46 protein-coding genes (2 of these 46 cut by a window edge) are annotated in these 57,671 nt (G+C 69.9%); 15 read left to right on the top strand and 31 right to left on the bottom strand.

Annotated features, from left to right (window positions below; translation table 11 throughout):
* The 4 genes from rpoC to ITJ43_RS04430 all read right to left on the bottom strand — a co-directional run.
* Positions 1-3,816, bottom strand: partial view of a DNA-directed RNA polymerase subunit beta' gene (gene rpoC, locus ITJ43_RS04445; RefSeq protein WP_194582636.1) — the 5' portion only. Its footprint begins 60 nt before the window's first position; 3,816 of the gene's 3,876 nt are visible here — the first part of the coding sequence; it begins with the start codon at positions 3,814-3,816; the stop codon falls past the left edge of the window.
* Between the two features lie 102 nt (positions 3,817-3,918).
* Complete coding sequence (gene rpoB / locus ITJ43_RS04440) at positions 3,919-7,419, bottom strand: DNA-directed RNA polymerase subunit beta (protein ID WP_194582635.1); 3,501 nt, start codon at positions 7,417-7,419, stop codon at positions 3,919-3,921.
* A gap of 273 nt (positions 7,420-7,692) precedes the next feature.
* Complete coding sequence (locus ITJ43_RS04435) at positions 7,693-9,291, bottom strand: 5-oxoprolinase/urea amidolyase family protein (protein ID WP_194582634.1); 1,599 nt, start codon at positions 9,289-9,291, stop codon at positions 7,693-7,695.
* Between the two features lie 13 nt (positions 9,292-9,304).
* Positions 9,305-10,060 (bottom strand): LamB/YcsF family protein, encoded by a 756-nt coding sequence (locus ITJ43_RS04430; RefSeq protein ID WP_194582633.1) that lies wholly within the window; start codon positions 10,058-10,060, stop codon positions 9,305-9,307.
* Positions 10,061-10,304: 244 nt separating this feature from the next.
* Between ITJ43_RS04430 and ITJ43_RS04425 the strand changes: the two genes are divergently transcribed.
* The 3 genes from ITJ43_RS04425 to ITJ43_RS04415 all read left to right on the top strand — a co-directional run bounded on the left by ITJ43_RS04425 (position 10,305) and on the right by ITJ43_RS04415 (position 12,335).
* On the top strand, positions 10,305-11,168 hold the full coding sequence (locus ITJ43_RS04425) for a spermidine synthase (RefSeq protein WP_194582632.1): 864 nt from the start codon (positions 10,305-10,307) through the stop codon (positions 11,166-11,168).
* Between the two features lie 106 nt (positions 11,169-11,274).
* Positions 11,275-11,796 carry a hypothetical protein gene (locus ITJ43_RS04420; RefSeq protein ID WP_194582631.1) on the top strand — a complete coding sequence of 174 codons (522 nt, stop codon included), beginning with the start codon at positions 11,275-11,277 and terminating at the stop codon, positions 11,794-11,796.
* Between the two features lie 29 nt (positions 11,797-11,825).
* The gene (locus tag ITJ43_RS04415; protein ID WP_194582630.1) at positions 11,826-12,335 is read left to right on the top strand and encodes a SprT-like domain-containing protein; all 510 of its coding nucleotides are present in this window, start codon (positions 11,826-11,828) and stop codon (positions 12,333-12,335) included.
* A 96-nt stretch (positions 12,336-12,431) separates the two neighbouring features.
* Here ITJ43_RS04415 and ITJ43_RS04410 read toward each other — a convergent pair whose 3' ends face one another.
* Positions 12,432-13,073 carry a 2-phosphosulfolactate phosphatase gene (locus ITJ43_RS04410; protein ID WP_194582629.1) on the bottom strand — a complete coding sequence of 214 codons (642 nt, stop codon included), beginning with the start codon at positions 13,071-13,073 and terminating at the stop codon, positions 12,432-12,434.
* 37 nt (positions 13,074-13,110) lie between these two features.
* Here ITJ43_RS04410 and ITJ43_RS04405 point away from each other — a divergent pair, with 37 nt between their 5' ends.
* Positions 13,111-13,623, top strand: coding sequence for a hypothetical protein (locus ITJ43_RS04405; protein WP_194582628.1), 513 nt, complete (start codon positions 13,111-13,113; stop codon positions 13,621-13,623).
* A 60-nt stretch (positions 13,624-13,683) separates the two neighbouring features.
* On the opposite strand, the gene ITJ43_RS04400 is transcribed toward ITJ43_RS04405, so the two are convergent.
* The 9 genes from ITJ43_RS04400 to ITJ43_RS04360 form a co-directional block, all read right to left on the bottom strand.
* Positions 13,684-15,162: an ABC transporter permease gene (locus ITJ43_RS04400; RefSeq protein WP_194582627.1), complete on the bottom strand. Its 1,479-nt coding sequence runs from the start codon at positions 15,160-15,162 to the stop codon at positions 13,684-13,686.
* Complete coding sequence (locus ITJ43_RS04395) at positions 15,159-15,920, bottom strand: ABC transporter ATP-binding protein (protein ID WP_194582626.1); 762 nt, start codon at positions 15,918-15,920, stop codon at positions 15,159-15,161. The genes ITJ43_RS04400 and ITJ43_RS04395 overlap by 4 nt, the downstream gene beginning before the upstream one ends.
* 98 nt (positions 15,921-16,018) lie before the next feature.
* Complete coding sequence (locus tag ITJ43_RS04390) at positions 16,019-16,675, bottom strand: response regulator (RefSeq protein WP_194582625.1); 657 nt, start codon at positions 16,673-16,675, stop codon at positions 16,019-16,021.
* Positions 16,672-17,916 (bottom strand): sensor histidine kinase, encoded by a 1,245-nt coding sequence (locus ITJ43_RS04385; RefSeq protein ID WP_194582624.1) that lies wholly within the window; start codon positions 17,914-17,916, stop codon positions 16,672-16,674. Before ITJ43_RS04385 ends, ITJ43_RS04390 begins: the two co-directional genes overlap by 4 nt.
* A 68-nt stretch (positions 17,917-17,984) precedes the next feature.
* Positions 17,985-19,175, bottom strand: coding sequence for an ROK family transcriptional regulator (locus ITJ43_RS04380; RefSeq protein WP_194582623.1), 1,191 nt, complete (start codon positions 19,173-19,175; stop codon positions 17,985-17,987).
* 85 nt (positions 19,176-19,260) lie between these two features.
* Positions 19,261-20,490, bottom strand: a complete 1,230-nt coding sequence (gene mmsB / locus ITJ43_RS04375; RefSeq protein WP_194582622.1) for a multiple monosaccharide ABC transporter permease — start codon at positions 20,488-20,490, stop codon at positions 19,261-19,263.
* On the bottom strand, positions 20,487-22,106 hold the full coding sequence (mmsA, locus tag ITJ43_RS04370) for a multiple monosaccharide ABC transporter ATP-binding protein (protein ID WP_416361060.1): 1,620 nt from the start codon (positions 22,104-22,106) through the stop codon (positions 20,487-20,489). The genes mmsB and mmsA overlap by 4 nt, the downstream gene beginning before the upstream one ends.
* A 15-nt stretch (positions 22,107-22,121) precedes the next feature.
* On the bottom strand, positions 22,122-23,243 hold the full coding sequence (gene chvE, locus ITJ43_RS04365) for a multiple monosaccharide ABC transporter substrate-binding protein (protein ID WP_194582620.1): 1,122 nt from the start codon (positions 23,241-23,243) through the stop codon (positions 22,122-22,124).
* A gap of 226 nt (positions 23,244-23,469) precedes the next feature.
* Complete coding sequence (locus ITJ43_RS04360; protein ID WP_194582619.1) at positions 23,470-23,925, bottom strand: Lrp/AsnC family transcriptional regulator; 456 nt, start codon at positions 23,923-23,925, stop codon at positions 23,470-23,472.
* A gap of 71 nt (positions 23,926-23,996) precedes the next feature.
* On the opposite strand from ITJ43_RS04360, the gene ITJ43_RS04355 reads away from it, so the two are divergent.
* From ITJ43_RS04355 to ITJ43_RS04345, 3 genes are read left to right on the top strand one after another with little or no spacing between them, the layout of a single operon-like run.
* On the top strand, positions 23,997-25,463 hold the full coding sequence (locus tag ITJ43_RS04355) for a DUF6421 family protein (RefSeq protein ID WP_194582618.1): 1,467 nt from the start codon (positions 23,997-23,999) through the stop codon (positions 25,461-25,463).
* Positions 25,456-26,130: an SDR family oxidoreductase gene (locus ITJ43_RS04350; RefSeq protein WP_194582617.1), complete on the top strand. Its 675-nt coding sequence runs from the start codon at positions 25,456-25,458 to the stop codon at positions 26,128-26,130. Before ITJ43_RS04355 ends, ITJ43_RS04350 begins: the two co-directional genes overlap by 8 nt.
* A gap of 11 nt (positions 26,131-26,141) precedes the next feature.
* On the top strand, positions 26,142-27,203 hold the full coding sequence (locus ITJ43_RS04345) for a threonine aldolase family protein (RefSeq protein ID WP_194582616.1): 1,062 nt from the start codon (positions 26,142-26,144) through the stop codon (positions 27,201-27,203).
* A 27-nt stretch (positions 27,204-27,230) separates the two neighbouring features.
* On the opposite strand, the gene ITJ43_RS04340 is transcribed toward ITJ43_RS04345, so the two are convergent.
* The 4 genes from ITJ43_RS04340 to ITJ43_RS04325 all read right to left on the bottom strand — a co-directional run bounded on the left by ITJ43_RS04340 (position 27,231) and on the right by ITJ43_RS04325 (position 32,127).
* Positions 27,231-29,168 carry a M3 family metallopeptidase gene (locus tag ITJ43_RS04340; RefSeq protein ID WP_194582615.1) on the bottom strand — a complete coding sequence of 646 codons (1,938 nt, stop codon included), beginning with the start codon at positions 29,166-29,168 and terminating at the stop codon, positions 27,231-27,233.
* A gap of 43 nt (positions 29,169-29,211) precedes the next feature.
* On the bottom strand, positions 29,212-30,492 hold the full coding sequence (locus ITJ43_RS04335; protein WP_194582614.1) for a cell division initiation protein: 1,281 nt from the start codon (positions 30,490-30,492) through the stop codon (positions 29,212-29,214).
* Positions 30,493-30,606: 114 nt separating this feature from the next.
* A complete protein-coding gene (locus tag ITJ43_RS04330) occupies positions 30,607-31,419 on the bottom strand; it encodes an ATP-binding protein (RefSeq protein ID WP_323741122.1) in 813 nt (270 codons plus the stop codon).
* 39 nt (positions 31,420-31,458) lie between these two features.
* Positions 31,459-32,127 (bottom strand): NUDIX hydrolase family protein, encoded by a 669-nt coding sequence (locus tag ITJ43_RS04325; protein ID WP_194582613.1) that lies wholly within the window; start codon positions 32,125-32,127, stop codon positions 31,459-31,461.
* A 92-nt stretch (positions 32,128-32,219) separates the two neighbouring features.
* On the opposite strand from ITJ43_RS04325, the gene ITJ43_RS04320 reads away from it, so the two are divergent.
* The 4 genes from ITJ43_RS04320 (at position 32,220) to ITJ43_RS04305 (ending at position 40,564) form a co-directional block, all read left to right on the top strand.
* Complete coding sequence (locus ITJ43_RS04320) at positions 32,220-32,873, top strand: alpha/beta hydrolase (protein WP_194582612.1); 654 nt, start codon at positions 32,220-32,222, stop codon at positions 32,871-32,873.
* A gap of 248 nt (positions 32,874-33,121) precedes the next feature.
* Positions 33,122-34,762: an ABC-F family ATP-binding cassette domain-containing protein gene (locus ITJ43_RS04315; RefSeq protein WP_194582611.1), complete on the top strand. Its 1,641-nt coding sequence runs from the start codon at positions 33,122-33,124 to the stop codon at positions 34,760-34,762.
* Between the two features lie 219 nt (positions 34,763-34,981).
* A complete protein-coding gene (locus ITJ43_RS04310) occupies positions 34,982-39,751 on the top strand; it encodes an ATP-dependent helicase (RefSeq protein WP_194582610.1) in 4,770 nt (1,589 codons plus the stop codon).
* Between the two features lie 39 nt (positions 39,752-39,790).
* Positions 39,791-40,564 carry an Fpg/Nei family DNA glycosylase gene (locus ITJ43_RS04305; RefSeq protein ID WP_194582609.1) on the top strand — a complete coding sequence of 258 codons (774 nt, stop codon included), beginning with the start codon at positions 39,791-39,793 and terminating at the stop codon, positions 40,562-40,564.
* Positions 40,565-40,720: 156 nt separating this feature from the next.
* On the opposite strand, the gene ITJ43_RS04300 is transcribed toward ITJ43_RS04305, so the two are convergent.
* Positions 40,721-41,383, bottom strand: a complete 663-nt coding sequence (locus tag ITJ43_RS04300; RefSeq protein ID WP_194583165.1) for a YitT family protein — start codon at positions 41,381-41,383, stop codon at positions 40,721-40,723.
* An 89-nt stretch (positions 41,384-41,472) separates the two neighbouring features.
* On the opposite strand from ITJ43_RS04300, the gene ITJ43_RS04295 reads away from it, so the two are divergent.
* From ITJ43_RS04295 to ITJ43_RS04280, 4 genes are all read left to right on the top strand, one after another.
* Positions 41,473-41,880, top strand: coding sequence for a transferase (locus tag ITJ43_RS04295; protein ID WP_194582608.1), 408 nt, complete (start codon positions 41,473-41,475; stop codon positions 41,878-41,880).
* A gap of 57 nt (positions 41,881-41,937) precedes the next feature.
* Positions 41,938-42,687, top strand: a complete 750-nt coding sequence (locus tag ITJ43_RS04290) for a LysR family substrate-binding domain-containing protein (RefSeq protein WP_194582607.1) — start codon at positions 41,938-41,940, stop codon at positions 42,685-42,687.
* A gap of 80 nt (positions 42,688-42,767) precedes the next feature.
* Positions 42,768-43,493: a glutamine amidotransferase-related protein gene (locus tag ITJ43_RS04285; protein WP_194582606.1), complete on the top strand. Its 726-nt coding sequence runs from the start codon at positions 42,768-42,770 to the stop codon at positions 43,491-43,493.
* A 58-nt stretch (positions 43,494-43,551) separates the two neighbouring features.
* Entirely contained in the window at positions 43,552-44,067 is a 516-nt protein-coding gene (locus tag ITJ43_RS04280) for a tetratricopeptide repeat protein (protein WP_194582605.1), read from the top strand.
* Positions 44,068-44,103: 36 nt separating this feature from the next.
* Here ITJ43_RS04280 and ITJ43_RS04275 read toward each other — a convergent pair whose 3' ends face one another.
* The 12 genes from ITJ43_RS04275 to treY form a co-directional block, all read right to left on the bottom strand.
* The gene (locus tag ITJ43_RS04275) at positions 44,104-44,919 is read right to left on the bottom strand and encodes a tryptophan-rich sensory protein (protein WP_194582604.1); all 816 of its coding nucleotides are present in this window, start codon (positions 44,917-44,919) and stop codon (positions 44,104-44,106) included.
* An 81-nt stretch (positions 44,920-45,000) separates the two neighbouring features.
* Positions 45,001-46,782: a malto-oligosyltrehalose trehalohydrolase gene (treZ, locus tag ITJ43_RS04270; RefSeq protein ID WP_194582603.1), complete on the bottom strand. Its 1,782-nt coding sequence runs from the start codon at positions 46,780-46,782 to the stop codon at positions 45,001-45,003.
* A 174-nt stretch (positions 46,783-46,956) separates the two neighbouring features.
* Positions 46,957-48,189 (bottom strand): amidohydrolase, encoded by a 1,233-nt coding sequence (locus tag ITJ43_RS04265; protein WP_194582602.1) that lies wholly within the window; start codon positions 48,187-48,189, stop codon positions 46,957-46,959.
* Entirely contained in the window at positions 48,186-48,833 is a 648-nt protein-coding gene (locus ITJ43_RS04260; RefSeq protein WP_194582601.1) for a VOC family protein, read from the bottom strand. The genes ITJ43_RS04265 and ITJ43_RS04260 overlap by 4 nt, the downstream gene beginning before the upstream one ends.
* A 19-nt stretch (positions 48,834-48,852) precedes the next feature.
* Positions 48,853-49,476, bottom strand: a complete 624-nt coding sequence (locus ITJ43_RS04255) for an alkylhydroperoxidase domain protein (RefSeq protein WP_194582600.1) — start codon at positions 49,474-49,476, stop codon at positions 48,853-48,855.
* 1 nt (position 49,477) lies between these two features.
* Positions 49,478-50,110, bottom strand: coding sequence for a CMD domain protein (locus ITJ43_RS04250; protein ID WP_194582599.1), 633 nt, complete (start codon positions 50,108-50,110; stop codon positions 49,478-49,480).
* A complete protein-coding gene (locus ITJ43_RS04245) occupies positions 50,107-51,183 on the bottom strand; it encodes a putative FMN-dependent luciferase-like monooxygenase (RefSeq protein ID WP_194582598.1) in 1,077 nt (358 codons plus the stop codon). The genes ITJ43_RS04250 and ITJ43_RS04245 overlap by 4 nt, the downstream gene beginning before the upstream one ends.
* Entirely contained in the window at positions 51,180-52,877 is a 1,698-nt protein-coding gene (locus ITJ43_RS04240; RefSeq protein ID WP_194582597.1) for a dipeptide ABC transporter ATP-binding protein, read from the bottom strand. The genes ITJ43_RS04245 and ITJ43_RS04240 overlap by 4 nt, the downstream gene beginning before the upstream one ends.
* Positions 52,874-53,764: an ABC transporter permease gene (locus ITJ43_RS04235; RefSeq protein ID WP_194582596.1), complete on the bottom strand. Its 891-nt coding sequence runs from the start codon at positions 53,762-53,764 to the stop codon at positions 52,874-52,876. Before ITJ43_RS04235 ends, ITJ43_RS04240 begins: the two co-directional genes overlap by 4 nt.
* On the bottom strand, positions 53,761-54,813 hold the full coding sequence (locus tag ITJ43_RS04230) for an ABC transporter permease (protein WP_194582594.1): 1,053 nt from the start codon (positions 54,811-54,813) through the stop codon (positions 53,761-53,763). The genes ITJ43_RS04235 and ITJ43_RS04230 overlap by 4 nt, the downstream gene beginning before the upstream one ends.
* Before the next feature lie 22 nt (positions 54,814-54,835).
* Positions 54,836-56,488 (bottom strand): TIGR04028 family ABC transporter substrate-binding protein, encoded by a 1,653-nt coding sequence (locus ITJ43_RS04225; protein WP_194583164.1) that lies wholly within the window; start codon positions 56,486-56,488, stop codon positions 54,836-54,838.
* Between the two features lie 164 nt (positions 56,489-56,652).
* Positions 56,653-57,671: the final stretch of a malto-oligosyltrehalose synthase gene (gene treY, locus ITJ43_RS04220; RefSeq protein ID WP_194582592.1), read on the bottom strand. Its footprint extends 1,381 nt past the window's final position; the window shows 1,019 of its 2,400 coding nt (coding positions 1,382-2,400); its start codon lies beyond the right edge, outside the window; it ends in the stop codon at positions 56,653-56,655.

The raw sequence follows: 57,671 nt of genomic DNA, 5'->3' as shown, positions 1-57,671 counted from the left end.
CAGGTCGGCGTCGCTGTACGCGCCGTCCGAGGCGAAGATGCGGTTGGGGTACCGCTCGCTCTTGGCCTCCTCCGTCGCCTCGACCACGACATTGCGGTACTTCGCAAGGCCGGTGCCGGCGGGGATGAGCTTTCCGATGATGACGTTCTCCTTGAGGCCGACGAGCGGGTCGCTCTTGCCCTCCATGGCCGCCTGCGTCAGAACGCGGGTGGTCTCCTGGAACGATGCCGCCGACAGCCACGACTCCGTCGCGAGCGACGCCTTCGTGATACCCATCAGCTCCGGACGACCCGACGCGGGGCGCTTGCCCTCCGCCACGGCCTCGCGGTTGATCTGCTGGTAGCGCTTGAAGTCGACCAGCTCACCCGGAAGCAGCGTCGTGTCGGCGTGGTCGACCACGGTGACCTTCCGCAGCATCTGGCGAACGATGACCTCGATGTGCTTGTCGTGGATCGGCACACCCTGCGAGCGGTAGACGCCCTGGACGCCGTTGACGAGGTACTTCTGCACCTCGCGGGCACCCATGACACGCATGACCTCCTTGGGGTCGAGCGTGCCCACCAGGATCGGCTGGCCGACCGTGACGCGCTGTCCGTCCTCGACCAGCAGCGTCGCGCGCTTCAGGACGGGGTAGACGTGCGGCTCGTCGCCGTTGTCGGGCGTCAGGATGACCTTCTTGGCCTTGTCGGTCTCATCGATCTTGATGACACCCTCGGCCTCGGCGATCGGGGAGGCACCCTTGGGGGTACGCGCCTCGAACAGCTCCTGCACGCGGGGCAGACCCTGTGTGATGTCGTCGGCCGACGCGGAACCACCGGTGTGGAAGGTACGCATCGTCAGCTGCGTGCCGGGCTCACCGATCGACTGGGCCGCGATGATGCCGACAGCCTCTCCGATGTCGACGAGCTTGCCGGTCGCGAGCGAACGGCCGTAGCAGCTCGCGCAGACACCGACGGCCGACTCACAGGTGAGCACCGAGCGCACCTTGATCGTCTCGACACCGGCGGCCACGAGCTTGTCGATGAGCACGTCGCCCACGTCGTCTCCGGCCTCGGCGACGATCTCGCCGGACGGCGCGACCACCTCGGCGGCGAGCGTACGGGCGAACACCGAGTTCTCGACGTTCGCGTCGCGCACCAGGGTGCCGTCGGCACCCGCAGCGGCGATCGTGAACTCGAGGCCCTTGGAGGTGCCGCAGTCGTCCTCACGGATGATGACGTCCTGCGAGACATCCACGAGGCGTCGCGTCAGGTAACCCGAGTCGGCGGTACGGAGGGCCGTGTCGGCCAGACCCTTACGGGCACCGTGCGTCGCGGTGAAGTACTCCGCGACCGACAGCCCCTCGCGGTACGAGGAGATGATCGGGCGGGGCATGATCTCACCCTTGGTGTTGTTGACCAGGCCTCGGATACCGGCGATGTTACGGATCTGCAGCCAGTTACCACGGGCGCCCGAGCTCACCATGCGGTTGATGGTGTTGTCGGCCGGGAAGTTGGCCTTCATCGCCGCCTGCACCTCGTCGGTCGCCTCGGTCCAGATCTTGATCTGCTCCTGACGACGCTCGGCGTCGGTGACGAGACCCTTCTCGAACTGGCCCTGGACCTTCTGCGCCTGCTTCTCGTACTTGGCGATGATCTCGCCCTTGTTCGGCGGGGTCAGGATGTCGCTGAGCGCGACCGTGACACCCGAACGCGTGGCCCAGTAGAAACCGGCATCCTTGATGCGGTCCAGCGATGCCGCGACCTCGACCTTGGGGTATTCCTCGGCCAGCTTGTTGACGATCTGCGACAGCTTGCCCTTGTCGGCCTGCTCGCGAACGAACGGGTAGCCCTTGGGCAGCGTGTCGTTGAAGATCGCCTGACCGAGCGAGGCGTCCACGAGGCCGTGGCGCTCGTAGCCCTCGGGGGCTTCGCCCTCGAGGAAGCTCAGACCGCGGATGCGGATGCGCACCTTGGCCTGCAGGTCGAGGGTTCCTTCGTCCTTGGCCAAGATCGCCTCGCCGACCGAACCGAACACGCGGCCCTCGCCCTTCGCACCCTCGATGACCGTGGTCAGGTGGTGCAGGCCGATGATCATGTCCTGCGAAGGCAGGGTGACCGGGCGGCCGTCGGAGGGCTTGAGGATGTTGTTCGACGCGAGCATCAGCACGCGGGCCTCGGCCTGAGCCTCGACCGACAGCGGCAGGTGCACAGCCATCTGGTCACCGTCGAAGTCCGCGTTGAACGCGGCACACACGAGCGGGTGCAGCTGGATGGCCTTGCCCTCCACGAGCTGAGGCTCGAAGGCCTGGATGCCGAGGCGGTGCAGCGTGGGCGCACGGTTGAGCAGCACGGGACGCTCGCGGATGATCTCCTCGAGCACGTCCCAGACCTCGGGACGCGTGCGCTCGACGGCGCGCTTGGCGGCCTTGATGTTCTGCGAGTGACCGAGGTCGATCAGGCGCTTGATCACGAACGGCTTGAACAGCTCGAGGGCCATCTGCTTGGGCAGACCACACTGGTGCAGCTTGAGCTGCGGGCCGACGATGATGACCGAACGACCCGAGTAGTCCACGCGCTTGCCGAGCAGGTTCTGACGGAAGCGACCCTGCTTGCCCTTGAGCATGTCGGACAGCGACTTCAGGGCACGGTTGCCGGTACCGGTGACGGGGCGACCACGGCGGCCGTTGTCGAACAGTGCGTCGACGGCCTCCTGCAGCATCCGCTTCTCGTTGTTGACGATGATCTCGGGGGCACCGAGGTCGATCAGACGACGAAGACGGTTGTTGCGGTTGATCACACGGCGGTACAGGTCGTTCAGGTCGCTGGTGGCGAAGCGGCCACCGTCGAGCTGGACCATCGGGCGCAGCTCCGGCGGGATCACCGGGACGACGTCCAGAACCATGGATGCCGGGCTCATGCCCGTCTGCAGGAACGAGTTGACGACCTTGAGGCGCTTGATCGCACGGATCTTGCGCTGGCCCTTGCCCTCGGAGATCTGAAGGTGCAGCGACTCGGACTCGGCGGCCAGGTCGAACGCCTGGAGGCGACGCTGGATCGACTCCGCACCCATGTAGGCCTCGAAATACTGACCGAAGCGGTCCTGCAGCTCGTGGAAGACGTCGTCCTCCTGCTTGAGCTGACCCACGGCGAGGCCGCGGAACTCGTCCCACATGCGCTCGAGCTTGGCGACCTGGTCGTCCGCATTCTTGCGGATCGACGCCATCTCCTTCTCGGCGGCGTCCTTGACCTTCTTCTTCTGGTCGGCCTTGGCCCCCTCGGCCTCGAGAGCAGCAAGCTCCTCTTCGAGGGTCGACAGACGCGCGGCGACGCGGGCGTCGCGACGGTCGGCGAGGTTCTTGATCTCGAGGCGCAGGTTGGCCTCGTGGGTCGGCATGTCGCGGTGGCGAGCATCTTCGTCGACCGAGATCACCATGTAGGCGGCGAAGTAGATGACCTTCTCGAGGTCCTTCGGCGCCATGTCGAGCAGGTAGCCCAGGCGCGAGGGCACGCCCTTGAAGTACCAGATGTGCGTGACGGGGGCGGCGAGTTCGATGTGGCCCATGCGCTCACGGCGCACCGAGCTCTTGGTGACCTCGACGCCGCAACGCTCGCAGACGATGCCCTTGAAGCGGACACGCTTGTACTTGCCGCACGCGCACTCCCAGTCGCGCGAGGGTCCGAAGATCTGCTCGCCGAACAGACCGTCCTTCTCGGGCTTGAGGGTGCGGTAGTTGATGGTCTCGGGCTTCTTTACCTCGCCGAACGACCAACGACGGATGTCGTCAGCGGTGGCAAGGCCGATGCGAAGCTGATCGAAAGTGGTGGACTCGAGCACTGGTTCTCCTGTGTCTCAGAAAGCTCTGTAAATCGGTGGTGCTTCGACGGGCTCAGCGGCCGGAGGCCGGAGGCTCAGCGGGTGCTGAGCCCGTCGAAGGAGTCAGATCTCGTCGATGGACGAGGACTCGAAACGGCTGGAGATGTTGATGCCGAGCTCTTCCGCAGCGCGGAACGCCTCATCGTCGGTGTCACGGAGGTTGACAGGCGTGCCGTCGGCCGAGAGGACCTCGACGTTCAGGCAGAGCGACTGCATTTCCTTCATGAGCACCTTGAACGATTCGGGGATGCCGGGCTCCTGGATGTTCTCGCCCTTGACGATGGCCTCGTAGACCTTCACGCGGCCGACGATGTCGTCGGACTTGATCGTCAGGAGCTCCTGGAGCGCGTACGCGGCACCGTAGGCCTCGAGGGCCCACACCTCCATCTCACCGAAGCGCTGGCCACCGAACTGCGCCTTACCACCGAGCGGCTGCTGGGTGATCATCGAGTACGGGCCCGTCGAACGCGCGTGGATCTTGTCGTCCACCAGGTGGTGCAGCTTCAGGATGTACATGTAGCCGACCGAGACGGGCGCCGGGAACGGCTCGCCGGAGCGGCCGTCGAACAGCGTCGTCTTGCCCGAGCTGCCGATGAGGCGCTCGCCATCGCGGTTGGGGAGCGTCGAGTCGAGCAGACCCGCGATCTCCGCCTCGTGCGCACCGTCGAACACCGGGGTCGCCACCTTGGTACCGGGGGCGGCCTCGCGAGCCTCCACAGGCAGGTGCGCAGCCCACTCGGGGGTGCCTTCGACCTTCCAGCCCTGCTTGACGATCCACCCGAGGTGGGTCTCGAGCACCTGGCCGAAGTTCATGCGACCGGGGATGCCGAGCGGGTTGAGCACCACGTCGACGGGCGTGCCGTCGGCGAGGAACGGCATGTCCTCGACGGGCAGGATCTTCGCGATGACGCCCTTGTTGCCGTGACGGCCGGCGAGCTTGTCACCCTCGGTGATCTTGCGCTTCTGGGCGATGTAGACCACGACGCGGCGGTTGACGCCCGAGCCGAGCTCGTCGTCGCCGTCCTCGGCGTTGAACTCCTTCACCGCGATGATCGTGCCCTGCTCACCGTGGGGAACCTTCAGCGAGGTGTCACGGACTTCGCGGCTCTTCTCGTTGAAGATCGCGCGGAGCAGGCGCTCCTCGGCGGACAGCTCGGTCTCACCCTTGGGCGTGACCTTGCCGACGAGGATGTCACCGGGGCGAACCTCGGCGCCGATGCGGACGATGCCGCGCTCATCGAGGTCCTTCAGCAGGTCAGGGCTGACGTTGGGGAGGTCACGGGTGATCTCCTCCTTGCCGAGCTTCGTGTCGCGAGCATCCACCTCGTACTCCTCGATGTGGATCGAGGAGAGGGTGTCGTTCTTGACGAGGTCCTGGCTGAGGATGATGGCGTCCTCGAAGTTGTGACCCTCCCACGTCATGAACGCGACGAGCAGGTTCTTTCCGATGGCCAGCTCGCCGTTCTCGGTGGCGGGGCCGTCGGCGATGACTTCGCCGACCTCGACCCGGTCGCCCGCCGAAACGATGACGCGCTGGTTGTAGGAGTTGCCCTGGTTGGAGCGGTCGAACTTGCGGAGGAAGTAGTCCTTCGTGCCGCCCTCGTCGAGCTGCACGGTGACGACGTCGGCGGAGACCTCCATGACGACACCGGCCTTGTCGGCGGTGATGACGTCACCGGCGTCGATCGCGGCGTAGCCCTCCATACCGGTTCCGACGAACGGCGAGTCGCTGCGCAGCAGCGGCACGGCCTGACGCTGCATGTTCGCACCCATGAGGGCACGGTTCGCGTCGTCGTGCTCGAGGAACGGGATGAGGGAGGTACCGACCGACACCATCTGGCGCGGCGAGACGTCCATGTAGCCGATCTCGTCGGCGTGGAACAGGTCGACCTCGCCACCCTTACCGCGGCGGGCGAGCACGCGGTCGGTCGCGAACTTGTTCTCGGCGGTCAACTCGACACCGGCCTGAGCGACGATGTAGTCGTTCTCCTCGGATGCCGTGAGGTAGTCGATCTGGTCGGTGACCTTGCCGTCGACCACGCGACGGTACGGCGTCTCGATGAAGCCGAACGCATTGATACGGGCGAACGACGCGAGCGAGCCGATGAGGCCGATGTTCGGGCCTTCCGGGGTCTCGATCGGGCACATGCGGCCATAGTGCGAGGGGTGCACGTCGCGGACCTCGACGCCCGCGCGCTCACGCGACAGACCACCGGGGCCCAGCGCCGACAGGCGCCGCTTGTGGGTCAGACCCGCGAGCGGGTTGTTCTGGTCCATGAACTGCGACAGCTGCGACGTTCCGAAGAACTCCTTGATCGCGGCGACGACGGGGCGCACGTTGATCAGGGTCTGCGGCGTGATCGCTTCGATGTCCTGCGTGGTCATGCGCTCGCGGACGACGCGCTCCATGCGGGACAGACCGGTGCGGACCTGGTTCTGGATGAGCTCGCCGACGGCGCGGATGCGACGGTTGCCGAAGTTGTCGATGTCATCGATGTCCAGGCGGATCTCGGCGGGCTGGCCGTTGCGGACGCCCGGAAGCGTCGCGTCGCCGTTGTGCAGGGCGACGAGGTACTTGATCGTCGCGACGATGTCGTCGACGGTGAGCACCGAGTCGCTCAGCGGCTTGTCGAGGCCGAGCTTCTGGTTGATCTTGTAGCGACCCACCTTGGCCAGGTCGTAGCGCTTCGGGTTGAAGTAGAAGTTGTCCAGCAGGGCGCGCGCGGCCTCGGCGGCCACCTGCTCGCCCGGACGGAGCTTGCGGTAGATGTCGCGAAGGGCGTCTTCCTTGGTGAGGATCGTGTCCTTGCTCAGCGTGTCGGCGATCGACTCGTAGCCGGCGAACTGCTCGAGGATGTCTTCGCTGGACAGGCCGAGGGCCTTGAGGAAGACGGTGACCGACTGCTTGCGCTTACGGTCGATGCGCACGCCCACCTGGTCGCGCTTGTCGATCTCGAACTCGAGCCAGGCGCCACGGCTGGGGATGACGCGGGCCGAGACGATGTCCTTGTCACTGGTCTTGTCGGGGGTCTTGTCGAAGTAGACACCCGGGCTGCGGACCAGCTGCGAGACGACGACACGCTCGGTGCCGTTGATGATGAAGGTTCCCTTGCCGGTCTGCAGCGGGAAGTCGCCCATGAAGACCGTCTGGGTCTTGATCTCACCGGTGAGGTGGTTCATGAACTCGGCCTCGACGTACAGCGGGGCGGCGTAGGTCTTGCCGCGCTCCTTGCACTCTTCGATCGAGTACTTCTCGGGTTCGAGGTAGGGGTTCGTGAAGCTCAGCTGCATCGTTTCGCCGAGGTCCTCGATGGGCGAGATCTCCTCGAAGATCTCCTCGAGGCCACTGGTCTCGGGCACGTCGGTGCGGCCGGCTTCCTTCGCCTCTGCCACACGGGCCTTCCAGGCGTCGTTACCGACGAGCCAGTCGAAGGATTCCGTCTGCAGCGCGAGAAGGTCGGGGACCGTCAGCGTGTCGGAGATCTTGGCGAACGACAGACGCGAAGCGCCGCGGCCGTTCTTGGGGGTGGTGGTGGAATTGGTTGCGTTGCGCGCAGCAGCCAAGGGGATTACCTCCATGAGCCCGGGCGGGGGCTGGTTTCCTTGTCGTCAGGTGGAGTGCTCCGTTCCTCTCCTGCGCAACACGCCCCGACGAGACGGGGGCACGTTCATTCAACGCAGGCACAAGCCGACCACCATATGAGGGCATGGGGGAAGGGAGCGCAACTACCTACTATAGCCCGCGCGACGCGCCATGTCCAGTCGATTCTTGACGAGCCTCGGATGCTGCGGTATAAACGCGCGGACGTGTCCTTCAGAGGCCCCTCGGCGACGGGTTCAGAGGATGCCGCGGGTGTGCCGGAAGCGGATGCGGGTGCCCGGCCGCGCCTGCCCGAGCGCATCGCGATCGGCATCCGTCACCACCGCGACGACGGGATAGCCGCCCGTGACGGGACCGTCCGGACCGAGGATCACGGGGCGACCGTCGGGCGGTACCTGGATCGCGCCGGGCAGCATCCCTTCGCTCGGCAGTTCCTCCGTCCCGTCCGGGCGCTCGGCACGGACGAGCGGCGGACCGTCGAGACGGATGCCGACACGATCGGCCTGCGCCGACACCGTCCACACCTGGCGGAACAGCGGATCGAGACTGACGAATCGATCGGCGCGCGGTCCGGGAGCGAGCGTGATCTCAAGCTCCGCCGCCGGCGGGCCCCAGGGCCGAAGGTCGGCGGCGGGCACGGGTCCGAAGACGTCGTGGCCGACCTCGAGCACGTCCCCCGCACGGAGAGGGGGCGGGCCGAGACCCGCGAGGGTGTCGCTCGCCCGCGATCCGAACAGCGACCGGGCGACGACGCCGCCGCGCACGGCGAGGTAGGCGCGGGCGCCGTGGTCGAACCAGTCGATCGCCAGCTCCGCCCCCGCCGGCCAGCGGTGCGCCGCGTAGGGGTCGAGCGCACGCCCGTCGAGGCAGATCGCGCCCCAGGCCCCCGCGATCGCGAACCACAGGTCGTCGGCGGATGCCGCGGCATCCCGCACCGCACGGAACCCGCCCATCGTCACCTCGATGCCCGCCGCGTGCTCCGCGGTGCCGACGAGACGATTGGCGGCGCGCAGCGCGGCACGGTCGGCGGCGCCGGAGACCGCGACTCCCGCCGCGAGGGCGCCGGTTCGCCCCTGATCCTGGACGGTGGCCAGAAGTCCGGGGACGAGCACGCGGATCCCGCCGTCTCGCGCGCGGGACGGCGGCGGCGCGGAAGGGGCGATGCGGGCCGGCGTCGGCGACGTCGACGCGGCTCCCGGGACGAAGCGGACCGCGTCGCCGGGCCGCAGCAGGGCGGGGGCCGCGGCATCCGGGTCGAACAGCACCGCCGACGTCGTGCCGATGAGCTGCCACCCTCCGGGCGTCGCCCGCGGGTACGCACCCGAGAAGCGTCCGGCGAGCGCGACGGAGCCGGCCGGCACCCGCGACCGCGGGCGCGAGCGCCTCGGCACGTCGTAGGGCCATTCCTCGCTCACGAGATAGCCGAACCCGGGTGCGAAACCGGTGAAGGCGACCGTCCACCGGGCCGCCACGTGCTCCGCGATCAGGCGCGCTGCGCTGATCCCGAGCTCGGCGGCAAGGACCTCGAGGTCATCGCCGTCGTAGACGACCGGCACCTCGACGGTGCGCGGCGGCGCCGCCGGGTGCTGAGCCGCGCTGTCCGCCGCCGCCGCCGCGACCCACGCTCGCGCCGTCGCGAGCGGCAGCGTCGCGGGGTCGACGACGACCAGCACTGTCGCCGCCGCGGGCACGAGATCGACGACACCCGGCATCAGCGTCGCCGTGAGCCGCGCGTGCAGGGCGAGAACCGCGGCCAGGTCGTCCACTTCGCCGAGGACCGCCCGCTCGCCGAAGCTCCGGAGGCGGATGCCCTCGCTCATCACCGTGTCGCTCATCGGGCCGCCACCCCTACCAGGGCGGGGCGATCTCGACGCCCGCGGCATCCAGAGCGACGCGCACCGCCCGGGCCATCTCCACCGCGCCCGGCGAGTCGCCGTGCAGGCACAGCGAAACCGCGCCCGTCACGACGAGACGGCCGTCGACCGCCTCCACCACGCCGTCGCGGGCCAGGCCCACGGCGCGCGCCGCAACCTGTTGCACATCGCGCAGGAGCGCGCCGGCCTCGCCGCGCGGCACCAGCGTGCCGTCGGAGCGGTAGCCGCGATCGAGGAACGCCTCCGGCAGGAAGGGCAGGCCCGCACGGGCCGCTTCGGCGGCGATGACACCGTCCAATCCTAGGATCGGCAACGCGCGGCCGAGTGCGACGGACAGTTCGGCAACGGCGTCCACGACGGCGCGCGCGTGCGCCGCCTCGCCCCGGACCGCGTGGTAGAGCGCGCCGTGCGGCTTCACGTAGCGGATGTCGGCGCCCGCGGCGGCGAGCGCCCGGAGCTGGTCAGCGAGGCTCGCCCGAAGATGGGCCTCCGCCATCGCGAGGCGCGTACGCCCGAACCCGGCGCGGTCGGGGTACGACGGGTGCGCCCCGATCGCGACACCCGTGCGCGTCGCGCGCTCGACGGCGGCCCGCATGGCCTCGACGTCGCCAGCATGGCCTCCGCACGCGATCGACGCGCTCGAGATGAGCGCGAACATCGCGTCGTCGTCGGCCGTGGGCACCCCATCGACCGTTTCGCCGAGATCGGCGTTGAGATCGATGGCCGCCACGATCCGAGCGTACCGGCGTTCGCGCGGGCCGTGCCGGCGCTCTCGCGCAGGGCTCACCCCCGCCGATCTGCGTTCCGTATTCAGTCTCCGCGCGCGCCGTCCGCTCCCCGACCCGCGGAAACACGCACCGCGGGCGCACCGCGGTCACGAGACCGCACCGCAGGGACTGAATACGGAACGCGAACGCGGCGGCTCGCGCCGCGGCCCGGCTCGCGGCGCGCCGACCCGCGACTAGCGTGGACACATGGCCCGTGCGCACGTGGAGGATGGCGGCCCGCAGGTGCGCCTGTCGGACGGAACGATCGCGCGGGTCGTGCCCAGCCGGTACGCCGGCGGCCATGAGCTCGACGTCGACGGCACCCCGCAGTCCCACGTGGACCTCGACGACCCGAGCCACCTGCACTTCGAGTACATCGCTCGCATGGGCGCGGTGATCGACCGGCTCCGGATGCCGGGACAGCCCCTCACCGCGATCCACCTCGGCGCGGGCGCCCTCACTCTTCCCCGCTACGTCGAGCACACCCGGCCGGGCTCGCGTCAACAGGTGATCGAGCTGGAGCAGCCGCTCATCGATCTCGTGCGCGCCGAACTGCCGCTGCCTCGCGGCGCGCAGGTGCGGGTGCGCATCGGCGACGCGCGCGACGTCGCGAGCAGGCTGCCGGCCGGCCTGCAGGGCGCGGCCGACCTCGTCGTGTCGGACGTGTTCGCCGGCGCCCAGACGCCCGCGCACCTCACGACCGTCGAGTACTTCCGCATCCTTGCCGGTCTGCTCGCGCCCGACGGTGTGCTCCTGGTGAACGTGGCCGACGGGGCGGGGCTGGCCTTCGCCCGCCGCGAGGTGGCCACCGTCCGCGCCGTGCTGCCCGAAGTGATCGTGCTCGCCGAGGTGCAGACACTCAAGGGGCGCCGCTTCGGCAATCTCGTCATCGCGGCCTCGCCGAGCCCACTGCCGGTGGAGTGGCTGCCCCGCCTGATGGCCGCCGGCCCGCACCCGGCGAAGGTCGCTCAGGGGGCCGAGTTGGACGAGTTCGTGCGCGGGGCACGCGTGGCGACGGATGCCGACGCCACCGCATCACCGAAGCCCGCCGCCTCGGTTTTCGAGCGCTGAGAATGCGCACGAGCGGCGTGTGCAGACGCTCTCGTCGGCGCGACCGGGTGACACTGGATGAGCGCGCCGCACGACCGCGCGACCAGCACGACGAAGGGGGCTGCCGATGAGCTACATCAAGGGATACGACCCGCAGACCCTGCGCGAGATCGTCGAGCCCCACCGCTGTCAGGAACGTCTCGACGAGCTGGGAGACCAGCGGAGCCTCGCCGCCCTGCTGGAGCGCGTGTGGCTGCTGAAGGTGCTCGGCCGCCTCGAGGAGTCGCTCGTCGTGTCCGAGCAGTCGGTTCGGGTCGCACGGATGGGCGGCACCCGCAAAGACCTCCTGCGCGCCCGCATCCTGCACGCCACCGTGCTGCAGATGCGCGGCGCCTACGCGGCGGCGCACCAGGAACTGACGACGTGCGCCGAAGAGGCCGAGGGGCAGGGCTGGGCGGCCCTCGCCGCCTTCGCCTTCCAGCACCGCGGCAAGGTCAGTTACGACGCAGAGGACTTCGCAGAGGCGCGTGCCGATTTCAAGCGGGCCCTCTTCCTGCGTCAGCAGGCAGGCGCCCCGGAGGAGCAGCTGGAATCGACGCTGCTCGCCATCGAGGCCGCCGACCGTCGCCGCACGGCCGTCGCCAGCTGAGTGTCGCCGCTCTGAACTAACGTGTGCGCATGACCGATCTGGACGTCGTCCGGCGCGAGGCCGAGACGCTCATCCACGCGCATCTCGACGCGTCGTGGACGTTCGCGTTCGACAACGCCAAGCGGCGTGCGGGCGCCTGCGACTACACCCGGCAGCGCATCACCGTCTCGCGATATCTCGCGGCTCGGTACGACGATGAGACAAATCGGCAGACACTGCTGCACGAGATCGCGCATGCGCTCGCCGGACCCCGCGCCGGTCACGGATCCTCATGGAAACGCGTCGCCCGGACCTTGGGCTACACGGGGGGCACGACGCATCACGGCGAGACGGCGACCGAGCTCGCCCCCTGGGTGGGCATGTGCCCGGCCGGTCACGTCGCCTACCGCCACCGACGCGCCACGCGGCCGACATCGTGCGCGCGGTGCTCGCCCTCGTTCGATGACCGGTTCTTGTTCGCGTGGACGCGCCGCGAGATCTCGACAGCGACCCGACGGGCCGCGATGACCCCACGCGAAACGGTCGGCGCGGAGCGCTGACGTCTGCAGCGTGTTGCCTCCGGTCGCCTCGCGAGCGGCGCAGCCGCGAGTCGAACCGCCACTCGCGGGCCGCCACTCGCAGGCCGACCGCCGGCCTCAGACGTACGGCGAAAAGACGCCGTCTCGCAGCACCGGCGCGGATGCCGCGGCATCCACCGTCGCCGCGGCGAGCACCTCCTCGCGCACGCCGCGCTCGATCAGCTCCTGCCCCGATCCACTCGCGGTGAGCAGATGCCGCACGGCCGGGCGCAGCCCGCGGAACGCTTCGCAGGCGGCGGCCGCCTCGGGCGAGGTGTGGTCGATGCCGAGCGCACCGAGCGCATCGACCACGGCTCCCGCCCCCAACAGGTCCTCCACCGCGAAGCGCAACGCGGCATCCGCCTCCCGCGAGGCGAGTTCGCCGGCGGCCAGCACGAGGATGCTCGTCCGCGCCGCGCGGCGCTGCTGCTCCGCGAGCACCGCCCGCGCGACCGCGCTCGCACTCGCGAGAGCTCCCAGCAGCACGACCGCCCCGGTCTCGGCGGCACGCGCCGCCAGCGCGGCACCGTTCAGCGACACGGCGTGCGCGTCGGCATCCAGCGGCACCGTCTCACCGGCGTCGAGGCGGCGGGCCACCGTGCTCGAAAACCGCAGCACGTCGACGACGATCACGACATCCGACGGCGCGACGCGGACGAGGCCCTCGAGGCCCCAGTCCATACGCACCTGATATCGACCCTGATCGAAGAAAGAAGGCATTCCTCCAGGCTACGGGCGCGGATGCGAGACTGACGGCATGCGGATCATGCTGAAACTGGTGCTGGACTGCGATGCGGATGCCGCGTGGCGCGCGCTGCATTCTCCGCGCGCGGTCGCCGACCTCTACGGACCGTTCGTCGAACTCGTACCCATGGCGGCCGAAGGGATGCCGAACCGGCTCGAGCCGGGAGCCGACGTACCGGTGGAGATGACCCTCGGTGGCGCACTTGCGCTCGGTCAGCAGCTGATCCATGTGAGCGAACGGTTCACGAGCGACGCGAACGGGCGCGTGCGTGTCTTCCGTGACAGCGGTATTCCGCTGACGGGGCCCCTCGCGGCCCTCGACGTCTGGGACCACCAGATGGCCGTCGCGCCGGCGCCGGGCGATCCGACGAAGACGCTGTGGCGCGATCGCCTCGTGATCGGCGGGGCGGCGGCCGCTGCCCTGTGGCCTGTGCTGTGGGCGACCTGGCAATGGCGTGGCGCGCGGCTGCGCGCGCTCGCGCCGACGTGGGCGTACGACCCCGAGACGGCGGACGTCGACGACTGACGCGATCGCGCAGACGACCCGGGCGCCGCGGTCGAAGCCATGACCGCGGCGCCCGGCGTCTCACTCGGCGAGCGCTTCCACGGCTGTCACTCGCGTCGCCAGCCGAGTGGGCACCACCGTGGCGATGGCGGTGAGGACAGCGGTCGCGGCGACCACGATCAGCACCGGCACCACGGGGACGGCGGGCGCGACGAACGTGGGCGCCGAGAACGCCGGCGGCAACGACACCGCACCCAGCAGTGACTGCGCCGCCACCCACCCGTAGGCGATGCCGAGCACCAGCCCGAAGGCGAGCGCGGTGATGGTCACGTGCACGGCTTCGAGCAGCACGACGCGGCGGATCTGCCCCGACGTGAGCCCCAGCGCACGCAGCAGCCCGAGCTCGCGGCGTCGCTGCACCACGCCGATCGTGAGCAGGTTGACCAGTCCCACGGCCGCGATCACCGCCGACACGGCGACCAGGCCCATCATGATCGCCGCGAACGTGTCGAGCACGCGGTTCATCTCCGCCGGCGCCGTTCCGCCCGCCGCCGCCGTCATCACGGCTTTGACCGAGTCGCTGGCCACAGCGAACATCACGACGAGCGTCACGCCCATCACGACGCCGATGGCCATGCGGCTCGCACGCTCGGGGTAGCGAAGTGCGTTCTCGGCGGCCAGCCGTGCGGTCGTCGAGCGTCCGAAAAGGCGCCCGGTCGCACGCAGCAGCGGCGGCATGACCAGCACGGCGCCGAGCGCCAGGCCGGTGAAGGAGAGGATGCCGCCGAAGAAGGCGACGACGACCCCGAGCGGGGAGACGAACCCCACGAGCACGCCGGCGGCCAGCAGCGCCGCACCGACGACGAACAGCACGATGGCGGCGGCGTTGCGCCCGCGGGATTGGGACTGCTCGTGGGTACGCGGCGCCGAGCCGGCGAGCGCCTGCAGGGGCGTCACCGTCAGCACGCGGCGAGATCCGCTCCACGCCCCGGCCCACGTCGTGAGCGCCACCACCGCGGCCGGAACCAGCATCACCGGCTGCAGCACGCTGTATCCCGGAGAGATGCCGAGGGCCATGTCGGCGACGCGCAGCAGCACCGCAGCCGCGGCGATGCCGACCATGAGCCCGATGCTCGCGCCGATCGCGCCCACGATCAGCCCCTGACGGCCGACCTCCCGGCGCTGCGTGCGCGCAGAGGCTCCGATCAGGCGCATCATGGCGATCTGGCGGGTGCGGCCCGCGATGATCGTCGCGAAGGTGTTGGCGGTCACGATCGCGGCGACGTAGACCGCGACGCCGACCAGCAGAACACTGAGGATGCCGAGCACGGCGGCGACGGTGGCACTGTCGCCGAGGTAGGGATCGCTCCGCGCCCACGCGGCGATGTAGCCGGTCGCCGTCAGCAGCAGCACGCCGAACGCCGCGGAGATGGCCGCAACGAGGATCGTCGCCCCCATCCCCCGCTCGCGCAGCCAGGCGAACGATCCGCGGGCGGATCGCAGTTCGGCATCCGCTCCACCGCCGGGCCGTGCGCCGATGTCGGCGACCACGGCACTCATGCCGCCACCTCCGCGGCGAGCATGAACGCCGACACCTGCTCGGCGGTCTGCTTCGGCTTGTCGGCGACGACGCGGCCGTCGCCGAGGAACAGCACCCGGTCGGCGTGGGCCGCCGCAACCGGATCGTGGGTCACCATGGCGATGGACTGCCCGTGCTGCCGACTCGCGGCGGCGAGCAGCGCGAGCACTTCGCGGCTCGAACGCGAATCCAGGTTGCCGGTGGGCTCGTCGGCGAAGACCAGGTCGGGCGCCGTCGCGAGCGCACGGGCGATGGCGACGCGTTGCTGCTGACCGCCGGAGAGCTCGTGCGGGCGGTGAGTGAGCCGCTGCCGCAGGCCCAGGGTATCGATGAGGTTGTCGATCCGTGCTCGCTCGAGCGCGGTGGGCCGACGCCCGTCGAGGTCGAACGGCAGCAGGATGTTGGCGAGCGCGTCCAGCGTCGGCACCAGGTTGAAGGCCTGGAAGACGAAGCCGATGCGGCGGCGGCGCAGAATGGTCAGCTCGAGGTCGGACAGTGCGGTGATCTCGGTGTCGCCGATCCAGGCACGGCCGCTGGTCGCGGCATCCAGCCCGGCCATGATGTGCATGAGCGTCGACTTACCCGAGCCCGAGGGGCCCATGATGGCGGTGAACTCTCCGCGGCGGATGCCGACGGTGACACCGTCGAGCGCACGGACCCCGGTCTCACCGGTTCCGTAGGTCTTCGTGAGGCTGTGGACGCGGGCAGCGAGCCCGAGGTCGGTGGTCGTGATCTCCATGCCTTCGACGCTACGGACGCGCCTCTGCCGCCGCGTCGGCCCGGGGTCGCGCACGTGTACATCGCGAGGATGACCGGCGGTCCGCCGCCCGGGCGGGGTCAGGCGAGGCCGTGCTCGAACGCGAACACGACGAGCTGCACGCGGTCGCGCAGCGTCAGCTTGCTGAGGATGCGGCTGATGTGTGTCTTCACGGTCGCTTCCGACAGGAACTCGCGTTGGGCGATCTCGGCGTTGGACAGGCCGCGGGCGGCGAGGGCGAAGATCTCCCGTTCGCGCTCGGTCAGCGCGGCGAAAGCCGGCGGCACCGTGCGGGCGGGCTCGGAGAACTGCGCGAACAGCTCGCGCGTGGCAGCGGCGGCGATGACGGCCGAGCCGGACTGCACCGTGCGAATCGCCGCGAGCAGGAACTCGGGGTCGGCATCCTTCAGCAGGAAGCCGCTCGCTCCCTGGCGGATGGCGCGCGCGGCCGCCTCGTCGAGGTCGAACGTCGTCAGCATGACGATGCGCGGAGGGTCCGCGCCCAGCGTCGGATCGGCCAGCAGCTCGGCCGTCGCGGCGAGGCCGTCCATTACCGGCATGCGGATGTCCATGAGTACGACATCGGGCCGCGTGGCGCGGACCACGCGCACGCCCTCGGCGCCGTCACCCGCCTCGCCGACGACCGTCAGGTCGGCCTGCGAGTCGATCACCATGCGGATGCCGGCGCGGAACAGGGCCTGGTCATCGACGAGGACGACACGGATCGGAGCGCTCATGCGCGTCCACCCGCGGCGATCGGCAGGCTGGCGCGCACCACGAACTGCGTTCCCTGGCGAGCGGCGTCGAAGGTACCACCGGCCAACTGGGCACGCTCGCGCATGCCGATGAGGCCGTGCCCGCGGGACTCGCCCGCCGTCCGCTCACTGGGCAGACCCGGCAATCCGGGCAGAGCGGGGCTGACCGGCTCGACCGGAGCCACGGGGTTGCTGACGCTCACCTGCACCCTCTCAGGGTGCCACGCGAGGTCGACGCTGACCTGGGCATCCACGCCGTGGCGGAGCGCATTGGTGAGCGCTTCCTGCAAGATCCGGTACACCGCCAGCTGGACAGCGGCCGGGATCTCGCTCGCCGGGGCCGGGTCGACATCGACGCGCAGCACGACCCCCGCGGCGCGCACCTGAGCGTAGAGCTGTTCGAGGTCGGCGAGCGTCGGCTGCGGGCCCTCCGCCTGGGTGTGGCGCAGCTGGGTCAGCAGCATCCGCACGTCGGACAGCGCAGCGCGAGCGGTCGTCGAGATGGTGCCGAGGGTCACCGCGGCCACCTCGGGATCGGATGCCGCGGCGTAGCGGGCACCGTCCGCCTGCGCGATGACGACGGCGAGCGAATGAGCGACGACGTCGTGCATGTCGCGGGCGATGCGCGTGCGCTCCGCCTCGGCGGCGGCGGCGCTCTCGGCACGTTCCTGGGCGCGACGGTTCTCTCGCGCGCGAACACTCGTGCGCACCAGTGCGCCGGTCGTCCACGACAGCAGCAGCGCGAAGGCCGCAGACACGAAGGCCGCGGCGGTGGCGAAGACGTAGGTGCCGATGCCGTTCGAGGCCGATTGCCCGAGGACGAGCGGTATGACGACGAGGTACGTGGCGATCGCCACGGCACCGATCAACGATGAGGCGAGCCCGAACCAGAAGGTGCGACGGGCGCCGTAGGCCGCCGTCGTGTACAGCACGCCGAAGATGACGACGTTGCCGGGCAGCGGCGGAAGCCCCATCGCCATCTGCAAGAGCGCCGCCGTCCAGCAGACGACGAGAGCGAGCTCGGGTGAGAGCCGGCGAATGGCGCCGGCGGCCGCATAGCCCAGCGTGAGCAGCAGCGCCACGATCAGCGCGAGACGCGGCGGGAGCATCGCCGATCGGATCGAGTCCCACGGCGCGAGGGTCGCCACCACCGCGAACATCGCGAACACGCCGGCCGCGACGATGTCGACGGTCAGCTGCGTACGGGTCAGCGCGCGGAACACGTTTCGACGCTACGCGACGGCGGTGTGTCGCGGCATCCATCGCGGGATGTATTGCCGTCGGCGCCGCCTCAGCGGATCGCTCCCCCCGCGGCGGGGTCGGCCAGTGCCCTGTCGAAGAGCGGTTCGGTGGCTCCCACCAGCTCGAGGCGCGAGCGCAGGGCGGCGCGTTCGATGCGCACGCTCCGCCGGAACTCGCTGAGCGTTCGTGACGACACCTCCACCGAGAGGCGCTCGCGGCCGACCGACAGCAGCGACCCGAGGAACCCGCCCAGAACGACCATCCTCGGGTTGAACAGGTGAATGAAGGTCGACAACCCCTCGGCGAGCAGCGAGGTCTGCCTCGTGACCTCGGCGAGCAGTCGCGGATCGCGGGAGGTGCCGAGCTCGATGTCGAGCTCGTCCTGGTCGATCGTGGAACGGCCGAGGATCTCGAGCAGGCCGTCCAGACTCACTTCGGCTTCGAGACAGCCGCGACGCCCGCACCGGCAGTGTGCGCCGCCGGTGCGCACGAGGGTGTGGCCGAGTTCTGCCGCGTAGCCGGAGGCGCCCTGCAACGGCACCCCGCCGACGATGACCCCACCGCCGATTCCGCTGGCGTGACCGGCGACGTAGACGACGTCGTCGATTCCCCGCGCCACTCCGAACCGCGCCTCGGCGATGCCCTCCAGGGAGCAGTCGTTGCCCACGAGCACGGGGATGCCGAGCGCGCGCTCCAACTGCGTGCCGATCGCCACGCCCGACCACCCCAGTCGCGGAGTCCATCGCACATCTCCCGACTCGGCATCCACGAGTCCAGGAACGGCGACTCCGATGCCGATGATGCTCCGTTCCGCGCGCTCCAGGCGAAAACCATCGACGACGGAGCCGACGGTGCGCACGGCTTCGGCAGGGGTCGGCGGGGTGCGGACGTCGACGCGGATGCGGCGCAGCAGCTCCCCGCCGAGACCGACCAGACCCACCGTGATCGCGTCGGCGTCGATGTGCACACCGACGGCGGCGAAGGCGCGTCCGGGCATGACGATCGGGCTCGGCCGACCGATACGACCGCTCGGAGCCGGCGCCTCCTCCGTGACCCAGCCCCGGTCGGCCAACTCGCCGATCAGCCCCGCCATCGCCGAGCGGCTCAAACCGGTCTGCGCGGTGAGTTCGGCGCGGCTCAGCGGACCGGAGCGGTGCACCAGCGTGGACACGAGAGCGAGGTTGTTGCCCCGGAGAGTTGCATTGCTGGTCGCGGCGACCGGGGCGGCGGGGATGTTCATCGCGACTCATCCTCTCGTGTCCCGCGTGAGGGACGGATCCACGGGGGTTGCTCGGGCCGTGTCCGAACAACCCCGGGAGGGGACGTCAACGCATACCGGCGCGCCTCTTGTTGAAGACGTCGAAGGCGACGGCGAGCAACAGGACGAAGCCCTTGATGGCCATCTGCCATGCGGCATCCACGGACAGGATCGACAGCCCCATGTTCAAGACCCCCATCACGAGGCCGCCGATCACCGCCCCGACGACGGTACCCACGCCTCCCTGGACGGCTGCGCCGCCGATGAAGACCGCCGCGATCGCGTCGAGCTCGTAGTTCTGGCCGGCCGAGGCCACGGCCGATCCGGCACGGGCCGTGCTGACGATTCCCGCGACGGCGGCGAGGGCACCCATGTTGACGAAGATGAAGAAGGTGACCCACTTGGTCTTCACGCCCGACATCTGCGCGGCGAAGAGGTTTCCTCCCATCGCGTAGATGTGCCGGCCGAACACCGACCGGCTGAGGATGTAGCTGTAGGCGAGGATCAGCACGGCCAGCACGATGAGGATGATGGGCGTGCCGCTGTAGCCCGACAGCAGCCATGTGAGGGCCATGATCGCGGCGACGGCGATGATCTGCTTCGTCCAGAACGACGCGCCGGGCTCTCGCGGCAATTCGAGCCGTCGCAGCGCGGCGCGCGCGCGCAACTGCTGCACGATCAGCGCTGCCGACGCGACGAGGCCGAGCAGCAGCGTGAACGCGTCACGACCGAGGATGCCGCCGGCGAAGCCCGGGATCCAGCCGGCGCCGATCGCGGTGAACTGGGGCGGAAGGCCGCTGATCGTTCCGCCCGTGAGCAGCACGAGAGTGAATCCGCGGAAGATCAGCATGCCGGCGAGAGTGACGATGAAGGCGGGGATGCCGACGAACGCGACCCAGAACCCCTGCCAGGCGCCCACCACGGCGCCGGTGGCCAGCGCCACCAGCAGCGCGGCCCACCACGGCAGACCCCAGACGTTCATGGAGATCGCGGCGATCGCGCCGACCATCGCGACGACCGACCCGACCGACAGATCGATGTGGCCGGCGATGATCACCATCACCATGCCGATCGCGAGGATCAGCACGTAGGCGTTCTGCTGGATGAGGTTGTTGACGTTGCCGGGCAGAAGCAGCCGGCCGCCGGTGAGCACCTGGAAGAGCAGGATGATCACCGCGAGGGCCGCGAGGATGCCGTACTGCCGGAGGTTCACGTTCAGGCGCAGCCGCCGCTTGGCTGAGCCGCCCGATGCGCCCGTTCCGGGGCGAGTGGAAGTCGACGACGTGTTGGCGCTCATCGGGCCAGGTCCTTTCCCGCTGTCATGAAGTGCATGAGTCGTTCTTGCGTGGCCTCGGCGCGCTCGAGCTCGCCGGAGATACGGCCTTCGGAGATGGTGTAGATGCGATCGGCCAGCCCGAGCAGTTCCGGAAGCTCGGAGGAGATCAGGATGACGGCCTTGCCCTGGGCGGCGAGCTCGTTGATGATTCCGTAGATCTCGTACTTCGCTCCCACGTCGATGCCCCGGGTGGGCTCGTCGAGGATGAGGATGTCGGGCCCGGAGAAGACCCACTTCGAGAGCACGACCTTCTGTTGGTTGCCGCCCGACAGGTTGCCCGCCAGCACCGCCACCGAGGGCGCCTTGATGTTCATCTTGGAGCGGTACGAGTCGGCGACCTTGTACTCGCGGTATCGGTCGATGATCCCGAACCGGGCGAGCTTGGCGAGGGCGGCCGCCGAGACGTTCATCTTGATGTCGCCGATGAGGTTGAGCCCGTAGCGCTTGCGATCCTCCGTCGCGTAGGCGATGCCGTGACGGATCGCCTCGTCGACGGTACGGGTCTGGATCTGCACCCCGTCCTTGTAGACCCGGCCGCTGATTCCCGTTCCGTAGCTGCGGCCGAAGATACTCATCGCCAGTTCGGTGCGGCCGGCACCCATGAGGCCCGCGAACCCGACGATCTCGCCGGCGCGCACGTGGAAGGACGCGTGGTCGACGACGACGCGGTCGACATCCACGGGGTGATGGACCGTCCACTCCTCGACGCGAAACCGCTCGGCTCCGATGTGAGGCTCGCGCGGCGGGAACATGCTCGTCAGATCGCGACCGACCATGGAGCGGATGATCCGCGCCTCCGTGGCATCCGGTCCGTGCATGTCGATGCTCTCGATGGTGCGCCCGTCGCGCAGCACGGTCACGGTGTCGGCGATGCGGCGGATCTCCTTCAGCTTGTGGCTGATGATGATCGAGGTGATGCCCTGTTGTCGTAGCTGCTCGATGAGCGCCAGCAGATGAGAGCTGTCTTCGTCGTTCAACGCGGCGGTGGGTTCATCGAGGATCAGCAGCTTGACCTCTTTGGACAGTGCCTTGGCGATCTCGACGAGCTGCTGCTTGCCAACGCCGAGCTCGAGGATCTTCGTGGCGGGGTTCTCGTCGAGTCCGACGCGCGCCAACAGCTGCGCGGCCGCGACATTCGTCGCGTTCCAGTCGACGAATCCGCGCTTGTGGATCTCGTTGCCGAGGAAGATGTTCTCCGCGATGGAGAGGTAGGGGCTGAGTGCCAGCTCCTGGTGGATGATCACGATGCCGTCGGCTTCGCTGTCGTTGATCGAGCGGTACGCGGCCTCATGACCGTCGAACTCGATCGAGCCCTCGAAGGAGCCGGCGGGGTACACCCCCGACAGCACCTTCATCAGCGTGGACTTGCCCGCGCCGTTCTCACCGCAGACGGCGTGCACCTCACCGCGCTGAACGCTCAGGGAGACGCCGTCCAGAGCGCGGACGCCCGCACCGAACTCTTTGACGATGTCCCGCATGATCAGGATGGGCTGTTCCATAGGGTCCTTCACCTCGATGTGTTGATGACCGCTGAGTCGATGGTCGCCGGGCAGAGAAGGGGGTGGATGCCGCGGCATCCACCCCCTTCGAACTCACAGACCGACGTCGCTCGCCTTGAGGAAACCGGAGTCGATGAGCGTGGACTGCACGGTGTCCTTGGTGACCACCTCAGGATCGAGCAGGTACGACGGCACGACCTTGACGCCGTTGTTGTACGTCTTGGTGTCGTTGACCTCGACCTGCTGTCCCGCGACGATCGACGCGATCATCTTCTGCACACGGTCGCCGAGGGCGCGGGTGTCTTTCCACACCGTCATCGACTGCTCGCCGTTCAGGATGGCCTGGACGTTCGCCTTGTCCGCGTCCTGACCGGTGAGCACCGGGTACGCGGATCCGGGGGTGTACCCGGCCGACTTGAGCGAGGCGATGATGCCGATGGCGAGGGAGTCGTTCGGCGAGAGAACGACGTTGACTTTCTGTCCCGACGTGTAGAAGGACGAAAGGCGGTTGTCCATCTCGGCCTGGGCCTTGTCCGATGCCCAGCCCTGGATGCCGATCGACGCCCAGTCGGCATCGCTGGACGGCGACTTGCCCGACGGAACCACCAGCTTGCCGGAGGTCACATACGGAAGCAGGACGTCCCACGCGCCGGAGAAGAAGAACTTGGCGTTGTTGTCGTCGGGGCTGCCGGCGAAGGGTTCGAGGTTGAACGGTCCCTTGCCGCCGGCGAGGTCGAGCTGCTTCGCGATGAACTCGCCCTGGAGCTGACCCACCTTGTAGTTGTCGAAGGTCGCGTAGTAGTCGACGTCGCCGGTGCCGTTGATGAGACGGTCGTAGGCGATGATCGTGACGTTCTGCTTCTTGGCCTCGGCCAGCACTGGTCCGAGGGAGCTGCCGTCGATGGCCGCGATCACGAGGATCTTCGCTCCACCGGCGATCTGGTTCTGAATCTGCGAGATCTGCTGATCGGTCTTGTTGTCGGCGTACTGCAGATCGACGGTGCAGCCGTCACCCTTCAGCTTGGTCTGCAGACCCTCGCCGTCGTTGATCCAGCGTTCGAGGGTGCGCGTGGGCATGGAGATGCCGACGTTGCATTCACCCTGGGCTCCGGTTGCGCCTCCCCCGGAGGCCGCCGGCGTGGACGAGCACGCCGCCAATCCGCCGATGAGAAGTGTGCCGGTCACGGCCAAGGCCGCGAGGCGTGTGAGCTTCATGTTCTGTGCGTTCCTCTCTGAATGCAGAAGCCACCACCGCGTGACAGACATCGCTCACGGAATGGTGATTGTTAACGGAGAGAACATATTCGGACAGACGACCCCGCCGCGAAGAACGGCGACAGACCGATATGTTGCCTCCCGCAACATTGTGACAGTCGTCATAGGTTTTCGGCAAGGACAAATTCGGGTGGGTTTTCCCACCCCTCCTCCACGGCGCCGAGCGCTAGGAGCCGCCGAGCGGGACGAGCGGCCGGTGCTCGTAGAACGTCTGCAGCACGACGGTCGTGCGCGTGCGCACCCCGGCGGCGAGGCGGATGTCGCGTACGAGGTCTTCGAGCGCCCGCGGCGAGGCGACGCGGGCGAAGAGCATGTAGCTGGCATCGCCGGCGATGGAGTGGCATGCCTCGATCGCGTCGAGGTGCTCGAGCAGTTCGGGTGCGTTGTCGGGCTGCGCGGGGTCGAGGGGCGTGATCTCGATGAAGGCGGCGAGCGGCCTCCCCACGGCCTCGGGATCGACGATGGCGCGATAGCCGGTGACGACGCCGCGCGACTCGAGCCGCTTCAGGCGAGCCTGCACCGCCGACACCGACAGCCCCACGGCAGCGGAGAGATCGGCGAGTGTGACCCGTCCGTCACGGGAAACTTCGGCGACGATCCGCCGGTCGACATCGTCTTCCATGCATGGAATAATACCTGAGGCAAGCCACTCTTGCCGTAAATATTCCTGCACGGCGATCGGAGGTGCCCACTATGTCCCTTCTCACAAGCGAGAAGTCCGTCATCGGAGAGCCCGAGGTCGTCGAAGACGACCGAGCGAAGACACAGGTCGTCGAAGACGACCGAGCGAAGACACAGGGCGTCGAGGAGCACTCCGCATGGCTCGCGCTCAAGCAGGCCGTCACCGAGCTGCAACCGCTCCAGGTCGCAGACGGTTCCATTCCCGACGCGGCGTACCACCCCGTCGCGGCAGGCCTCGTCGACACCGTGGTCCGCACGATGCAGGAGCTGGCACCCCTGTTCCCCCACGACGACGCCTACCTCTCGGCCTGCGTCGACGACCTGCGACGCTGGACCGCGAGCGGCTTCGACGTGCCCGATTTCCTCGACTCACTGGTCGCTTTCCAGCCGCAGCGACAGCGCATCGACGGCCTGCGCCACCTCGTGGTGTTTCCCATGTACACGCAGAACGGGTCCCGCGATCGCCACCTCGAGGCGGTGCTCTGCGAGGTGATCTGGCCGGAGTTCATCGGCGAACTGGAGCAGACCTACACGAACGGCCTGTTCGTCTCGCTGCGACTTCTCGACTTCACCTCGGGCTACGACACCAACTCCGCGGTGCTGTTCCCGGAGACGGTCGCGATGCGTGAGATCCCCTCGTTCACGTGGGGCGCGATCTTCCAGGACCGCGAGGCCGCACGCTTCCGCCGAGTGGTGGCCGCGGCATCCGAGATCACCAAGCTCGACGTGCCCGAGGGGGTCTCCCGCCTGCTCGCAGATCAGTCGCTCACGGAGCAGACGTTCGTCATGTGGGACCTCATCCACGACCGCAGCCACATGCGCGGCGACCTGCCGTTCGACCCGTTCATGATCAAGCAGCGAATGCCGTTCTTCCTCTACTCGCTGGAAGAGTTGCGCTGCGACCTCACGGCCTACCGCGAGTGCGTCGGCATCGCCGCACGTCTGTCGGCCCGCGATGCGGAAGGCGAGACACTCACCGACACCGAGGCAGCGATGCTCGATCGAGCGCGCCTCGTGCAGTACGCGGTGCTGTTCGACCGGATCTTCCGCTTCGCCATCACCGGTTCGCGCGTGCGCAACTACGACGGCCTCGGCGGGCAGCTGCTGTTCGCCTGGCTGCACCAACGCGGCGTGCTGCACTGGACCGACACGGCCCTCGCCTTCGACTGGGACGAGGTACCCGCGGCCGTCATCGCGCTGAGCGACGCGATCGATCGGCTGTACTGGGAGTCGATCGACCGACCGAAAGTGGCGCACTGGCTCGCGGCCTACGAGCTCGTCCGCGGTGTGGTGGCCCCCCACCCGGCATCGGCGTGGGCGCGCGGCCTGCCCGACGAGGTGCTCGCCGGCGCTCCGAAGGGATACACGGATGCCGTGCTCGACGACGAGTTTCCGCTGTCGATGTTCTTCGAAGCCCTCGACAAGAAGATGCGCGACGTGATCGCGTCGACCGCCGGGATCACGGGCCGCGATGGGTGACGGTGTGCGCGGGCGCACCGTCGTGATCGCCGGCGCCACGAGCGCGAGCGGCCACGCTGCGGCGCGTGCGCTCGTGGATGCCGGGGCTACCGTGATCGCGCTCGGGCGCCGCGACGACGCGCTCGCTCCCCTGCGCGAGCTCGGCGCGCGCACCGCCGTGTGCGACCTCGCCGACGCCGGGGAGGTCTCCGCGTTCGCGGCGACGCTCACGGCGGGCCGGACGCGCGTCGACGGGCTGCTGCACCTGGTGGGCGGATGGCGGGGCGGCGGTGGGCTCCCTGGGCAGTCGGACGAGGACTACCGGGCACTCGAGGTCGGACTCGCCGCGCTGCGCCACATCACCCGTGCGCTGTGGCACGAGCTGACGTCCTCCCCCGCGGCGCGCACGGCGATCGTGTCATCCACGGCAGTCGCGCGGCCCCTGGCGGGCGGGGCGAACTACGCCGCCGTCAAGGCCGCAGAGGAGGCCTGGGCGCGGGCGATGGCCCAGGGGTTCGCGAAGGACGCGCGAGATCGCGGCGTCGCGCAGACGGCGGCATCCGTCATCTTCCGGGTGCGCGCACTCGAGGGCCTCGAGGAGGAGCTGGCACGCGCGTTCGTCGGGCTCTGGGATGCCGAGGCGTGCGTCGCCAACGACACGATCGTCGGCCTCGGTGCGTCGAACTAGATTGGATACCCGTGACCACCCTGCATGACACGACCGTCCGCGGCTTCGCCAGCGACAACTACTCCGGCGTCCACCCCGAGGTTCTCGAGGCCATCGCCGCCGCCAACCACGGGCACCAGATCGCCTATGGCGAAGATGTCTACACGGCCCGGCTGCAGGAGGTGTTCCGCCGTCACTTCGGCGACGGTGTCGAGGCGTTCCCCGTGTTCAACGGCACGGGGGCAAACGTCGTGGGCCTGCAGTCGATGCTGCCGCGGTGGGGCGCGGTGATCGCGGCATCCACCGCCCACATCAATGTCGACGAGGGTGGCGCCCCCGAGCGGGTCGCGGGAATCAAGATCCTCAACGTCCCCACCGACGACGGCAAGCTCACTGCCGAGCTGGTCGACCGCGAGGCCTGGGGCTGGGGCGACGAGCACCGCGCGCAGCCGCTCGTGGTGTCGATCACCCAGTCATCCGAGCTCGGCACGCTCTACACGCCCGACGAGATCGCGGCACTCGCCGACCATGCTCATGCGCGGGGCATGCGCCTGCACCTCGACGGCGCCCGCATCTCGAACGCGGCGGCGGCCCTCGATCTGCCGCTGCGCGCCTTCACGACCGACGTCGGGGTCGATGTGCTCAGCTTCGGCGGCACGAAGAACGGCGCGCTCGGCGGCGAGGCCGTGGTCGTACTGAACCCGGATGCCGCGGAGGGTCTGCTGTTCCTGCGGAAGCTCAACATGCAGCTGGCTTCGAAGATGCGCTTCATCTCGGCGCAGCTGATCGCCCTGCTGGAGGGCGACCTGTACCTGCGCAACGCCCAGCACGCCAATTCGATGGCGCAGCGCCTGCGCGCCGGCGTCGAGGCGGGCATCGCGGACGGCTCGATCACCGGCGTCGCCTTCAGCCAGCCGACGCAGGCGAACGGGGTCTTCGCGGTGCTGCCCGAGGGCGTCGCCGATGCCTTGCGTGGGAGCTTCCGCTTCTACGATTGGGACGCGGCGAAGAACGAAGTCCGCTGGATGTGCTCCTTCGACACCGCCGAGGACGACGTCGATGCGTTCGTCGCCGAGCTGGCCCGCCTCACCTGAGCCCGGCGCATCACCCCGCGGCGCGGCTCACGCTCCCGCGAGCCACTCCCGGTAGGCATCGAAGCGATACGGGCGGCCGAGGAACGCCTCGACCAGGTCGCTCGCGTCGCGGCGCCCGCCCGGCTCGAGAATCTCGCGGCGATAGCGGGTCGCCGCCTCGGCATCCATGAGGTTTCCGTCGAACCCCGACAGCAGATCGCGCGCGATCACCAGGCTCCACTGGTACGTGTAGTAGCAGGCCCCGTAGCCGGTCAGGTGACCGAAACCGGCATACGAGTGGCGGCCGACGAGCGGCTGGACGGGGCTCGTGGCGGCGTACCAGTGCTCGGTGGCTGCCTGCAGGTCGGCCGGGCGGTCGACATGCAGGTGGTACGACACGTTCGCGTGACCGAGCTGACGACGAACCTCCAGCGCGCGCCCGAAGCCGTCGGCCACGCGCATCTTCGCGACGAGGTCGGCCGGTATCGGCTCACCGTCGGGGCCTGCGGTGAACGATGCCAGGACATCGGCGTCCCACGCCCACTCCTCGAGCAGCTGGCTGGGCGCCTCGACGAAGTCCCATTCGGTGGCGACTCCGGAGAAGCGGACGAAGCGCTGGGCGCCGCCCAGGATGTCGTGCACGAGGTGACCGAACTCGTGGAAGAAGGTGACCACCTCGTCGTGGGTCATGAGCCCCCGGGCGAAGTTGCACAGCAGCACGGCTTCGGGGAGCACGCGTCCGGTCACCCCCGGCGCCAGTGGGAAGCAGGCGGCGTGGTTGTACTTGCCGTCGCGCGGGTGCAGATCGAGGTGGATGCGGCCGAGCCTCTCGCCATCCCGGACGACGTCGTAGGAGCGCACGTCGCCGTGCCAGGTGGCGACCTGAACCGGTACATAGTCGACATCGAGGAGCCGCGCGGTCGTGTCGAGCACGCCAGGGAGCACGCGGTCGAACGAGAAGTACGACCGCACCCGCTGCGCGTCGACGTCGTGGAGCTCGCGCCGCAGCGTGCTGAGCAGGTAGAAGAAGTCGGCGATGGTGACCTCGGATGCCGCGGGATCGTCGTGCCGCAGCCTCTCCAGCAGCACCGGGTATTCCGCGGCCGCCGCGTGCGCGGAGGCGTCGTCGAGCCGGGCCAGGAACGCCGCGACGGCGGCGCTGCCCCCACCGGGCTGATCGTGACCGATCATCCGCGTCTCGGTCTCGAAATCCGCCCAATCGCCGTAGCCCAGCAGCTGGGCCCGTTCGTTGCGCACGGCGAGCAGCTCGGCCAGCACATGGTCGTTCTCCGGCCACGCGAGGTCGTTGTAGGCCGACAGCAGCGCCGTGCGCGTTGCGCGGTCGGTGGCGTATTCCCGCACCGGCATGAGGTCGGTGTACTCGGTGGTGAGGACGACGAGGCCGTCGTCTTGCACGGGATGGGAGTCGATGAAGTCCTGCGGCAGCCCGGCGAGCGCTTCGGGTGCCACGCGAATCTCACGACGCCCGTCCCGGATGTTGCGCGAGAACTCCAGGCTCAGCTCGGTGTCACGGTCGGTGAGCACGCGCACGCGCGCGCGGTCGGCCGCGGGCAGAGCGACGCCGCCGCGGCGGAAGTCGCGGCGCACCTGGTCGAGCAGACGCCGCTGGTCGGCGTCGAGGGCACCGTCGTCGAGGCCGTCGAAGACGGCGAAGAGCCCCTCATCGAGCAGGCGCGACGCGGACAAGGCCTCCAGGGTCTGGACCTGTCCCTCGGCGATGTCGCGCACCGCGGCATCCGGGTGGGCTTCGCTCAGCAGATAGGCCTCGTTCGTCGCCTGTCGCAGCGCCAGGTCGGCGTCGTTCCACAGCTCGAGTCGCGCCGCGGCATCCGCACCGTCGCCCTCGCCGACCAGCCGCGCATCGATCTCGGCCACGAGCGCCACGGCGTCGGCGGGCCGGGCGGAGGCGAAAGCCGTCCAGTCGTCGGGATCGGTCGGGAACGCGAGAGGCTCGATCGAGGTCATGACCCGAGCCTAAGACCGGTCGACGACAGCGCAGGAAGCGTCGTCAGTCGCCCTGCGCGGTCGTACCGTCGTCGGCCCCGGCGTCGCCCGCCCCGGCGTCGGCGACCGCCTCTGCTGCGGGAGCAGCGGCGGTCGTGGCCTCGGTGCGCATCAGCTCTTTGACCTCCGACATGAAGCTCGTCAACTGCTGCTGCTGCCACCGCAGGGCGCGAGCGCGGTCTTCCGCATCGCGCAGCACTCCTTGGGAGTGCCCGGTGACGGCGTCGAGGATCTTCTGCGCCTTGACGCTGGCGCGGTCGAGGATCTCGCGCGAGCGCAGACGGGCATCTGCTTCGTGCTGCTGCGCCTGGGCACGCATCAGCTTGTCGAAGTCGTCTGCCTTGGCGGTGATGCGTTGGGCGTGCTCGAGCGAGGCGGCAACCTGCTCGTTCGCGTCCTGCGTGATGCGCTCGGCGTGGGCGACGGCCTGGTTGTGCAGCATGAGGAACTCCTGCTGGGCATCGTCCTGACGGCGGCTGAGCGCCTCCTCGAACTCGAGCGCTCGCATCCGGTGCTCGCGCACAGCCTCTTCGGCCTCGGCACGGGCCTGCTCGGTCTCGCGCGCCACGAGCGAACGCAACGCCGCCGCGCCCTTCTCGGCCTCGGTGCGGATCGCGGCCGCCTCCTGCTCGGCCTGCGTCACCTTCTCGGCTGCGTGGGCGCCTTCCCGCTCCAACTGGGCGGTGTGCGCGGTCAGCTCGGTGTCGATCGTGAGTCGGGCCTGCGCGGCATCCGTCGACGCCTGCGAGCGCAGGGTCTCGATGTCGGCCTGGGCGCTTGCGCGCTGGGCGGCGATCTCCTCACGGGCGGCCTGGAGCAACCGCTCGGCCTGCGCGCTGGCGTTCTTGATGATGACGGATGCCTGGTCTTCGGCGACCCTCAGCACGTCCTCGAACCGCTCCCGCTCGCGCGAGGACTCCTCGGTCGAGCTGATGAAATCGGCGGTGAGGGTCTGCACCTTGTCTTCGGCGTTGTCGGCGCGGGCGGACTGCAGCGCGAGCCCGGCCTCGAGTTCGGCGGCCTTCGCTTCGAGCAGCGCGATCGTCTCGGCATGCGACTGCGCCTCGCCGCGAGCGTTCTGCTCGTCGCGGGCGAGGGACTCGATCCGCGCTCGCTGCGCGTCGCCTTCTGCCCGCAGTGCGTCGATCGCCGCATCGACCGCGGCGCGGTCGTAGCCGCGGAACACCGTGGCGAACGCGGCGGAGTCGCCGTCGGGGTGCGACTCCCGCGACCCGGCGATGAGGTCGTCGAGGGAGGAGGGTGCGGACTCGTTGCGATCGGTCATGACGAAGCTCCGGAAAATGCGTCCCACCCCGTGGGGGTACGACGACTCGACACCGACTCGGGCGTGCCGGCACGCGAATGCTATCGGAGCAATCGATCAGCCGGATGACGAATGTCAGCGACGCCCGAGAACGACCTCGGCCAGGTTCGGGCGGAAGTGACGCGCGACGTAGGTGACCGCCTCATCGACACCGAACGCGCGCGTCGAATTCCCCACCCGCACCCACAGTTCGGTGCCGCCGCCCTGCGTGACGAAGACGGGCTCCGATGCCCTCGGGCATCGCACGGCACAGACCGTCCGTCCCTCCACGTCTGCGAAACGGATGCGCGGCAAGGCCGCGGCATTCTTGCCGATGCTCGCCGCGAGCATGTCGCGCAGCCACAGCTCGAAACGGTCGGCGTCGGGGGTGCGCAGCGTCGCGTAGTCCCGGTCGAGGCCGTGCACCTGCCCGTCGTCGTCGACGCCGATCAGCAGGGTGCCGCCGGAACTGTTGAGGAAAGCAGCGACGGTCTTGGCGACGACCTGCTCCATGCGGGCGTCCTTCTTGTCGTCGCGGACGTTCCAGCGCGCCGTCTCCTTGAACTCGATCCGCTCGCCCTCCCCCTTCGCAAGGAGAGCGGCAACATCGACGCCCCCGTCGCGACGGACGAGGGCCGCGCCGGCCGCCACGACGAACGACAACCCCAGGCTCGTTCCCGCGGTGACGAGCAGCGATGTCGGCATCCACAGGCGAAGACCGTAGAAGAACCAGCCCGCGACGAAGAGCCCGACACTCAGACCCAGGATGGAGACGATCGTCATGACCGACAACGGCAACGACAGGCGTGCGCCGAAGATGCGGCGCAGCACCCAGGCGATCACGAACGACAGCAGCACCGCGAGCGGCAGGGCCCCGGCGAATTCGACGAGCATCTCGCTACGGGGCACGGTGGTCTCCGAGAGGTGGGAGGAGCTAGCGGGCGGTGCTCAGCGCAGTGCGCCGACGCTGGCCAACGCGAGGCGGATGAGCGTCGAGCGCCCGCCCTCCATCTCTTCGGCCAGCGCATCGGACGAGGCTTCTTCGGGGCTCATCCAGGTGACCTCCAGGGCGTCCTGACGCGGTTCGCAGGTGCCACTGACCGGAATCACGAAGGCGAGAGAGACGGCGTGCTGGCGGTCGTCGTGGAAAGCGCTCATTCCCGGCAGGGGGAAGTACTCCGCGACGGTGAAGGGCACCGGCTGCGGCGGCAACTGGGGGAAGGCCATGGGGCCGAGGTCGTTCTCGAGGTGGCGGAAGAGGGCGTCGCGCACCGTCTCGCCGTAGCGCACGCGACCCGACACGATCGATCGGGTGATCTCCCCCATCGGGGTTGCCCGCAGGAGCACGCCGACCTGCGTGACCGCCCCCACGCCATCGGTGCGCACGGGCACGGCCTCGACGTAGAGGATCGGCAGCCGGCGACGCGCTTCGGCGAGCTCGATCTCGGTGAGCCACCCCGGGTTGCCGGCGTTTCCCGGCGCGGGCGAACCGAAGGATCCATCGCCCAGCGGGTGGCCGGGCCGACGGGATGCCGCGCCGAATCCACGCAGCGGATCACGGGAGGCCCCATCGTCGTCGCGTTCGTTCGGATCGGGGTCGGGGGTGCGAACGGCCATGCCTCATGTATACCCGTACCGCCACCTCGTCCGTAGCGGCGGCGCCCGCACCGACGGTGCGCAATGTCGGCGGGGCCTGCGAAGATGGCCGCATGAGCGCGCCCGCGATCGATGACGATGCCGTCCTGTGGTCGGCTCCCGCCGACGAACGTGCCGGGCGTCCACTGCTGCTGCTCCTGCACGGCTACGGCTCCGACGAACGCGACCTGTTCGGGCTCGCACCGTTCCTGCCCGACGAGTACGTGCTCGCCGCCGTCCGCGCTCCCCTGCCGCCGCCCTTTCCCGCTCCGGGATGGTCGTGGTACCCGATCGAGGGGCTCGACGGGCGGTCCTCCGGTGCCGTCACGGAGGCGGCAAACGCGCTGATCTCGTGGCTCGACACGGCGACGGATGCCGCGCGCATCGGCATCCTCGGCTTTTCTCAGGGCGCCGCCGTCGCCGTGCAAGCCCTGCGGCTGCAACCGGAACGATTCGCTTTCGTCGTGAACCTCGCCGGCTATGTCGACCCCAGCCCTCTGCCGACCGACGCTCACCTCGCCGAGCTTCGACCCCCGGTGTTCTGGGGCCGCGGCGCGCGGGACGAGGTGATCCCGGCAGCAGCGGTGGCGCACACGGTGCAGTGGCTGCCCGAGCACGTCGAGCTCAGCGGCCGCGTCTACGCGGGGCTGACCCACAGCGTGTCGCAGGAAGAGCTCGATGACGTGCGCGTGTTCCTCGAGAAGCAGCGCGTCGCGTCGACCGACTGACCGCCCTGGCCGGATCGGACGTGCCGCGCTACGCTGGAGAGGTCCCCGTCCCGAGTGTGAGGAAGACCGTTGAAGGGTTTCGACGCCGCGCTGTAATTCCGCGCTGAGCCGTCGACCCTCCGTTCCTCTTCGAACACCGGGTTCTCCGACGTGTCGGCGCATCCATTTTCCGCGCCGGCCGTCGACCCTCCCGTCGTGCGGGAACGGTGTCGTGCGCGCCTGCGTCTCGACACCGTCAGGAGGCACTCATGCCCCATTCCTCTCCCGCGGTCGTGCTCGACCGCGTCACCTTCACCTGGCCCGACGGCACTGTCGCGCTGGACGACGTTTCCGGCGCCTTCGCTGACGTGCGCACCGGGCTGATCGGACGCAACGGCGCCGGCAAGTCCACGCTGCTCGGAATCATCTCAGGCGCGCTGACACCGGCATCCGGCACCGTCGTCCGCAGCGGTGCCGTCGACGTGATGCCGCAGCGGCTCGCGGCCGACACGCGCGTGGCCGCTCTGCTGGGCGTCGACACGCAGCTGGATGCCGTGCGGGCCATCGCGTCCGGCGATGTCGACCCGCGTCACTTCGACGCCGTCGGCGACGACTGGGACGTTGAGGCGCGTACCACCGCCGCTCTCGCCGAGGCGGGGCTTGCGCCGGACGCCCTCGATCGTCGGATCGACGCCCTCTCCGGTGGCGAGGCCGTGCTCGCGGCGCTCGTCGGCGTGAGACTGCGGGGCGCCCCGATCGCACTTCTGGACGAGCCGACCAACAACCTCGACCGTGACGCACGGGCTCGCGTGTACGACCTGGTGCGCAGCTGGCGCGGCACGCTCATCGTCGTCAGCCACGACACCGCACTTCTGGAGCAGATGGACGAGACGGCGGAGCTGTACGGCAACGCGCTGACGACGTTCGGCGGGGCTTACTCCGCGTGGCGCACCGCGCACGAAGAGGAGCAGGCGGCGGCTCGACAGGCCGAATCCGCGGCCCGTCAACAGGTGCGCCGCGAGAAGCGCGACCGGATACGCCAGGATCACGTGCTGGCCACCCGCGCGGCGATGGGGAACAAGGCGCACACCCAGGGGCGCGCGCCGAAGATCGTCGCAGGTGCCAAGAAGCGTGCGGCGGAGGTGTCGGCTGGGCGGCTGCGCGTCGAAGCCCGTGACAAGGAAGCCGACGCCCGGGCCGTACTCGACGCCGCGGAACACCGCGTCCGCGACGACGAGTCAGTGCACATCGACCTGCCCGACCCCGGTGTCGCAGCGGGGCGTCGGATCGCGACGATCGGCGACGGCGAGCGGTCATGGACCGTTCAGGGTCCGGAGCGCGTCGCGCTGATCGGGCCGAACGGCGCGGGCAAGACGACGCTTCTCGAACGGCTGGTCGGCGGCTCAGCCGGGGCGGACGTGCGGGCCGATGCGGGTGCGTCGGGCGACCGCGAGGTTGTGAGGCGGAGTTCGGTACACGCGGTGGCCCACACCGACCGCATCGGATACCTATCGCAGCGCATCGACCACCTCGACGACGCCGCGTCGCCGCTCGCTCATCTGCGACGCGCCGCACCCGGCGTCGGCGACGTCGAACTGCGAAACCGCCTGGCGCGCTTCCTCCTGCGCGGCGACACGGTGCTTCGGCCGGTGCGGGCGCTGTCGGGGGGCGAGCGGTTCCGTCTCGCACTCGCGTGTCTGGTGATGGCCGATCCACCACCCCAGCTGCTGGTGCTCGATGAGCCGACGAACAACCTCGACCTGGACACCGTCGATCAGCTGGTCGCCGCGCTGGCCGCGTTTCGCGGTGCCGTCCTCGTCGTCAGCCACGACGACGGATTCCTCCGGAGCATCGACCCCGACCTCGTTCTCGAGCTGCGGGAGGGGACGTTGGCGGAGGCGAGCCCGTGATGAGAGCGCGCGGGCGACGAGCGGGCGGGAGAAGAGGCAGCGCGTGCCGCGGCATCCGCGTTCCGTATTCAGTCTCCGCGGCGAGCGCGGCACAGAGCGACCCCGGAAATCCGGCATACGGAGGGGATGATCGGTCCGCGGAGACGGAATACGGCACGGGCGTGTTCGCCGCGCGCGAGCACGCCCCCGCGTGTCGGGGGTCCGCGGGATGATGGGGCGATGGCTGATGTGCTGGAAGGGTTCGGTCCTGCGACCCAGGACTGGTTCCGTGGCGCCTTCGCCCAGCCCACGAGCGCCCAGGCCGGGGCCTGGGACGCGATCTCGGCGGGAAAGCACGCCCTCGTCGTCGCTCCCACCGGATCGGGCAAGACTCTGTCGGCGTTCCTCTGGGCGATCGACCGGGTGTTCCGCGAGAAGGCGCACGCATCCGAGTCGGCCCCCGCACGAACCGCGAAGAAGGATGCCGCGGGCACCAGAATCCTCTACATCTCGCCGCTGAAGGCGCTCGGTGTCGACGTCGAGCGCAACCTCCGCTCGCCGCTCGTGGGCATCGGGCAGGCCGCGCGGCGCCTCGGCATCCCGTTGCCGGAGGTCACGGTCGGTGTCCGCTCCGGCGACACGCCGATGGCCGACCGCCGCAAGCTGATCTCCGCGCCTCCCGACATCCTCATCACGACCCCCGAGTCCCTGTACCTCATGCTCACCTCGCAGGCGGGGGAGACACTGCGCGACGTGCACACCGTGATCGTCGACGAGGTGCACGCCGTCGCCGCCACAAAGCGCGGCGCGCACCTGGCCGTCAGCCTGGAGCGCCTCGATGCGCTGAGGCAACGTGACGATCCTGAACGCGCTGCCGCCCAGCGCGTGGGGTTGTCGGCCACGGTGCGCCCCATCGACGAGGTGGCACGCTTTCTCGGCGGGTCCGCGCCCGTGGAGATCGTCGCCCCGCGCGCCACCAAGGCTTTCGATCTGCGCGTCGTCGTGCCGATGTCCGACATGCTCAACCCGCCGCCGCCTCCCGAGCGCGCGACAGAATCGCACGCCACCGAGGGCGCCGGCCCCGATCAGGCGGATGCCGAAGGCAACGGTGACTGGTTCACCCCCTCGCAGCCCAGCGAGATCACCGGATCGGTGTGGCCGCACGTGGAGGAGGCGATCGTCGACCGCGTGCTCGCGCATCGCTCCACCATCGTGTTCGCCAATTCTCGGCGCCTTGCCGAACGGCTGACCGGTCGCCTCAATGAGATCTACGCCGAACGCCTCGGTCTCGACCTTCCGGCGCCGACCGTGCCCGCGGCCACCATGACCCAGGCCGGATCGAGTGCGGGAGCTCCGCCCGAACTGGCCAAGGCCCACCACGGCTCGGTGTCGAAGGAGCAGCGCGCGCAGGTCGAAGACGAACTCAAGCGCGGCATCCTGCGCTGCGTCGTCGCGACGAGCTCGCTCGAGCTGGGCATCGACATGGGCGAGGTCGACCTCGTGATCCAGGTGGAGGCGCCGCCGTCGGCCGCCTCGGGCCTGCAGCGCGTCGGACGCGCGGGCCACCAGGTGGGTGAGGTCAGTCGCGCTGCCCTCTTTCCCAAGCACCGCGGGGATGTGCTGCACACGGCGGTCGTGACGGAGCGGATGCTCGCGGGTCAGATCGAAGCGATCAGCGTGCCGCAGAACCCGCTCGACATCCTCGCGCAGCAGACGATCGCGGCCTGCGCGGTGGGTCCGGTCGACGTCGAGGGCTGGTTCGAGACCGTGCGGCGCTCCGCACCGTTTCGGACGCTCCCCCGTTCGGCGTACGAGGCGACCCTCGATCTGCTCGCCGGCAAGTATCCGTCCGACGAGTTCGCGGAGCTGCGACCGCGCCTGGTCTGGGACCGCGATCACGGCACCCTCACCGCCCGGCCGGGCGCGCAGCGTGTGGCCGTCACGAGCGGTGGCACGATTCCCGATCGCGGTCTGTTCGGGGTGTTCGTCGCCGGCGAGACCCGCAACGCTCGCGTGGGCGAACTCGACGAAGAGATGGTCTACGAGTCGCGCGTCAACGACGTGTTCACTCTGGGCACAACCAGCTGGCGCATCGTCGAGATCACCCACGACCGTGTCAACGTGCTGCCCGCATTCGGGCAACCGGGAAAGCTGCCGTTCTGGCACGGCGACGGCCTCGGCCGCCCCGCCGAGCTGGGCGAGGCTCTCGGGAAGTTCTCACGGGAGATTGCGGCGGCCGGTGCCGAGAAGGCGTCGCAACGCCTGCGGGAGTCGGGGTTGGACGACAACGCCATCGGCAATCTGCTGGCCTATCTCGACGAGCAGAAGGAAGCGACGGGAACCCTGCCCACCGATCGCACGCTCACCGTCGAGCGCTCGCGCGACGAGGTGGGCGACTGGCGCGTCATCTTGCATTCCCCGTACGGCATGCACGTGCACGCTCCCTGGGCGCTGGCCGTCAACGCCCGCATCCGCGAACGGCTCGGCGTCGAGGGATCGGCGGTGGCCAGCGATGACGGGATCATCGCACGGGTGCCGGATGCCGACAGTGAACCGCCCGGCGCGGAGCTGTTCGTCTTCGAACCCGACGAACTCGAACAGCTCGTCACCGATGAGGTCGGCGGATCGGCACTGTTCGCCTCGCGCTTTCGCGAGTGCGCGGCGCGCGCCCTCCTGCTGCCACGGCTGAACCCGAACAAGCGGTCTCCGCTCTGGCAGCAGCGGCAGAAGTCCGCCCAGCTGCTGGAAGTGGCCAAGAACCACCCGACCTTCCCGATCATCCTCGAAACGCTCCGCGAGGTGCTGCAGGACGTCTACGACCTGCCCGCTCTGCTGCGCATCGCCCGCTCGATCGGCGACCGGCGCATCCGTCTCGTCGAGACGACGACCAGCCAACCGTCGCCCTTCGCCCGCGATCTGCTGTTCGGATACGTCGGCGCGTTCATGTACGAGGGCGACTCGCCCCTCGCGGAACGTCGCGCCGCGGCGCTCTCGGTCGATCCCGCGCTGCTCGGCGAACTGCTCGGCAAGGTCGAGATGCGCGAGCTTCTCGACCCTGCGGTGATCGTGCAGTTCGAGCTCGAGGCGCAACGCCTCGATCCGAGCCGGCGCGCTCGCGGCGTAGAGGGTGTCGCCGATCTCTTGCGTCTGCTCGGACCGATGGATGCTGTGGAGGTCGCCGCCCGCCTCGAACCCGCGCCGCACCCCACCCTCGACCGCCACGATGACACCGCGCGGGCTCAGAGCGTGGCCGTCGACTCGGAGACGGCCCGCGCGCTGCTCGACGAGCTGATCGATGCGCGCCGCGCCATCCGCGTGAGCATCGGCGGCGTAGAGAGGGTGGCTGCCATCGAAGACGCGGGTCGCCTGCGCGATGCCCTGGGTGCTGCGCTTCCGGTCGGCATCCCCTTGGCCTTCCTCGAACCCGTCGCCGACCCGCTCGCCGATCTCATCGCCCGCCACGCGCGCACGCACGGTCCCTTCCGCACCGCCGATGTCGCGAGGCGACTCGGCATCGGCACCGCGGTGGCACGGCAGACGCTGCAGCGACTCGAATCGCAGGGGCGACTGTCCAGCGGGTTCTTCCTTCCCGACCCCGGCCCCTCTGCGCCCGACGGTACCGGCGGTTCGGCTGCGGACGATCTGGAATGGTGCGACACCGAGGTGCTACGGCGACTGCGGCTGCGCTCGCTGGCAGCGATCCGCGGCACGGTCGAGCCCGTCTCCCCCGAGTCGTACGCGCGTTTCCTGCCCGCATGGCAGCACGTTGCCGGCTCGACGGGTGGGCGCCCGCTCGAGGGCATCGACGGGGTGCTCGCGACGATCGAGCAGCTCGCCGGCGTGCCGCTGCCGGCCAGCGCCTGGGAGTCGCTCGTGCTCCCCAGCCGCGTGAGCGACTACGCCCCGGCGATGCTCGACGAACTGACCTCGACGGGCGAAGTGCTCTGGTCGGGTCACGGGTCACTGCCCGGGCGTGACGGGTGGATCGCCCTGCATCCGATCGATGCCGTGCCGCTCACGCTGACGCTCCCCGACGACCCGGAGCCGCCGTCTGCGCTCGAACAGCGCATCATCGATGCGCTCAGCACCGGTGGTGCGTACTTCGCGGGCCAGCTCGCCGGCATGACCGAGGCGACGAGCGAGCAGGCAGCCATCGACGCCCTCTGGAACCTGACCTGGACGGGTCGCGTGACCAACGACACGTTCGCCCCGGTGCGCGCACTGCTCGGCGGCGGATCCCAGGCGCACCGCACGACGCGGCGCGCCCCCCGTGCGCGAATGTTCCGGGGCACCTCGATCGCCGCGACGGTGAGCGCTGCGCGCTCCACCCCCCAACGCCCGCCCCTCATCGGCGGCCGATGGTCGCTGCTGCCCGAACCTTCCGCAGATGTCGCCCTGCGCGCCACGGCCGCTGCCAGCCTGCTGCTCGAGCGTCACGGCGTCGTCACCCGCGGCGCGGTGCAGTCCGAGGGGGTGCCGGGTGGGTTCGCCCAGACCTACCGAGTGCTCGCGGGCTTCGAAGACGCCGGGCACTGCCGCCGCGGGTACTTCATCGAAAAGCTCGGCGCGGCGCAGTTCGCGGCATCCGCCTCGGTGGATCGCCTGCGCGAGTATGCCGCGCTCGCCGATCCGGCACCGCTACGCGCGATCACGCTGGCTGCGACCGACCCGGCGAACCCGTATGGCGCGGCGCTCGGGTGGCCCGCTCTGGAGGGCGTCGCCCACCGCCCCGGTCGCAAGGCCGGCGGCCTCGTGACACTCGTCGACGGCGCTCTGGTGCTGTATCTCGAGCGGGGCGGACGTTCCGCTCTCGTCTTCAGCGCCGACGACGACGTGCTGGCGGCTGCCGCCGCGAGCCTCGTCGACACCGCGCGCACGCGACGACTCGACACATTGACGGTCGAGCAGGTCTCGGGCGCGTTCGTCTACGGCACCCCCGCGGGCCGCGCACTGCAGGCGGCGGGCTTCGTCGAGTCGAGCCGCGGCCTCACCCTGCGACGCCAGCGATGAGCGGGCGCCGCAGGGGCGCTCCTCCGTCCGGGAGCGTGCATGCCCGAGGGTGACACCGTCTTCCGCACCGCGCGCAGGCTGCACGAGGCACTCACCGGCGCGGAGGTGACGCGGTTCGATCTGCGCGTACCGCGGCACGCCACCGCGGATCTCACCGGCGAGGTCGTGCACGACGTCGTGCCGCGCGGCAAGCATCTGCTCATGCGCATCGGCGAGTTCACGCTGCACTCGCACCTGAAGATGGAGGGGCGGTGGCTCGTGTTCCATCGCGGTGAGCGATGGCGCGCGCCCGCGTTCCAGGCGCGTGCGATCGTCGGCACGGCGCAGGTGGATGCCGTGGGTTTCGAAATAGCGATGGTCGATCTGGTGCCGACGAGCCAAGAAGACGACCTCGTCGGTCACCTCGGCCCCGATCTCCTCGGTCCCGACTGGGATGCCGCGGAGGCGACCCGCCGGATCCTGGCCGACCCGCGCGCCGTACACGTCGCGATATTGGATCAGCGCAACCTGGCCGGACTCGGCAACGAGTATGCGAACGAGCTGCTGTTCGTCCGCGGCATCCTGCCCACGACGCCCGCCGTCGACGTCGACGCGGCGGGTCTGGTCGACACCGCGGCCCGGATGATCCGCGCGAACCGCGACCGAGCCTCCCGCACCTTCACCGGCGACACCCGACCGGGTCGACAGAATTGGGTCTATCGCCGAGAGCGCAAGCCTTGCCTCCGCTGCGGCACGCCCATCCGGCGCACCGAACTCGGCGCCTCGGAGACGAGCGAGCGCATTGTCTTCTGGTGCCCGGTCTGTCAGACCTGACATCGCCTGCCGCAGTCACGGTGCACGCGGATTCGGAGAACCTCAACAGATTCGGATGCCGCGGCGTTCGCGGTCCGAATCTGCTGGTCCGCGCCGAATCGGCGCCCGTGTGACCGCCCGTGTGACCGCACGTGTCACCGCCCGTGTGACCTGCGGTCAGCGACCGAGGTAGCGACCAGGACGGTGGTTGAGCGCGAGCACGAGGTTCAGCAGCACCGCGCCGGCCGCGCTCATCACGACGTTGGGCCACGGGACGACGAAGAAGCCGAGAAGGACGATGATGACGTCGAAGATCATCATCGTCCAGCCGGCGCGGAATCCGGTGCGGTCCTGGATCTCGAGACCGATGATGTTGATCCCGCCGACGCTGGAGCGGTGGCGGAAGAGGATGAGCACGCCGACACCGGCGAGCAGGTTGCCCGCGAGGGTGCCGTACAACGGCTGCAGCCCGGTGATGGGAAACAGCGCATCGTGCAGCGGCGCGAACACGGAGACGAGCGCGACGGAGACGACGGTGCGAAGCGTGAAGTCCCATCCGCGTCGAAACACCGCCAGGAGGGCGAACGGCACGTTCACGACCGCGAACAACACGGCGAACGGCCATCCGGTGGCGTAGCCGAGCAGCAGCGACAGGCCCGCGGTTCCGCCGGTCACCGCCTGCGACGCATGCAGCAGATGCAGCCCCAGCGAGACGAGGAACGTTCCTGTGAGGATGCCGAGAATGTCCTCTCCGACCGAGTGATCTTGCGACTTGGTTTCGAAGACAAGGGTGGGACCGGTCGTCGGGTCGGCCTCGGCGGGTGTCGTCACGGCATCCATCATCGCAACATCAGAACGACCCGGCGTCACCGGACCGACCGTGGGAATGATCCGGCGGTCGTCACCGTTGCGGATACCAGGAGGGATTCGTGGGTAAGAACTACATCGACATCGAAGACGATCGCGGCCAGACACTTCGCTATCGCAAGCATGTCAACGGCCGCGGCCTCGTCGCGAACGGAGCCAAGGTGCACGCCTCTGCGCTGGTGGAGGCGGGTGCGTATGTCGAACCGGGCGCACAGATCGCCGCGGGCGCGCACATCGGTCGCGGCGTATGGGTGGAGCCGGATGCCGTGATCGGCCCCGAAGCCGAGATCGCCCCGCACGCGCACATCGGGTCGGGTGCCGCCATCGGGCCTCGCGCCAAGATCGGCGTGCGCACCGTCATCGGAGCCCACGCACGAGTTGCCGGAGGCTCCCTCATCGGCGACGACGAGTTGATCGCCGACGGCGAGCGCGTCGCAACAGATCAGCGCGGACTGCGGCTCGCCGCCTGAGCCCCGGAGCGCACGCGACCAGGCTCCGCACGCAAGGCCCCGGCTACGCTGGCCTGCATGGCAGGACGAACAGGCGGCAGCGGCGCAAGACCGGCGCGTCCTGGAGCACGTCGCACCACCGGCACGGCTCAGGGCGCAGGCAAGAAGAAGCCGGTAAAGGCGAGCCCGAAACGCCCGGCCCCCGAGCTGCAAGGAGCCCCGGCGCACCCGGGTCCGTTCCGTCTGGGCGCGGTCGAGGGCGCGACTCCCGGCAAGTGGATCGATGCGTGGCGTGAGCGCATGCCGCGCGTGGCCGTTGAGCTGACGCCCCTCACCGTCGCCGACCAGCGGGAGGCTCTCGCCTCGGCATCCGTCGATGCCGCGCTCGTGCGGCTGCCGATCGACCGGACCGGCCTGCACGTGATCGAGTTGTACGACGAGGTTCCCGTCGTCGTCTTCGCCGCCGACTCGCACCTGACCGCCGCCGAGGAACTCACCCTCGACGACCTGGCCGGTGAGGTGGTCATCACGCCGCTGCATCCGCCACTGAAAGTCGAGGTTCCCGGCGCTGCGGAGCTCCGCTTCGCGCCGCCCGAGAACGTCGGCGAGGCGATCGCGATCGCGGCATCGGGCGTCGGTGTGGTCATCGTGCCGATGTCGCTGGCTCGACTGCACCACCGCAAGGACGCCGACCACCGGCCCCTCGCGAGCGGTCCGGCATCGACGGTGGCGCTGGCTTGGCCGATGTCACCCGGCGGAGACATCCACCCGCTGGTCGACGTCTTCATCGGGATCGTCCGAGGACGCACCGCCAACTCGTCCCGCTGATCGCCGTTTCGGCGCGGTGCTTCATGGCCGTGTTTCATCGGAGCGGCGACGCTCGTGGCATCCCCGCCTAGACTCTCCGCATGGCTCCGCTCGTCTACGTCTGTGCGCGTCCGCAGCAAGGGGCGGCGGCCGCCGAATACGAGTCCTTCCGACTCGCCATGCGGCTCGATGAGAGCCAGTTGGAGCGGTGGGACCTCGTTCGCGACCCGTGGCCGGCGGATGCCGCAACGCGGTGGCGCGGCGCCGTCGTCGGCGGCAGCCCCTTCAACGTCACCGACCCCGAGTCGGCGAAGACCGATTCCCAGCGGCGCCTCGAAGCCGATCTCTCCCGGCTGGCGCACAGCGCGGCATCGGGCGAGACGGCAGCCCTGTTCACCTGCTATGGAATCGGCGTCGCGACACGGGCCCTCGGCGGCGAGGTGACGCGCGCGTATCCCGAAGACACCGGGCCGACCATCATCGAGTTGACCGACGACGCGCAGCGCGATCGCCTGTTCGGCGGATTGGCACCCTCGTTCTCAGCGCTCACGGCGCACAAAGAAGGCACCGCGCGAATGCCGGAAGGCGCCGTGCTCCTCGCTCGCAACGACGCCTGCCCCGTGCAGGCGTATCGCCTGGGCGACACGCTCTACGCCACCCAGTTCCACCCGGAACCCACCGGACGCGCCTTCACGGAGCGGATGGCGGTGTACCGCGACGACGGCTACTTCGCGGCGAACGACTACGACCGCATCGCTGCCCGTGTGCTCGCCGCCTCCCTCACCGAGCCGGTGCGGATTCTGCGCGCGTTCGCCCAGACCTTCTGAGGCCGCAACCGGGCAAGGGGCATCTGCCACGCGCGCGCCGCGATGGCAGGATCGAGGCATGGACGAGAGCGTGCACGCCGAGCTCGACGCGATCTTCGCAGCGCGCGATCGCGATGACATGGCACCGACGATCGCGGCGGTAGCGGCCATCCACTACGAGCATCCCGACGACCCGCGAGTGCTCTACGAACTCGCCGGAGCGTACGACACGGCCGGAGAAGAAGCCACTGCGGTCGGCCTCTATCAGCGCGCGCTCGACGCCGGCCTGAGCGGCGACATCCGGCGTCGCTGCCTGCTGCAGTTCGGCAGCACCCTTCGAAACCTCGACAGATTCGAGGAGTCGATCGCGCTGTTCGCGCACGCGCGGAGCGAGTTTCCCGATGCGGTTTCTCTCATCGCTTTCGAGGCCATCACGCTGCATGCGGCAGGCCACGTCCACGCCGCGCTCGGCACCCTGCTGGAGCTCGTCGCCGATCACCTCGACGCCCCCGAGCTCGAGCGCTACAAGCCCGCGCTCCGCGGCAACGCTGCGTATCTGCGCGACCTCGACGCGGCGAGGTCTGACCCGTCGTGAGCAAGATCGCCGCAACGGTGCTCGCGGCACGCTCGCTCAGTCGCCGATCGTCGCGGCCACCGCGCGTCGGCGGAGCGTCGCGGCCACCGCGGTGACGAGGATGACGGCGGCGACGATGAATGCCGCCGTGGCGACGGCCGGCGCGTGCGGCTCACCGCTCGTGCGGGCCACGCCGATCCAGACAAGTCCCCACGTCATCGCGAGAGCGGGGGCGATGCGACCGCCCGTGCCGACGGCGACAGCGATGCCGACGAGGGCGACGACGACGAGAACGATGACGCCCCACAGCTGCTGTGCGTCGGCATCCATCGCCGGGACGACATCGGCGGCGAGCCACGCCGTGACGTTCGCGACGGTCGCGAGGCTGACCCATCCGAGGTGGATGCCCACGGTGCCGTCCATGAAAAGGCGGTCGGCCCACGTTTCAGCGGGCGTGTGCACCAGGCGCCGGATCGTCACGCCGAGCGCGGCCAACAGCGCGACGATCGCGACGACCGTCGCGGGAAGGGTCAGGAACTGCGCAGCGAGCAGCCATCCGCCGTTCAGCACCGCCGTCGCGGCGATCCACCAGCCCGCACGACGTTGACGTTCGCGCCCACGCTGGGAGGGGAGCGCCTGCCAGATCGCGTACGCGATCATCAGCACGTAGATCAGTGACCAGATCGAGAACGCCGAGGTCGCGGGCGCGAGCACGGTGGAATCGGCATCCAGCGCCCCGCCCTGCAGGTCGCGGACGTTGGTCCCGCCGAACAGCCCGGTGCCGACCATCGCGGCGATGATCATGAAAACCACCGACGAGATGACGACGATCTGGCGGGCGAGGTCGGTGCCGGGGCGGGCGGGAGCGTCCATGTGCCTCACGGTACGAGGGGATGCCGCCGCACGCCAGACCCTTGACAGCGCGAGGCGGACGGAGAGGCGAGAGCGCGGCGCTCAGCCGACCGGCAGGTACTCCGCGGAGGTGCGACTCGGTGCGGGTGCACGTTCGACCGCGGTGCCCACGATTGCGGCCGAATCGGGCGAGAGCACGAGCGGCCCGGCCTCGACCGTCCACTCATCCACCGTGGTCGTCGCGAGCCACACCTCGCGCCCGTGGAGCGGAATGGTCCACGGCTGCGCTGACAGATTCACGTAGATCGCCGCGGTGTCGCGATGGAGGATCCACCGCCCCGCTCCCCCGCTCTCGGCACCGTGCCCGCGGCGATCGGGGTCGGTCAGCTCGGGGTGCGTGCGGCGCAGCCGCGACATCGCGCGATAGAGCGAGAGCAGCCGGGCGTGGGCGGGCGCATCGAGCTCCGACCAGTCGAGCTTCGACCGTTCGAACGTGGCGGGATCGTTCGGGTCGGGCACAAGCGATTCATCCCAGCCCATCCGGGCGAACTCGGCCGTGCGTCCCTCGCGGGTCGCCGCGGCCAGTTCAGGCTCGGGGTGAGAGGTGAAGAACTGCCACGGCGTCGAGGCGCCCCACTCCTCCCCCATGAACAGCATCGGCGTGCCGGGGGCAGACAGGGTCAGCACCGCCGCGACCTCGAGCCGCGCGGAGGACAGCGACTGGCTGAGGCGGTCGCCGGCGGCACGGTTGCCGATCTGGTCGTGGTCTTGCGCGAACGTCACGAGCCGCCACGACGAGACGGCATCGGGAATCGGCGCTCCCCACTCGCGACCCCGGAACGACGAGAACGTGCCGTCGTGAAAGAACCCGCCGGTCCAGGTCTTGGCGAGCGCCTGCGGGTCGGCGAAGTCGGCGTAGTAGCCCTCGGTCTCGCCGGTGAGGGCGACGTGCACGGCGTGATGCCAGTCGTCGACCCACTGGGCGGTCAGCCCGTATCCTCCGGCCTCCCGCGGGAGGATCATCACCGGGTCGTTGAGGTCGCTCTCCGCGATGAGTGTCAGCGGTCGTCCGAGGTGAGCCGACAGCGCATCGACGCGTTCGGCGATCTCCTGCAGAATGTGCACAGGGCTGCCGGCCGACTCGTGCAGGGCATGGACGGCATCCAGCCGCAGACCATCGACGTGCATGTCGCCGAGCCACATCAGCGCGTTGTCGATGATGTAGTCGCGCACCGCACGCTGGTCGAGATCGACGCTGGAGCCCCACGCATTGCTCTGCCCGTCACGCAGATACGGCCCGAATTCGGGCAGATAATTTCCGGACGGCCCGAGGTGGTTGTAGACGACGTCCTGCACCACCGCGAGCCCCGCCGCGTGTGCCGCGTCGACGAAGCGTCGGTAGGCCTCCGGCCCGCCGTAGTCCTCCTGCACCGTGTACCAGAGCACGCCGTCGTAGCCCCAGTTGTGGGTGCCGTTGAAGCCGTTCACCGGCAGTAGCTCGACGTGCGTGACGCCCAGGTCGACCAGGTGCGGCAGGCGCTCGATCGCGGCATCCAAGGTGCCCTCGGGGGTGAACGTGCCGAGGTGCAGCTCGTAGATGAGACCGCCGGCGAGCTGGCGCCCGGTCCAGGCGGCATCGGTCCAGGCGAAGGATGCCGGGTCGTCCCACGCCGAGAGGTCGTGCACGCCGCGGGGCTGGCGGCGGGAGCGCGGGTCGGGGCGCACGTCGCCGTCGCCGAGGACGAAGCCGTACTCGGCGCCGGCGTTCAGCCGCACGGGAGTCGTCCACCACCCGGCATCCCGAGGGGTGAGATCGACATCGTTGAACCCGGGCCGTCGCAGTCGCACCTGCGCCGCGCGCGGCGCCCACACCTCGATCGTCATGCGACCATCCTGCCCCGCGCGGTCAGATGCGGCAGACCCCTTGACGCGGAACCTGCCGCCGCGGGCGCGAACTCCGCAGAATGTCGCGAGCTCCGCAGCGGATGCCGCAGAAGCGTGCGGAGTTCGTCGCGACCTGCGGAGGTCGTCGGGCGGAAAGCACCCAGGGGCGGCGCGTCACTCCTCCCAGCGAGAGGGTCCCCCGGATGCCGCGAACTCGGCGGCCGCGGCGGCGCGCAGCTCGGGGTCGGCGGCGTAGGAAACCGCTGTCGCGGCCAGGGCGGCCGCGGCATCCACCAGAGCGTCGACCGCAGCCGGGAGCACGGTGAGGTCGGCGAAGGCCGCATTGTGGGGGAACACATCGTCGGGGCCGCCGAGTCCGAGCGAGGGGTGGATCGACGGCACCATGCGGCTGACGTTGCCCATGTCGGTCGACGGCCCGCCCTGCGGCGGGGTGGCCGGTGCCGGGATCTCGTGACCGCGCGCCGCGAAGGCCTGCGTCCACCGCGAGGTCAGCGCCGTGTTGGTCTGCAGCGGGAGGTAGGGCGGCACGGGGTCGACGTCGATCTCGGCGCGGGTCCCCGTGGCGAGCGCGGCTCCCTCGAGCACGGCGACGACGCGATCGGTGAGATCGCGCAGCTGCCCGACCTCGGCGGAGCGCACGTAGAACAGCGCCGACGCGCGTTCGGGAACGATGTTGGGCGCGGCCCCGCCGTCGGTGATGATGCCGTGCAGGCGGTCGCTCGGCAGGATGTGCTGGCGCAGCTGCGCCACGCTCTGATATGCGGTGACGACCGCATCGAGCGCGTTGCGGCCGAGCCACGGCGCGCCCGCGGCGTGGGCCGCGCGCCCGTGGAAGGTCACCGCGACCCGACGCACACCCGTGGTGCGCTGACCGAGCACCGAGCTGGTGCCCGACCCGCTCGACGGGTGCACCATGCCCGCGGCATCCACGTCGTCGAAGCCGCCGGCGCGGATGATCAGCTCCTTGCCGCCGCCGTTCTCCTCGGCGGGGGTGCCGATCAGCGACAGGCGTCCGCCGATCTCGGCGACGGCCGGTGCCGCCGCGAGGAAGGCCCCTACCGCGACGGCCGCGATGATGTTGTGTCCACAGGCGTGACCGATGCCCGGGAGGGCGTCGTACTCGGCGATGATCGCGAAGTGCGGGCCGGATGCCGCGCCCGCCGTTGCCCGCAGGGCGGTGTCGAGACCGAACGCGCCCACCTCGGCATCCACCCCGTGCGCGGCGAGCAGGGCCGCGATGCGCGCGACCGACGCGTGCTCCTCGAAGCCGATCTCGGGATGGTCGTACAGCTCGCGCGCGAGCCGCGCGAGCTCGGGACGCAGCCGTTCGACGGCGGCCGCGAGATCCGTGTCGACCGCCGACGACGACGCCGCGTCGACGCTCACAGCTCGACGAGCTCGCCGTCGGCGCGGCGCAGCGTGAGACGGAACGCGGACGCTGCGCCTGCGACGACCTCCGCCAGCCCGTCCCCCAAACCATAGGCGGCGAGGATCGCCTGCAGCGGCGAGGTGTCGGGCTCGGTGCGCACGAGCGAGACGAGCTCGATCGTGGGGATGTCGCTGAGGCCCGGCTGCGCCGTGGTGCCCCAGTCGATGAGGAACGGAACGTCGAGGCGGCGGTTCTCGCCACGGGTGAGGCGCCACTCCAGGAGGGTGCCGTCGGGGGTGCGGCGGGAGAGATCGCTGACATCTCCCGGGTCGTAGCCGCCGGCGCGCGCGGTGGCGACGGTGGCCTCGATGTCGGTCGGGTGCACCGCGTACGCCTGCACGCTGGGCGCGGCCAGCGTGGCGATCCCGAAGGTCTCCGGCAGCTCGGGCTCGGGGCGATCGGGGTTCGGTCCGATCAGCTCGATGTACTGGGGGCCGCGCTGACCGTCGACGGTCAGTGCGACGAGCGCGTTGGCGGTGCCGGTCGGGTGGGCGCCACCGGGCGCGGCGACCACACCGGTGCGCTCGGCGAACCAGTCGACGAGTGCGGCCAGGTCGGGCCCGGCGATGACGACGTGGTCGAGAAGGGTGGGAATGCTCATCAGTGTCCTCGGTATCGGGTTAGCGGGTGGATGCGCGGCGGGCGGGAACCTCGGGCTCGCCGAGTGACAGCATCAACCGGTTCGCCCAGTTGAAGAAGGCGGCGCCGCCGATGACGTCGACGATCTCGGCGTCGTCGAGGCCGGCCGCGCGCAGCCGTGCGATGTCCGCGTCGCCGAAGCCGAGCGGTGTGTCGGCGAGGGCGACGGATGCCGCGACCACCGCGTTCCACGTCTCGTCGCCGAGGTCGGCCTCCACCCCCTCGTCGAGCAGGCGTTGCACATCGGCCTCGCGACCCGATTCGCGGGTGGCAGCCGCGGCGTGCACCGACGCGCAGAACACGCAGCCGTTGTGGCGCGAGGTCGCGGCCGCGGCGAGCTCGCGCTCGGCTCGACCGATACCTCCCGACACGTTGTAGAAGATGTCGAGGTCGGTGAGCGTGCGCGCCCGCAGGGCCTCGGGATCGCGCGCGAGCAGGCGGAAGTACGGCATCTTCGTGCGGGCCGGCTCGATGAGCGCGTCGCGCTGAGCGTCGGTCAGCTCGTCCTCGGCCACGGGCAGCAGCCACGGGACCCAGCCGAGCCCCTCCTGCGTGAACGCGTCCGGTCGAGCGAGGTCGGCGTAGGTGGTGACGACGTCGGTCATGTCAGGCTCCTTCGGAGACGGTGGCGGGCGCGAGCGGGGCGGATGCCGCGGCCAGTAGGCGCAGCCCCCAGGCCACGCGCAGCTGGAAGCTCAGGAACGCGACGAGCTGCGACAGCGAGACGATGTCGTCGGCGCTCCACCCGGCATCCACGAGCGCCTGCAGCGCCTGCGCGCGCGCCTCGCGCGGTCGGAACACGAGCAGATGCGTGTGCGTGAACGCGGCAGACAGCCGCGGGCCCAGAGCTGCTGCGGTCGCGGCATCGGGAGCCCAGCGCACGCCGTCGGTCGCCTCGCCCCGCAGGTCCGGCTCGCGATACGCGCCGAACGGTCCGGTCGCAGCTGCGGCGGTCGCGGCATCCGCTACGACGACGGTCAGCGCGGGCGCCTCGTCGCCGAGGAGGTCGCCGTAGAACGCCGTCGCTTCGGCGAAGCCGTGCAGCTGTGAGACGAACGAGGCGACGGCGTAGCGCTCCGACAGTGCGAACGTGCCTGGCTCTGCCGGTTCGAGCAGAGCTTCGAAGCTGCGTTGTGCATTCTCCCGGGCCTGGGCCCGCTGGTCACGGACGGCGGCGAGGACGTCTCCGGGTGCGATCCCGGCGAGCAGGTCGATGATGTCGGCGGTGGGGGTGCTCATGCGAGTCCTTCCGAGGAGGTGGGGGCGACGGCGAGCGGCCGGTGCGCGCCGTGGAGGTCGGCGGCAGCATCCGGTCCGATGGACAACCCGAGTCGCGGGGCGACCTCGGACGCGAGCAACTGCAGCGAGCGCAGTGTGAGCTCGTGGGTCGCGGCGATCGAATGCACCTGGAACGAGACGTCGCTCGCTGCCGGCAGCGTCTCATCGGCTGCGAGCGAGGCGACCACCTCGTCGACCGTGCCGACATGGGTGTCGGTGATGCGTACCAGCTCGTCGAGCGAGACATCGTCGGTGTCGATGCCGAACATCGTGCGCGCCAGGTGACGCAGTCCATCCCCGGCGAGCTCGAAGGCTCGGGTGCGGTTCTCCGGGTCGACGACGAGAGCCGTCCGCGAGGCCAGCACGCGCACGGGCGCACCCTCCGGCAATGCGGCGCGGTACGCCTCGATGATCGGCAGCTGCAGCTCGTGCAGCGGGGCATCGGGAGCATCTGGCGTGCGCGGCTGGGTGCGTGAGAGCAGCAGTCCGTCGCCGCGTTCACCCGCGCGGCGTCCGCCGTCGGCCGAGAACGTCGCCTGCCAGATGCGCTCGGCCAGCGTGCCCGAGGTCGGGTAGATGCGCGACGCGGTGCCGCGGATGCCACGCCCCTCGAGGGCGTCGAGGAGCACATCGAAGTGGTCGGCGAAGATCTCGCGGCGCCGGTCGGACTCGCGACCGAACGCGGCGAACGACGACGGGGTACCGCCGGTGGCGAGCCCCAGCTGCACGCGCCCACCGCTGATCTGATCGAGCACCGTCGCATCCTCTGCCACCCGCAGCGGATCGTCGAGCGGCAGCGTGATCACTCCGGTCGCCAGAGCGATGCGCTCCGTACGCTCGGCGGCGGCGGCCAGGAGCACGAACGGCGACGGCAAGCCCCCTTCGTGCTCGCCGAAGTGGTGCTGCGCCAGCCACGCCGAGGCGAATCCGCTCCGCTCGGCCTCTGCGATCTGCTCGATCGCGAACCGATAGCGGTCGGCAGGGGAGGCGTCTTCGAGCACACGACTGAAGAAACCGAGACGGGGGCCGCTCATACGGAGACCTCTTCCTGGACGGTGACGGGCGGGAGGGAATGCGGCGCGGCGATCTGTTCGCGAAGCGAGGCACCCGGAATCGCGGCGAGCAGTTCGCGGGTGTACGGGTGCCGCGGATCGGCGAAGACGGCGGCCGCAGCTCCCTGCTCCACCTGCTGACCGCGGCGCAGTACCGAGACCGTATCGGCGATCTGACGGACCACGGCGAGGTCGTGCGAGATGAACACGTAGGTGAGCCCGAGGTCGGACTGCAGGCGCGCGAGCAGCCGCAGGATCTGCGCTTGCACGGTCACGTCCAGCGCCGAGACGGCCTCGTCCAAGACCACCAGCTCGGGTTCGACGATCAGCGCCCGGGCGATCGCGACACGCTGTCGCTGCCCGCCCGACAGCTCGCGAGGATACCGCGTGGCGATGTCGGGGGCGAGGGCGACCAGCTCGAGGTGATGCGCGACCCGATCGGCCCGCTCGGCCCGCGAGCCGATGCCGAAGTTGCGCAGAGGTTCGGTGAGGATGTCGGCGATGCTCTGGCGCGGATCGAGCGACGCATACGGATTCTGATAGACGAGCTGCGTACGACGGTGGAAGGCGCGTCGGGCGCGTCCGCCGGCCAGAGCGGTGACCTCCGTGTCGCCGACACGGATCGACCCCCGGGTGGGGCGGTTGAAGCCGGCGATCGAGCGTCCCGTCGTGGTCTTGCCCGACCCCGACTCGCCGACGAGGGCGTGGGTCGTGCCGCGGGCGACGGTGAACGAGACGTCGTCGACGGCGACCAGCGGCGATCGACCCGCACGACGGAACTCCTGTGCGAGACCGACGACCTCGACGAGCGTGCGCTCGCTCGGGGTGTCGCCGGCCGCGGCATCCGGAGTCACGCGGTCGACCACCCGCGCCAGCGACGGCGCATCGGCCAGGAGGGTGCGTGTGTACGCAGACGACGGCGCGGCCAGCACCTCGGCGGTGGGGCCCGCTTCCTGCACTTGACCGGCGCGCATCACGACGAGGGTGTCGGAGCGGTCGGCGGCGACAGCGAGGTCGTGCGTGATGAACAGGATGCCGGTGCCCGTCTCGGCTCGCAGCTCGTCGAGGAGGTCCAGCACGGTCCGCTGCACCGTGACGTCGAGTGCGCTGGTCGGCTCGTCGGCGATGATCAGCTCGGGCTGCATCGCCAGGGCGGCGGCGATCAGCACGCGCTGACGCATGCCGCCCGACAGCTCATGCGGATATTGCGGCGCCCGGGTTTCGGGATCGTCGATGCCCACCCGTTCGAGCAGGTCGATGACGCGCGCCCGGATCTTGGCGCCGTCCCTCCACCCGTGGATGCGGAGGGCCTCGCCCACGCTCCAGCCGATCGTGGCGACCGGGTTGAGCGAGTTGCCCGGATCTTGCGGGATGAGCGCGATGCAGCGCCCGCGCAGGTGCCGCCAGCGCCGCTCCGAGAGCCCGACGAGATCGGTGAGTCCGTCGGTGCGTTCGGAGAGGTGGACGCTGCCCGCCGACACCTGGCCGTTGGCGGCGAGCAGGCCGATCACCGACTGGGCGACCGTGGTCTTGCCCGAGCCCGACTCGCCGACGAGGGCGGTGACCGATCCCGCCTCGACGTCGAACGAGACGCCGCGGACAGCGTCGACGATGCCGCGGCGCGTGCGGTACTGCACCGCGAGGTCGCGGATGGACAGCAACGGTTGCGCGATCATGCGGCATCCCCTCCTCGGAGCGCCTGGCTCAGGCGATTTGTCGCGAGCACGACGACGACGACGATCAGACCGGGCAGCACCGTGAGCCACCAGGCCGTCGCGACGTAGTTGCGTCCTTCGGCGATGAGCAGTCCCCACTCGGGCGTGGGCGGCGGCGCGCCGTAGCCCAGGAAGCCGAGGGTCGAGATCTGCAGGATGGCGGAGCCGAACTGCAGCGCGGCGAGCGCGATGACCGGCGTGAGCGAGTTGGGGAGGATATGGCGCCACAGCACGCCGAAGAACGTGCCGCCCGAGCCGTACGCCGCCTCGACGAAATCGGTGACGCGGACGCTGACCACGCGCGAACGCGCGAGCCGCGCGAAGACGGCGATCGAGGTGACACCGACCGCGATAGCGGCGCTGGTGGTGCCGAAGCCGAGCAGCACCACGACGCTGAGCGAGAGCAGCAGCGCCGGAATGGCGAGGAGCACGTCGACGACCCGCATGAGCACCTCGTCGACCGCGCCGCCCAGCGCGCCGGCGGCCAGCCCGACGGCGGTGCCGACGACCAGCCCCACCGCGACGGCGACGAGTGCCCCGACGATCGACTGCGACGCCCCGTAGACGACGCGGGCGTAGAGGTCGCGGCCGGTGGCGTCGGTGCCGAACCAGTGCTCGGCGCTCGGCGCCTGCAGCGCAAGCGCGGCCGTCTCGGTGGGGCTCTGCGACGTGAACAGACCGGGAAACAGGGCCCACAGCAGGGCGACCACGATCACGACGGCAGGAATGAGGAACCCGGCGCGCGAGAGGACAGCACGCCAGCGGATGCGACGGTCGGGCGTCGGATCGGTGGCGCGTCCGGACGTCGGTTCTGCGGTCAGGCCCGCCGTGGGGGCGAGAGCGGTCATCGGCCTTCTCCTGATCCGTGAGCGGGTGCGGCGGCGACGACGCCGACCTCGGCATCCACGAGTTCATCGACGGCGCGCTCGGCGGCATCCACCGTCGACGGCTGCCGAGCGCCGCGGGAGCGACGCGGAGACCGCAGGCGCGCATCGAGAACGGGGTACAGCAGGTCGACGATGAGGTTGATGATGACGAAGGCGACCGTCGAGATCACCACCACCGCGAGCAGCACCGGGGTGTCGCGATTGGCGACGGCCTGAGCGGTGAGCTGGCCGATTCCGGCGCGCGCGAACACCGTCTCGGTGACGACCGCTCCCCCGACGAGCTCGCCGAAAAGCAACCCCGCCATCGTCAAGGTGGGCAGCAGGGCATTGCGCGCGACGCCTCGCCACAGCAGCCACGACGTGCTGGCGCCGCGGGCACGCACCACGGCGACGAACGGCTGCTCGCGCACCTCGTCGATCGACCGCATGAGCACCTGCGAGAGAGGCGCCGCGATCGGGATGGCGAGGGCGATGACCGGGAGGATCAGCGCCTGCACGGGGTTGGCGCCGATGACGGGCACCAGTCCCAACCGGAAGGAGAAGATCTGGATGAGGATGATGCCGATCCAGAACACCGGCAGCGAGACGAAGAGGGGCGGGATGCCGCGGAACACGCGGCGCAGCACCCCACCGGCACCATAGGTCGCGGTGAAGGCGATCGTCACAGCGAGAAAGACCGCGAGCACCAGGCCCAGCACCGCCAGGGTGAGAGTCGGCGGCAGTGCGGTCGCGATCAGTGCGGAGACCGACGCGCCGCTGGCGACCGAGTAGCCGAAGTCTCCCGTGAGAAAGCCCGCGATCGAGCGGACGTACTGCACGATGAGCGGCTGGTCGGCCCCCAGCGACTGACGGATCGCCTCGATCTGGTCGGGCGTGAGGCCGAGCTCGGGGCTGCCGTACCGGGCGATGACCGCATCGCCCGGCAGGGCCGCGAGCAGCAGATAGGCCGCCGTGTAGGCCAGAGCGAGGACGAGAACCGCCTGGCCCACACGACGAAGGACGTACGACATGAGGTCTCCGCAGCTGCGGGGATCAGCCCGCGAGCCAGGTCGAGTAGAACGACGGACGTCCGACCGACTCGGTTCCGAACCCATGGACCTTGGCGGTGAGGCCGAAGACCTGGGGCTCCTCGAAGATCGGGAGGATGTACGCGTTCTCGGCGAGGTAGGTCTGCGCCGCCGCCGACGCCGCCTGACGCTGCGGCGTCGTCGGCTCCGAGGCGATGGCCTGCAGCAGCGTGTCGAGCTGCGGGTCACCGACGCTGCCGTCGGCCGAGTTCAGGTTGAGCAGCGTGTTGCGGTTCTTGGAGAAGTACTGCGACTTGAGGACGTCGAAGTCCGCACGCCCGACCATCGAGTGGTACACCTGGATCGTTGCCTGGTCGTTCGAGGCCTTCGTCTGCGCGGCCATGTCGCCGGCGAACAGCGACACCTGGATGCCGAGCTTGCCCAGCTGCTCCTGGATGAGGGTCACGACCTCCTTCGACCGCGGCTGCGGCAGGGCCTCGTTGAACGCGAGCGTGAGCTTCTCGCCGTCCTTCGTCCGCACGCCGTCGGAACCGAGGGTCCAGCCGGCGGCGTCCAGCAGCGCGGCTGCCTTCGTGGGGTCGTACGCGTAGTACGACGAGGTGTCGACGTAGCCGAGGGCGGTCTTGGCGAGCGCACCGGTGGCCAGCGGGTAGTTCTTGGTGAAGAGGGTGTCGACGATCTTCTGACGGTCGATGCCGGCGATGATCGCCTGGCGCACGCGCACATCGGCCAGACGCGGCTCGCGGAAGCGGAAGCTCAAACCGTTGTTGACGCCGTTGGTGGCCGCGGCGTGCAGCGACAGCCCGGATGCCGCGAACTGCGCCTCGTCGGGCGCGGGGATGCCGCGGGCGATGTCGGCTTGACCGGCCACGACCGTGCCGACGCGCACGCTGTTCTCCGCGGCGACGACGTAGTTCACGCCGGCGAGGTAGGCCGCACCCTGGTGCTGCAGCGACGGCGGCGCCCAGTTGTAGTCCTTGCGCGCGGTGACGCTGGTCTGCGTGCCGATCTGCTCGTCGGAGATGACGAACGGACCGCTGCCGATGATCTTCGTCGCGTTGCCCGGACCGAACTGCTCGCTGGTGCGATCGAGGGTCGCGTCCGACAGCAGGCCCGAGTTGATCGTCGAGACGGCCTGTGCGAAGCCGGGCGAGGGGGCGGTGAAATGGAAAACGACCGTGTGGTCGCCGGTGACCTCGCCGTGGTCGTAGTTGTTGATCGCCTCCGACACCGACAGGGCGCGGGCCTTGTCGCCCTTGCCGTAGAGGTCGATGTTCTTCACGACGTTCGCCGCCGTCAGGGGGGTGCCGTCGGAGTAGGTGACGTCGGTGCGCAGGTCGAAGGTGTACTCCGTGGCATCCTCATTGACCTTGTAATCCGTCGCGATCCACGGCTCGAGCGCGAGGGTCTCCGGGTTCTGGTACAGCAGGCGATCGGTGACGTTGTTCACGATGCCGCCGTTGGGGTAGAAGCCCGCAGACGGCGGGTACAGCGTGGTCCAGGTCTGCGGTTCGAGATAGGTCAGAGTGCCGCCGGAGGCGGGCTGACCGCCGTCGGAGGCCGCCGGGGTCGCGGCGCCGGACGCGCAGCCGGCGAGCAGGGCGACCACGGCGACGGTGGATGCCGCCGCGAGGGCGGTGCGGGTGAAACGGGACATGGTGGTCTCCTGGGGTGCGCCGGACGACGCTGCGGTGTGCGGGATGGTCCACCCCACCACGCCGTGGACGGCGCTCACCACTCGACGGTCACGTGACGTAAGCGCACGTCACGAAACGTAAGAAACCGATCCGGCGGGAACAAAGCCCACCGCGAGAAGATCAGTCAGACGTGCGTCAGCAGCGCCACCGGCAGGTCGGCCAGCAGCTCCCCCAGCGACGCGATACCGCCGTCGATCTCGCGGCCGGTGAACTCGTCGCGCCAGCGGCCCGCGGGCAGCATCACCGCAGTGCCCGCCCAACCCCCGCGCGCCTCGAGTCCGAGCGGAAGCCGAGTGGCCACCACGATCGCACCACCCCGATCGAACGCGACCGCGTGAGCGCAGGCCGCACCTACCACCGGCAGGGCGGCATAGCGCGTGAAGAGCTCAGGACGGTCGCGACGCATTCGCAGGGTGCGCGAGACGACGAGCAGTTTCGCGGCCCCGGAGTCGTCGATCGGGGGCATCCACCCGCCGTCGAGGCGCGCCAGCAGCGTCCGCCGAAGGCCGAAGTCGACGGCACGGCGGTTGTCCGGATCGACGAGCGAGAGATCCCACAGCTCGGTGCCCTGATACACGTCCGGAACGCCCGGCCCGGCGAGCTGGAGCACCTTCGCGGCCAGCGAGTTCGACCGCCCCGCCGGGGTGATCGTGTCGACGAGATCGGCCACGATCGATCGCGCGGCACCGAACGCCGCGTCGATCAGTCCGTGGACCCGCGCTTCAAAAGCCTCGTCCGGGGCAGTCCACGTGGTGCCGACCGCACCTTCACGCGCTGCCTTCTCGGCGTACGCGTGCAGACGATCGCGCAGCGCGGCGTCGTCGGACCACGCGCCGACGACGGCCTGCCACAGAAGGTTGTCGAGGGGACCGTCGCCGGTCGATGCGATCGCCCGCAGGTCACCGAGCGCCTCCGCCCAGCGGTCGGGCATCTCCGCGAGCACCGAGAATCGCGCCCGCACGTCTTCGGACCGTTTCGTGTCGTGCGTCGTCAACGCCGTCAGCGCGTGCGGCCACGACGCCTGGCGCGCGGCGAAGGCGCGGTGCAGCGCTTCGACGGGCAGCGCGAACTGCGACGGGTCTCCGCCGACCTCGGTGAGCGAGGTGAGCCGGCTGTACCGGTAGAACGCCCGGTCTTCGACCC

Origin of the sequence: Microbacterium sp. VKM Ac-2870 (assembly GCF_015350795.1) — a bacterium.
Taxonomy (GTDB): Bacteria; Actinomycetota; Actinomycetes; order Actinomycetales; family Microbacteriaceae; genus Microbacterium.
This window is presented reverse-complemented; position numbering and strand designations above follow the sequence as displayed.

Coding starts and splice junctions, on each gene's coding strand:
- ITJ43_RS04350 (WP_194582617.1), top strand. CDS start 25,456: ATGGGTGACGGTGTGCGCGGGCGCACCGTCGTGATCGCCGGCGCCACG.
- ITJ43_RS04300 (WP_194583165.1), bottom strand. CDS start 41,383: ATGGATGCCGTGACGACACCCGCCGAGGCCGACCCGACGACCGGTCCC.
- ITJ43_RS04280 (WP_194582605.1), top strand. CDS start 43,552: ATGGACGAGAGCGTGCACGCCGAGCTCGACGCGATCTTCGCAGCGCGC.
- ITJ43_RS04340 (WP_194582615.1), bottom strand. CDS start 29,168: ATGACCTCGATCGAGCCTCTCGCGTTCCCGACCGATCCCGACGACTGG.
- ITJ43_RS04235 (WP_194582596.1), bottom strand. CDS start 53,764: ATGACCGCTCTCGCCCCCACGGCGGGCCTGACCGCAGAACCGACGTCC.
- ITJ43_RS04310 (WP_194582610.1), top strand. CDS start 34,982: ATGGCTGATGTGCTGGAAGGGTTCGGTCCTGCGACCCAGGACTGGTTC.
- ITJ43_RS04420 (WP_194582631.1), top strand. CDS start 11,275: ATGAGCTACATCAAGGGATACGACCCGCAGACCCTGCGCGAGATCGTC.
- ITJ43_RS04240 (WP_194582597.1), bottom strand. CDS start 52,877: ATGATCGCGCAACCGTTGCTGTCCATCCGCGACCTCGCGGTGCAGTAC.
- ITJ43_RS04425 (WP_194582632.1), top strand. CDS start 10,305: ATGGCCCGTGCGCACGTGGAGGATGGCGGCCCGCAGGTGCGCCTGTCG.
- ITJ43_RS04360 (WP_194582619.1), bottom strand. CDS start 23,925: ATGGAAGACGATGTCGACCGGCGGATCGTCGCCGAAGTTTCCCGTGAC.
- ITJ43_RS04305 (WP_194582609.1), top strand. CDS start 39,791: ATGCCCGAGGGTGACACCGTCTTCCGCACCGCGCGCAGGCTGCACGAG.
- ITJ43_RS04285 (WP_194582606.1), top strand. CDS start 42,768: ATGGCTCCGCTCGTCTACGTCTGTGCGCGTCCGCAGCAAGGGGCGGCG.
- ITJ43_RS04355 (WP_194582618.1), top strand. CDS start 23,997: ATGTCCCTTCTCACAAGCGAGAAGTCCGTCATCGGAGAGCCCGAGGTC.
- ITJ43_RS04395 (WP_194582626.1), bottom strand. CDS start 15,920: ATGGAGATCACGACCACCGACCTCGGGCTCGCTGCCCGCGTCCACAGC.
- ITJ43_RS04260 (WP_194582601.1), bottom strand. CDS start 48,833: ATGAGCATTCCCACCCTTCTCGACCACGTCGTCATCGCCGGGCCCGAC.
- mmsA (WP_416361060.1), bottom strand. CDS start 22,106: ATGCCGCGGCATCCACCCCCTTCTCTGCCCGGCGACCATCGACTCAGC.
- ITJ43_RS04315 (WP_194582611.1), top strand. CDS start 33,122: ATGCCCCATTCCTCTCCCGCGGTCGTGCTCGACCGCGTCACCTTCACC.
- ITJ43_RS04275 (WP_194582604.1), bottom strand. CDS start 44,919: ATGGACGCTCCCGCCCGCCCCGGCACCGACCTCGCCCGCCAGATCGTC.
- ITJ43_RS04435 (WP_194582634.1), bottom strand. CDS start 9,291: ATGAGCGACACGGTGATGAGCGAGGGCATCCGCCTCCGGAGCTTCGGC.
- ITJ43_RS04410 (WP_194582629.1), bottom strand. CDS start 13,073: ATGCCTTCTTTCTTCGATCAGGGTCGATATCAGGTGCGTATGGACTGG.
- treZ (WP_194582603.1), bottom strand. CDS start 46,782: ATGACGATCGAGGTGTGGGCGCCGCGCGCGGCGCAGGTGCGACTGCGA.
- ITJ43_RS04230 (WP_194582594.1), bottom strand. CDS start 54,813: ATGTCGTACGTCCTTCGTCGTGTGGGCCAGGCGGTTCTCGTCCTCGCT.
- ITJ43_RS04290 (WP_194582607.1), top strand. CDS start 41,938: ATGGCAGGACGAACAGGCGGCAGCGGCGCAAGACCGGCGCGTCCTGGA.
- ITJ43_RS04225 (WP_194583164.1), bottom strand. CDS start 56,488: ATGTCCCGTTTCACCCGCACCGCCCTCGCGGCGGCATCCACCGTCGCC.
- chvE (WP_194582620.1), bottom strand. CDS start 23,243: ATGAAGCTCACACGCCTCGCGGCCTTGGCCGTGACCGGCACACTTCTC.
- ITJ43_RS04405 (WP_194582628.1), top strand. CDS start 13,111: ATGCGGATCATGCTGAAACTGGTGCTGGACTGCGATGCGGATGCCGCG.
- ITJ43_RS04415 (WP_194582630.1), top strand. CDS start 11,826: ATGACCGATCTGGACGTCGTCCGGCGCGAGGCCGAGACGCTCATCCAC.
- ITJ43_RS04255 (WP_194582600.1), bottom strand. CDS start 49,476: ATGACCGACGTCGTCACCACCTACGCCGACCTCGCTCGACCGGACGCG.
- ITJ43_RS04335 (WP_194582614.1), bottom strand. CDS start 30,492: ATGACCGATCGCAACGAGTCCGCACCCTCCTCCCTCGACGACCTCATC.
- ITJ43_RS04390 (WP_194582625.1), bottom strand. CDS start 16,675: ATGAGCGCTCCGATCCGTGTCGTCCTCGTCGATGACCAGGCCCTGTTC.
- ITJ43_RS04245 (WP_194582598.1), bottom strand. CDS start 51,183: ATGAGCGGCCCCCGTCTCGGTTTCTTCAGTCGTGTGCTCGAAGACGCC.
- ITJ43_RS04250 (WP_194582599.1), bottom strand. CDS start 50,110: ATGAGCACCCCCACCGCCGACATCATCGACCTGCTCGCCGGGATCGCA.
- ITJ43_RS04400 (WP_194582627.1), bottom strand. CDS start 15,162: ATGAGTGCCGTGGTCGCCGACATCGGCGCACGGCCCGGCGGTGGAGCG.
- ITJ43_RS04380 (WP_194582623.1), bottom strand. CDS start 19,175: ATGAACATCCCCGCCGCCCCGGTCGCCGCGACCAGCAATGCAACTCTC.
- ITJ43_RS04325 (WP_194582613.1), bottom strand. CDS start 32,127: ATGGCCGTTCGCACCCCCGACCCCGATCCGAACGAACGCGACGACGAT.
- ITJ43_RS04320 (WP_194582612.1), top strand. CDS start 32,220: ATGAGCGCGCCCGCGATCGATGACGATGCCGTCCTGTGGTCGGCTCCC.
- mmsB (WP_194582622.1), bottom strand. CDS start 20,490: ATGAGCGCCAACACGTCGTCGACTTCCACTCGCCCCGGAACGGGCGCA.